At 38.2% G+C, this 48146-nt stretch carries 49 protein-coding genes; 26 read left to right on the top strand and 23 right to left on the bottom strand.

Annotated elements, in window-relative coordinates; genetic code table 11:
- Nucleotides 1–197: 197 nt before the first annotated feature.
- The 9 genes from GA0116959_RS13500 to rplM all read right to left on the bottom strand — a co-directional run bounded on the left by GA0116959_RS13500 (nucleotide 198) and on the right by rplM (nucleotide 5871).
- Nucleotides 198–611 carry a roadblock/LC7 domain-containing protein gene (locus tag GA0116959_RS13500; protein ID WP_053579663.1) on the bottom strand — a complete coding sequence of 138 codons (414 nt, stop codon included), beginning with the start codon at nucleotides 609–611 and terminating at the stop codon, nucleotides 198–200.
- A gap of 10 nt (nucleotides 612–621) precedes the next feature.
- Nucleotides 622–1164 carry a GTP-binding protein gene (locus tag GA0116959_RS13495; RefSeq protein WP_053579664.1) on the bottom strand — a complete coding sequence of 181 codons (543 nt, stop codon included), beginning with the start codon at nucleotides 1162–1164 and terminating at the stop codon, nucleotides 622–624.
- Nucleotides 1165–1175: 11 nt separating this feature from the next.
- Nucleotides 1176–2027 carry a hypothetical protein gene (locus GA0116959_RS13490; protein ID WP_244878604.1) on the bottom strand — a complete coding sequence of 284 codons (852 nt, stop codon included), beginning with the start codon at nucleotides 2025–2027 and terminating at the stop codon, nucleotides 1176–1178.
- A 197-nt stretch (nucleotides 2028–2224) separates the two neighbouring features.
- Nucleotides 2225–2584, bottom strand: coding sequence for a roadblock/LC7 domain-containing protein (locus tag GA0116959_RS13485; RefSeq protein ID WP_053579666.1), 360 nt, complete (start codon nucleotides 2582–2584; stop codon nucleotides 2225–2227).
- A gap of 391 nt (nucleotides 2585–2975) precedes the next feature.
- Nucleotides 2976–3638: a hypothetical protein gene (locus GA0116959_RS13480; RefSeq protein WP_092721124.1), complete on the bottom strand. Its 663-nt coding sequence runs from the start codon at nucleotides 3636–3638 to the stop codon at nucleotides 2976–2978.
- 24 nt (nucleotides 3639–3662) lie between these two features.
- Complete coding sequence (locus tag GA0116959_RS13475; RefSeq protein ID WP_092721123.1) at nucleotides 3663–4094, bottom strand: ClpXP protease specificity-enhancing factor; 432 nt, start codon at nucleotides 4092–4094, stop codon at nucleotides 3663–3665.
- An 11-nt stretch (nucleotides 4095–4105) separates the two neighbouring features.
- Complete coding sequence (locus GA0116959_RS13470) at nucleotides 4106–4759, bottom strand: glutathione S-transferase N-terminal domain-containing protein (protein WP_053579669.1); 654 nt, start codon at nucleotides 4757–4759, stop codon at nucleotides 4106–4108.
- Between the two features lie 283 nt (nucleotides 4760–5042).
- A complete protein-coding gene (rpsI, locus tag GA0116959_RS13465; RefSeq protein WP_004647927.1) occupies nucleotides 5043–5429 on the bottom strand; it encodes a 30S ribosomal protein S9 in 387 nt (128 codons plus the stop codon).
- A gap of 13 nt (nucleotides 5430–5442) precedes the next feature.
- Nucleotides 5443–5871: a 50S ribosomal protein L13 gene (rplM, locus tag GA0116959_RS13460; RefSeq protein WP_053579670.1), complete on the bottom strand. Its 429-nt coding sequence runs from the start codon at nucleotides 5869–5871 to the stop codon at nucleotides 5443–5445.
- 459 nt (nucleotides 5872–6330) lie between these two features.
- Between rplM and pdxA the strand changes: the two genes are divergently transcribed.
- The 3 genes from pdxA to GA0116959_RS13445 are packed head-to-tail and all read left to right on the top strand — an operon-like array spanning nucleotide 6331 to nucleotide 9012.
- Nucleotides 6331–7299 carry a 4-hydroxythreonine-4-phosphate dehydrogenase PdxA gene (gene pdxA / locus GA0116959_RS13455; protein ID WP_092721122.1) on the top strand — a complete coding sequence of 323 codons (969 nt, stop codon included), beginning with the start codon at nucleotides 6331–6333 and terminating at the stop codon, nucleotides 7297–7299.
- 47 nt (nucleotides 7300–7346) lie between these two features.
- Nucleotides 7347–8159 (top strand): 16S rRNA (adenine(1518)-N(6)/adenine(1519)-N(6))-dimethyltransferase RsmA, encoded by an 813-nt coding sequence (rsmA, locus tag GA0116959_RS13450; RefSeq protein ID WP_092721121.1) that lies wholly within the window; start codon nucleotides 7347–7349, stop codon nucleotides 8157–8159.
- Between the two features lies 1 nt (nucleotide 8160).
- Complete coding sequence (locus GA0116959_RS13445) at nucleotides 8161–9012, top strand: symmetrical bis(5'-nucleosyl)-tetraphosphatase (protein ID WP_092721120.1); 852 nt, start codon at nucleotides 8161–8163, stop codon at nucleotides 9010–9012.
- Nucleotides 9013–9073: 61 nt separating this feature from the next.
- Here GA0116959_RS13445 and GA0116959_RS13440 read toward each other — a convergent pair whose 3' ends face one another.
- From GA0116959_RS13440 to hflX, 5 genes are all read right to left on the bottom strand, one after another.
- Entirely contained in the window at nucleotides 9074–9523 is a 450-nt protein-coding gene (locus GA0116959_RS13440) for a DUF2147 domain-containing protein (protein ID WP_053579674.1), read from the bottom strand.
- A gap of 268 nt (nucleotides 9524–9791) precedes the next feature.
- Nucleotides 9792–10238: a DUF2147 domain-containing protein gene (locus GA0116959_RS13435; protein WP_092721119.1), complete on the bottom strand. Its 447-nt coding sequence runs from the start codon at nucleotides 10236–10238 to the stop codon at nucleotides 9792–9794.
- A gap of 91 nt (nucleotides 10239–10329) precedes the next feature.
- On the bottom strand, nucleotides 10330–11004 hold the full coding sequence (locus GA0116959_RS13430; protein WP_053579676.1) for an LrgB family protein: 675 nt from the start codon (nucleotides 11002–11004) through the stop codon (nucleotides 10330–10332).
- Nucleotides 11005–11014: 10 nt separating this feature from the next.
- On the bottom strand, nucleotides 11015–11386 hold the full coding sequence (locus tag GA0116959_RS13425; protein WP_092721118.1) for a hypothetical protein: 372 nt from the start codon (nucleotides 11384–11386) through the stop codon (nucleotides 11015–11017).
- Nucleotides 11387–11428: 42 nt separating this feature from the next.
- Nucleotides 11429–12760 (bottom strand): ribosome rescue GTPase HflX, encoded by a 1332-nt coding sequence (gene hflX, locus GA0116959_RS13420; RefSeq protein ID WP_092721117.1) that lies wholly within the window; start codon nucleotides 12758–12760, stop codon nucleotides 11429–11431.
- 347 nt (nucleotides 12761–13107) lie between these two features.
- Between hflX and GA0116959_RS13415 the strand changes: the two genes are divergently transcribed.
- Nucleotides 13108–13953 carry a lysophospholipid acyltransferase family protein gene (locus tag GA0116959_RS13415; protein ID WP_053579679.1) on the top strand — a complete coding sequence of 282 codons (846 nt, stop codon included), beginning with the start codon at nucleotides 13108–13110 and terminating at the stop codon, nucleotides 13951–13953.
- 4 nt (nucleotides 13954–13957) lie between these two features.
- Here the strand turns inward: GA0116959_RS13415 and GA0116959_RS13410 are convergent, their stop codons facing one another.
- The gene (locus GA0116959_RS13410) at nucleotides 13958–15511 is read right to left on the bottom strand and encodes a phospholipase D family protein (protein WP_425304211.1); all 1554 of its coding nucleotides are present in this window, start codon (nucleotides 15509–15511) and stop codon (nucleotides 13958–13960) included.
- A gap of 205 nt (nucleotides 15512–15716) precedes the next feature.
- Here GA0116959_RS13410 and GA0116959_RS13405 point away from each other — a divergent pair, with 205 nt between their 5' ends.
- Nucleotides 15717–16727 carry a metallophosphoesterase gene (locus GA0116959_RS13405; protein ID WP_092721115.1) on the top strand — a complete coding sequence of 337 codons (1011 nt, stop codon included), beginning with the start codon at nucleotides 15717–15719 and terminating at the stop codon, nucleotides 16725–16727.
- 146 nt (nucleotides 16728–16873) lie between these two features.
- Here the strand turns inward: GA0116959_RS13405 and GA0116959_RS13400 are convergent, their stop codons facing one another.
- Both GA0116959_RS13400 and trhA read right to left on the bottom strand, forming a co-directional pair.
- Nucleotides 16874–18187 (bottom strand): MFS transporter, encoded by a 1314-nt coding sequence (locus GA0116959_RS13400; protein ID WP_092721114.1) that lies wholly within the window; start codon nucleotides 18185–18187, stop codon nucleotides 16874–16876.
- A 138-nt stretch (nucleotides 18188–18325) separates the two neighbouring features.
- The gene (gene trhA / locus GA0116959_RS13395) at nucleotides 18326–18967 is read right to left on the bottom strand and encodes a PAQR family membrane homeostasis protein TrhA (RefSeq protein ID WP_092721113.1); all 642 of its coding nucleotides are present in this window, start codon (nucleotides 18965–18967) and stop codon (nucleotides 18326–18328) included.
- A gap of 101 nt (nucleotides 18968–19068) precedes the next feature.
- Between trhA and GA0116959_RS13390 the strand changes: the two genes are divergently transcribed.
- From GA0116959_RS13390 to GA0116959_RS13375, 4 genes are all read left to right on the top strand, one after another.
- Nucleotides 19069–20307 (top strand): class I SAM-dependent methyltransferase, encoded by a 1239-nt coding sequence (locus GA0116959_RS13390; protein ID WP_092721112.1) that lies wholly within the window; start codon nucleotides 19069–19071, stop codon nucleotides 20305–20307.
- 394 nt (nucleotides 20308–20701) lie between these two features.
- A complete protein-coding gene (locus GA0116959_RS13385; protein ID WP_092721111.1) occupies nucleotides 20702–22807 on the top strand; it encodes a TonB-dependent receptor in 2106 nt (701 codons plus the stop codon).
- Between the two features lie 25 nt (nucleotides 22808–22832).
- Nucleotides 22833–23942 (top strand): NADH:flavin oxidoreductase/NADH oxidase, encoded by a 1110-nt coding sequence (locus tag GA0116959_RS13380; protein WP_092721110.1) that lies wholly within the window; start codon nucleotides 22833–22835, stop codon nucleotides 23940–23942.
- A 68-nt stretch (nucleotides 23943–24010) separates the two neighbouring features.
- Nucleotides 24011–24934, top strand: coding sequence for an AEC family transporter (locus tag GA0116959_RS13375; RefSeq protein WP_092721109.1), 924 nt, complete (start codon nucleotides 24011–24013; stop codon nucleotides 24932–24934).
- 202 nt (nucleotides 24935–25136) lie between these two features.
- Here GA0116959_RS13375 and GA0116959_RS13370 read toward each other — a convergent pair whose 3' ends face one another.
- Nucleotides 25137–25943, bottom strand: coding sequence for a tetratricopeptide repeat protein (locus GA0116959_RS13370; protein ID WP_092721108.1), 807 nt, complete (start codon nucleotides 25941–25943; stop codon nucleotides 25137–25139).
- 294 nt (nucleotides 25944–26237) lie between these two features.
- Here GA0116959_RS13370 and GA0116959_RS13365 point away from each other — a divergent pair, with 294 nt between their 5' ends.
- The gene (locus GA0116959_RS13365) at nucleotides 26238–26483 is read left to right on the top strand and encodes a hypothetical protein (RefSeq protein WP_053579689.1); all 246 of its coding nucleotides are present in this window, start codon (nucleotides 26238–26240) and stop codon (nucleotides 26481–26483) included.
- 56 nt (nucleotides 26484–26539) lie between these two features.
- On the opposite strand, the gene ygfZ is transcribed toward GA0116959_RS13365, so the two are convergent.
- Nucleotides 26540–27262 (bottom strand): CAF17-like 4Fe-4S cluster assembly/insertion protein YgfZ, encoded by a 723-nt coding sequence (ygfZ, locus tag GA0116959_RS13360; RefSeq protein ID WP_092721107.1) that lies wholly within the window; start codon nucleotides 27260–27262, stop codon nucleotides 26540–26542.
- A gap of 260 nt (nucleotides 27263–27522) precedes the next feature.
- Between ygfZ and acnD the strand changes: the two genes are divergently transcribed.
- Together acnD and GA0116959_RS13350 are read left to right on the top strand one after the other, a co-directional pair.
- Complete coding sequence (gene acnD, locus GA0116959_RS13355; RefSeq protein WP_092721106.1) at nucleotides 27523–30141, top strand: Fe/S-dependent 2-methylisocitrate dehydratase AcnD; 2619 nt, start codon at nucleotides 27523–27525, stop codon at nucleotides 30139–30141.
- A gap of 128 nt (nucleotides 30142–30269) precedes the next feature.
- Nucleotides 30270–31007 (top strand): hypothetical protein, encoded by a 738-nt coding sequence (locus GA0116959_RS13350; RefSeq protein ID WP_053579693.1) that lies wholly within the window; start codon nucleotides 30270–30272, stop codon nucleotides 31005–31007.
- Nucleotides 31008–31145: 138 nt separating this feature from the next.
- Here the strand turns inward: GA0116959_RS13350 and GA0116959_RS13345 are convergent, their stop codons facing one another.
- A complete protein-coding gene (locus GA0116959_RS13345; RefSeq protein WP_244878603.1) occupies nucleotides 31146–31424 on the bottom strand; it encodes a hypothetical protein in 279 nt (92 codons plus the stop codon).
- A 739-nt stretch (nucleotides 31425–32163) separates the two neighbouring features.
- On the opposite strand from GA0116959_RS13345, the gene GA0116959_RS13340 reads away from it, so the two are divergent.
- The 8 genes from GA0116959_RS13340 (at nucleotide 32164) to GA0116959_RS13305 (ending at nucleotide 39408) form a co-directional block, all read left to right on the top strand.
- A complete protein-coding gene (locus GA0116959_RS13340) occupies nucleotides 32164–33354 on the top strand; it encodes an MFS transporter (protein WP_092721104.1) in 1191 nt (396 codons plus the stop codon).
- 202 nt (nucleotides 33355–33556) lie between these two features.
- Entirely contained in the window at nucleotides 33557–33706 is a 150-nt protein-coding gene (locus GA0116959_RS13335) for a zinc ribbon-containing protein (protein WP_228137560.1), read from the top strand.
- A gap of 491 nt (nucleotides 33707–34197) precedes the next feature.
- Nucleotides 34198–35493: an MFS transporter gene (locus GA0116959_RS13330; protein WP_053579696.1), complete on the top strand. Its 1296-nt coding sequence runs from the start codon at nucleotides 34198–34200 to the stop codon at nucleotides 35491–35493.
- Nucleotides 35494–36152: 659 nt separating this feature from the next.
- Nucleotides 36153–36818 carry an RluA family pseudouridine synthase gene (locus GA0116959_RS13325; RefSeq protein WP_092721103.1) on the top strand — a complete coding sequence of 222 codons (666 nt, stop codon included), beginning with the start codon at nucleotides 36153–36155 and terminating at the stop codon, nucleotides 36816–36818.
- Between the two features lie 308 nt (nucleotides 36819–37126).
- Nucleotides 37127–37507 (top strand): ribonuclease E inhibitor RraB, encoded by a 381-nt coding sequence (locus GA0116959_RS13320; protein ID WP_053579698.1) that lies wholly within the window; start codon nucleotides 37127–37129, stop codon nucleotides 37505–37507.
- A 313-nt stretch (nucleotides 37508–37820) separates the two neighbouring features.
- Complete coding sequence (locus GA0116959_RS13315) at nucleotides 37821–38273, top strand: SRPBCC family protein (protein ID WP_092721102.1); 453 nt, start codon at nucleotides 37821–37823, stop codon at nucleotides 38271–38273.
- 167 nt (nucleotides 38274–38440) lie between these two features.
- Nucleotides 38441–38782: a zinc ribbon domain-containing protein YjdM gene (locus tag GA0116959_RS13310; protein ID WP_092721101.1), complete on the top strand. Its 342-nt coding sequence runs from the start codon at nucleotides 38441–38443 to the stop codon at nucleotides 38780–38782.
- Between the two features lie 233 nt (nucleotides 38783–39015).
- Complete coding sequence (locus tag GA0116959_RS13305) at nucleotides 39016–39408, top strand: 5-carboxymethyl-2-hydroxymuconate Delta-isomerase (protein ID WP_092721100.1); 393 nt, start codon at nucleotides 39016–39018, stop codon at nucleotides 39406–39408.
- A 72-nt stretch (nucleotides 39409–39480) separates the two neighbouring features.
- On the opposite strand, the gene GA0116959_RS13300 is transcribed toward GA0116959_RS13305, so the two are convergent.
- Nucleotides 39481–40248: a hydroxymethylpyrimidine/phosphomethylpyrimidine kinase gene (locus GA0116959_RS13300; RefSeq protein WP_092721099.1), complete on the bottom strand. Its 768-nt coding sequence runs from the start codon at nucleotides 40246–40248 to the stop codon at nucleotides 39481–39483.
- Between the two features lie 100 nt (nucleotides 40249–40348).
- Between GA0116959_RS13300 and GA0116959_RS13295 the strand changes: the two genes are divergently transcribed.
- Nucleotides 40349–40996: an HAD-IA family hydrolase gene (locus tag GA0116959_RS13295; RefSeq protein ID WP_092721098.1), complete on the top strand. Its 648-nt coding sequence runs from the start codon at nucleotides 40349–40351 to the stop codon at nucleotides 40994–40996.
- A gap of 91 nt (nucleotides 40997–41087) precedes the next feature.
- Here GA0116959_RS13295 and hemJ read toward each other — a convergent pair whose 3' ends face one another.
- Both hemJ and GA0116959_RS13285 read right to left on the bottom strand, forming a co-directional pair.
- Nucleotides 41088–41540, bottom strand: a complete 453-nt coding sequence (hemJ, locus tag GA0116959_RS13290) for a protoporphyrinogen oxidase HemJ (RefSeq protein ID WP_053579704.1) — start codon at nucleotides 41538–41540, stop codon at nucleotides 41088–41090.
- A gap of 18 nt (nucleotides 41541–41558) precedes the next feature.
- Complete coding sequence (locus GA0116959_RS13285; protein WP_092721097.1) at nucleotides 41559–42788, bottom strand: beta-ketoacyl synthase N-terminal-like domain-containing protein; 1230 nt, start codon at nucleotides 42786–42788, stop codon at nucleotides 41559–41561.
- Nucleotides 42789–43065: 277 nt separating this feature from the next.
- On the opposite strand from GA0116959_RS13285, the gene GA0116959_RS13280 reads away from it, so the two are divergent.
- The 5 genes from GA0116959_RS13280 to GA0116959_RS13260 all read left to right on the top strand — a co-directional run.
- Nucleotides 43066–44499 carry an EcsC family protein gene (locus GA0116959_RS13280; protein ID WP_092721096.1) on the top strand — a complete coding sequence of 478 codons (1434 nt, stop codon included), beginning with the start codon at nucleotides 43066–43068 and terminating at the stop codon, nucleotides 44497–44499.
- A gap of 170 nt (nucleotides 44500–44669) precedes the next feature.
- Nucleotides 44670–45044: a 30S ribosomal protein S12 gene (rpsL, locus tag GA0116959_RS13275; protein WP_004648013.1), complete on the top strand. Its 375-nt coding sequence runs from the start codon at nucleotides 44670–44672 to the stop codon at nucleotides 45042–45044.
- A 176-nt stretch (nucleotides 45045–45220) separates the two neighbouring features.
- On the top strand, nucleotides 45221–45691 hold the full coding sequence (gene rpsG / locus GA0116959_RS13270) for a 30S ribosomal protein S7 (protein ID WP_016657334.1): 471 nt from the start codon (nucleotides 45221–45223) through the stop codon (nucleotides 45689–45691).
- A 130-nt stretch (nucleotides 45692–45821) separates the two neighbouring features.
- Nucleotides 45822–47960 (top strand): elongation factor G, encoded by a 2139-nt coding sequence (fusA, locus tag GA0116959_RS13265; protein WP_053580303.1) that lies wholly within the window; start codon nucleotides 45822–45824, stop codon nucleotides 47958–47960.
- Between the two features lie 93 nt (nucleotides 47961–48053).
- The coding region (locus GA0116959_RS13260) for a GTP-binding protein (protein WP_017397055.1) at nucleotides 48054–48146 on the top strand (93 nt) is incomplete at its 3' end.

Below are 48146 nucleotides of genomic sequence, written 5' to 3'. Positions count from 1 at the left end.
TTACCCATGTGAGAGTAAGTCATCGCCAGCTCATTATTCTAAACCCCCCTCAGTCAAAAGACTGAGGGGGGTTTTTCTATACATAATTTAAAAAGTAGAAAGTAAACTCTTAATGATTTCAGAAATTAAAATTCTCACTGTAGCCTAAGATTTGAATCAAAATACTCTCAAATACTTTGTAAGAAAGATAGTGAGTGTTACATCGATTCTTTTTGTATTGAGTTACTTGCATGTTTTAACATGTAAAGTAATTGTCCTAAAAGTACATTTTTCTCAGCTAAAGCAATAATAATCATAGGGTGACTTTTAGACGGGATAGACGTTAATATTGCTTTACCATTTTCTGCATCTAAAGTAATGGACTGGCATCCAGTCAAGTGAATTTCTTGCATAAAAGCAGAGACCATAGCGAGGATTGAACTGCTTACAGCCGCTAATTTTCCATTGTTATAATGATCTTTTTTATGAATCGTCGCAAGTTCAAAGCCATCAGTTGAGCAGAGCATAATAAAATTTATCCCTGTGACATTATTTATAACTTCTTGAATTTTTGATTTTGAAAATTCTATTAATTCTGCTGATGCCGCTCTATTATTTTGAAGTGCAAACATGTTGGCTCCTTTAAGTGGTTATTTGATGATTAACTTCTATAGATGTGATTAAGGCTTCAAGCAAAAGGAGAGCGTCTTCTTTTTTTCGTGCATCAATAAAAAAAAGTGGGGAATATAAATCTTGGCTAATCAGCCAATCCTTATAAATTAAAGTTGAATTTGTATTTTCTACATCAGTATGCGTAATACCAATTGCAATATTATCTGTATAGTTCTGAAAGGTTTCAATATAAGTTTCAAGTTCGGCGAGTGGATTGGCAACGGTATGATCAATTAAAATAATTGCGCCAATAGCACCTTTGCAGATAACCGACCAAATAAAGTCAAAACGACTTTGTCCTGGAGTGCCATATAAGCCAATTTTAATCCCATCTTCAAGCATGACTTCGCCATAATCTATACCGACTGTGGTTTCCATTTTATTGTGGCTTTGTTGGTCGGTATTAAAGGCTTCAGTAAGTAATACAGGTATATCTGAGAGTGAACGAATAGCTTCTGTTTTACCAGCTCCCATAGAGCCTGCAAAAACGATTTTATGTTGTTGTAGAATCATCAAATATCCCCTTAAAATCCAAATTTTTGACGTAATTTACCCAAAAAACTTTTGATCGCATTTTTTTCTTCTGATCGAATTTCTTGTGAGGGTGGGCTGTAATGTTTGTCCCAAACATTTATTTTTTCAATATTATTGGTTGCGATATTGGTTGCGACAAAGTGGCGTACTGTATTTTGAGGAAGTTGTAATTGCTCTGCTATTTTAGAAATTTTACCACCTTGTATAAAGCAAGCGGATAACTGAAAAATAACTTTTCTATTAAATTGATCTGTCGGTTTAGGCCATGAATAAATTTTGTAATGACCATCATCAGGAGTTAAATTGTAAAGTACTTCCGGTGAATTCCAGAATAAATTCCAGAGCCAATCTTGAAGTATAAAATGAGATTTACGAGAGACTTTTGTAAGATCAGATATATTGGCTAGATCATATTGAAAACTTTGGTTTGTGCTATTCGTTGCTCTTTCTGGATTGATCCAAGCAATATTTTGAATGGGCTGTATAACAGCTAAGGTTCCCATTTCATCTTGTAAATGCAATTTTGAGTGATTTTCTATGTCATTCAAATTCAGGAAAAACTTCTTATTTAATAATGCTAGAGGTGTACTTGATGGTTCTGCTAATCGATTATTTTTTTCAGTACGATTCATTAAATGATGCTTAATCCAATCATATAATACGGATTGTTCAGTTATGGGTAAAAATAATGTGTCATTTTCAATTTGAAATTGGCTTTTTAAGGATTTAGAGACTTTTAGCCATGGAAAGTGATTTTTTCTAATTAGGCATTGGATACCTTCAGTTTCATAAAAATGCTCATGAATAAAAAGACAGTCAATATTTTGATCTGAAGCGGTCATCCATTTGATCATATAATCGTGTGAAATTAGGTGTCGTAACTGGAGTTTTAATTCTTCAGAATGATGGATACTTAATCCGACGATTGCAATATTGAAGCTTTTTTTATTCATATCATCCCTAGTTGATTATTGGGTTTATAAGGGCATTTAATAAATTAAAGCCCTTTATATTCAAATATAAAGGGCTTTAATAGGGCTTAAGAAAAGTCTAGACCTTTCTCGTAGCCTTTTAATTCATGGCGTGCCATCGCTAAATTGGCTTTATTACGATCAAGCACTAAATAAAGAAAAACATTTTCATTTTTCTCAAGTGGGCGAATCAAGTGATATTGCTTACCTAGTGTAATTAAAATATCTTCGATGCTATCATTTAGGTTTAAAGCTTTTGCCACACGTCGTTTTGAACGTACAACTTCTGTATTACCTGCAGCAGCTAATTCTAAGTCAATATCACCGCCCCCTTGTGTTGCAAGTGCTAATCCACTTTCGCCATCAACTAATGCAGCTGCGTGGAAACCGTCGATACTTGTTAATGAATCAAGTGATACTTTAGCCATAATTATTTTCTCTCTATGATTGTTATACGTTTTTTGCCTGCTTAAATGATTGGTTAACAAGCTAATTTGATTATAGAAGTGTAAATAATTTTATCAACGGAATTTATTTTTTGGTCAAATCTTGCCCAGATTGAAATTATGAATAATGATATTTTTGGTCATTAAGGTTGTGATGGAGTTTACACTTTTATGTGCTTATATTGAGTTTCTATTCTATTTTTAGTCACAATAAGATATTTATTGGGTAATCTAATTAAATGTAAGTAAATGTAAATATTGCAAAAAAAATCATAAAGCTACATAATTTAAAATACTGTTACATAAGTTAATGGTATGTAACAGTATTAAGAGAGAGCATTAAATAGTCAGTGCTTAAGTTGTATTTTAAGGATTAAACAAAGATTTGATTTACTGCCGAATATAAAATGCAGAGTACAACTACAGCAACCAAAGGTTCTAAAATTTTTGACCAAGTTGGAACTGCGTTAATTGTTGATTCTGAATAGCTAAGTATATCTTCATTTGTCGGAGCATGTTGCTGACTGACCATTTGATTAAATTCCTTCATGGTTGTATCTAATGATATTTCTTCTTGAACAATAGGTTTAGAACCTTTTAATTCTACTAAGTCATTTGTTGACCAAACCCAATCAGATGCTTGACCTGAAAGGTGCTCGATTTGCCCAAGAAGTAATTCTCGCAGCCCTGAAATTTGCAAGTTTCCAATATCGTTCAACTGTTTAAGTTCCACTAATTGTAATTTTAGCACTTCTGCGACAGTATCTTCTAAATCTTGTTTGGCTAAACCAGATTGATTCTTTTCAAAAGTAATAAGGTGGCGCGCCACTTCTTGAGAAAAAAGATCATCAGGTGAGCAAATTTCTTGATACATTTTTTTTTCATCAGAGCGCCAAAGTGTAATTAATTTACCTAACACTAAAGCATTAATTTCTGATAAATATTCTTTCTTTTCTTGTTTGGCATATTGCGTTAAAAGCTGTGGTTTTTGATTGTTAATTTGCTCGGCGAAATATTGTACTAAGTCAAAAGCCATGAATCATTTACTCCTTTTTTTATTTTAATCTAATAATCGTAAGCTCGGTTTTTTCTTCGCTTGTTTGGTGTCTTTAGAAGTCACTGACGGTTCTAATGGATTTTCTGATGTTTGAATATCAGTATACTCATTTGGATCAAAAAATAAGCCTTGGCCATTTTCACGTGCATAAATCCCAATAACTGCATTAAAAGGAACATAGATGTCGCGTGAAACACCACCAAATCGTGCTGAGAAAGTGATTGTTTCATTGCTCATATTAAATTGGTGTACTGCATGTGGTGCTATATTTAAAACAATCTGACCATCTTGAATATATTGTTCAGGAAGCAGGCTATTCGGTTGAGTCGCATCTACAAGCAAATGAGGGGTTAGGTTGTTGTCACAAATCCATTCATAGATTGCACGCGCTAAATACGGACGGGTCGGAGTGAGATTTAATTCCTGTTCAGACATTGAAATATACTCTATTGATTAACTAAAATTTCGCGATATTTATTTTTTTCCTGCATGGTCATCGATTTTATAAAAGCAGGACGAGCAAATATGCGTTGGCAATATAATAAAATAGGACGGCAATGCTGTTTAGGAAGTTCAACGCCCATTGCATTTAAGCGTAAGAAAATAGGCGCTAACATACAATCTAAAATTGTAAAATTTTCCGACATAAAATATGGAAAATGTTGAAACAAAGGGGTAAGTGAAATCAAAATATCTCGTAATTGCTTTTGCGCATCTAATTTTTCTTTTTGAGTCAAGCTATCAGGATGGCGCAGCATGATATCTGCTAATTTGAGCCAATCTTGTTCAAATCGCCAAATATATTGACGTTGTTCCGAGCGCGACATGGGTGCATCAGCATATAGTTTATTTTGTCGATAACGATCATCTAAATATTCAGAAATAATACTACTATTGAATAATTTAAGTTCGTTTTCTATGAGCATCGGAACATGATTATAGGGATTTAAACTGGCGAGATCTTCATCATCTTCATCCACAATAATAAGGTGATATTTAATTTGCTTTTCCGCAAGAACATAACGAATCCAGTGTGAGCGAAAGTCATCAGCATGGCTATAAAGTGTAATTCCTTGAAGCGGAGCGGTTTCGATGGACATAATCCCAAGCAAATTAAAATCAATAGACTAGGATACTAAAATTCACTCTGAAAATCACGATAACTGACAAGAGAAATAGGCTTCTTCGGCATGGATTGGTATTGATTCAGTTAAGTCCATCAATATTTTTAGAATATAGTCGAATAAGATGGTGGAATTTTGCTGTATGAGAATTAGGTTTTGTCTGAGTATTGTCTAAATTTTGGTTGTATTTCAGATCAATATTCAAAACATAAAAAAGCCTTGGATATACCAAGGCTTTTTGTCCGATTCGGTAAACGAATTAACGTTTAGAGAACTGAGGACGTTTACGCGCTTTACGTAAACCAAGTTTCTTACGTTCAACTTCACGAGCATCACGAGTAACGAAACCAGCTTGACGAAGAGCAGGTTTTAAAGTTTCGTCAGAAGCGATCAAAGCACGAGTAATACCGTGACGGATAGCGCCAGCTTGACCACCAATACCACCACCAGCAACAGTGATGTAAAGGTCAAACTTTTCAGTAACTTCAAGAAGCTCTAAAGGTTGACGAACTACCATACGAGCAGTTTCACGACCAAAATATTGTTCAAGAGTACGGTTGTTGATTACGAGTTTGCCTGTACCAGCTGACAAGAAAACACGTGCAGTTGCGGTCTTACGGCGACCTGTACCATAATTAGTAGCCATGTGCTGTTATCCCTTAGATGTCCAAAACTTGTGGCTGTTGAGCAGTATGAGGATGCTCAGAACCAGCGTACACTTTCATTTTTTTGATCATTGCATAACCAAGAGGACCTTTTGGTAACATACCTTTTACAGCTTTTTCTAAAACTGATTCAGGTTTGTGAGCGATTAACTTTTCAAAGTTAGTCTCACGGATACCACCAGGGAAACCAGTATGGCGATAGTATTTCTTATCCTGAGCTTTTTTACCTGTTACAGTAATTTCTTCAGCATTGATAACAACGATGTAATCACCAGTATCAACGTGCGGAGTATAAGAAGTTTTATGCTTACCGCGTAAACGACGAGCGATTTCAGTCGCAAGGCGACCTAAAGTTTTGCCAGAAGCATCAACAACATACCAGTCATGTTGAACTTCAGCTGGCTTAGCGCTGAGAGTTTTCATTAAACCACTACCTATTATAGTTGGTTTGGACTATGGAATCTGTCCAAACAAAAGGAGACGGAATTCTACCTGAAAGTCAGTAGAACCACAATGAAAATATAGAATTTCAAGCGCTGTATTTTAAAAGAACAAGATGCAAAATGAAAGGATTCTGATAAATAAAAGCGACAGTCGGTGAGGTGAATTCAAAATAAGATCAAAACTGTTGTAGGCCTTTTTTTTACGAAGTATTTTAGCTACTCGATATAAGGATATTTTTAAATAAAAAAATTAATGTAGAGTCTGAAGAATATTTTAAATATCGAATGTTTAGCGAAGCATAAATTGATTTTATTTTAAATATTTCAGTGTGAGCTTTCATATCAGATTATGCTCATTGTTTTGTTTGATCCGACCTTGAATCCTTATATTTATGAATCAGAGTATAATCAACCTACACTGAGTTCACTTGGATAAAGCATGCTTCCTTTATATGTCACCAGCGGCGAACCTGCGGGTATAGGTCCGGATATTTGTCTAACTTTGGCAGAACGTCATGATGAGCGTCCAATTGTGGTATTGGCTGATATCAACTTATTAAAGCAACGTGCTGATATTTTAAATCAAAAAGTAAAATTAATTGAATATCAAGGACAGTGTGACGCTGCTGCATCTGGTCAACTTTATGTAGAACATGTTCCTTTAAAAGCAGCAGTTGTACTGGGTGAATTGGATACGCAGAATTCAGCTTATGTATTGGAACAACTGCGTCGTTCTGCCGAATATGCCATGTTAGGTAAAAGTGTGGGTGTGGCGACTGCCCCTGTACAAAAATCAGTGATTAATGATGCGGGTATTCACTTTAGTGGACATACTGAGTATTACCAAGAGTTTGCAGATGTTAAACGGGTCGTTATGATGCTGGCCACCAAAAACTTACGTGTGGCTTTGGCAACGACACATTTGGCCTTAAGAGATGTTCCTCAGGCAATTACCAAACAACGTCTACATCAAGTGATCGATATTCTAATCCATGATTTAAAAACCAAATTTAAGATAGAGCATCCACATATTCTTGTTTGTGGTTTAAATCCACACGCAGGTGAGGGAGGGTATTTAGGTATGGAAGAAATTGAGATAATTAATCCTGTGCTGGAAAGTTATCGTGCTCAAGGTGTGAGTCTGAGTCTGAGTCTGCCTGCCGATACTTTATTTACCCCAGAAAATTTAAAAGATGCCGATGCTGTTTTGGCAATGTATCACGATCAAGGCTTACCTGTGTTAAAATCACAAGGCTTTGGTGAAGCCATTAATATTACTTTAGGCTTACCTTTTATTCGAACTTCAGTTGATCATGGTACAGCGCTTTCACTAGCAGGTACTGGACTGGCAAAAAGTTCAAGCTTACATGTTGCTGTCGATTTAGCCCTAGATTTAGCCAGTCACTAATTTTTAGTGAAGGTTTTAAATGATTACGTCACGTTGGAAATGTTTTTATGTATCAAATTAATGCCTTAAACCCAAAACAAGAAGGGCATCAGGCTCGTAAACGATTTGGTCAAAACTTTTTACATGACCAACGTGTGATTGCTAAAATTGTACGTTCGGTCAATCCACGTCCTGGGGAAAATATTCTCGAAATTGGACCCGGTTTAGCAGCCTTAACCTCACCACTTATTGGGGAGTGTGATGCTTTAACTGTGATTGAGCTAGATCGAGATTTGGCAGCTGGGTTACCCGGTCGTGTTCCTCATCCTGAACGACTGACGATTATTGAAGCAGATGCTTTGAAGTATGATTATTCTGAATTATTTAAAGAAGATCGACCATTACGTGTAGTCGGTAATCTGCCTTATAACATTTCAACACCATTACTTTTTCATCTTTTGGAATTTGGCGACAAAGTTAAAGATATGCACTTTATGTTGCAAAAAGAAGTGGTTGATCGTATTACAGCTTCCCCAAACACCAAAGAATATGGGCGTTTGTCAGTCATGATTCAATATTACTGCAAACCGACATTTTTATTTGAAGTTCCACCAGGTTCTTTTAATCCGCCACCTAAAGTAACTTCAGCTGTATTTCGATTAGAGCCTTATGCGATCAAACCGATTGTGGCCAAAAATGAAAAAGCTTTGGCGCGTTTGGTTTCACATGTTTTTACTCAGCGTCGTAAAACCTTACGTAATAGTTTGAAAGGAATGTTAGCAGAGGATGGATTCGAAAAGACGGGTATTGATCCAATGGCACGTCCTGAAACGTTAACTATGGCTCAATTTGTGGCATTGTCTGATCAAATGGTGCCTTAAAGTGACGCGTTCTAATATTCGCTATAACTACGTGATTGGTGATGTACAAGGCTGTTTTGAAGCTTTGAAAGCACTGTTGAAACGCATTCAATTTGATCCTGAACAAGATTTTATTTGGTTTGCAGGTGATTTAGTTGCACGTGGTGAGAATTCTGTTGGTGCGCTACGTTTTATTAAAAAACTGGTTGAAAGGAATGCTGCTGCAACTGTATTGGGGAATCATGATCTGACACTTTTAGCCTGTGCCCGAGGTTTAAAAGAGCTGAAGGAAAAAGACAATACTCGTGATGTCATTGATGCGATTGATAGTGATGAATTAATTGATTGGTTACGTAAACAGCCCTTGTGTCTTTTTCCCAATCAACAGACCATTCTGACGCATGCAGGTATTCCTTGTATTTGGTCTGCAGAGCAAACAGCTGCTTTGGCAAAAGAGATTGAAGCGGTTATCGGACACGATGACTTTGCTGTAGTGGATGCTTTCTTGGCCGATATGTATGGTAAAGAGCCAACCTTGTGGTTAGATGATTTAGAAGGTAATGCTCGATTACGTTGTATTACCAACTATTTGACCCGTATGCGTTTAACTGACATGACAGGGCGACTCGAATTTAGTTTTAAAGATGCACTGGATGACCCTATGCCAAAAGGTTTCAAACCCTGGTTTGATTTTGAGTCAAAGGCTACGAAAACGCATCGATTATTTTTTGGACACTGGGCTGCATTGCAGGCTGAAACCATTAATTCGCAGATTCAGAATGTTGATGGGGGTTGTGTTTGGGGTAATCATTTGGTGGCTTATCGTTTAGAAGATCAAGAGATTTTTAGAGTAGAAAATCCTCAACCACTTTAAAATATCTATAAAACCCATATAAAAAATGCAGTGTGATTTTGTATATGGGTTTGACTCGGTTTTAATCCAAACGAATCCAAGTTTGGCTACGACCTAAGGCTGAAACACCTACATAAGCTCTCATGGTTAAACGTTTGTCTGATGCATTAAGTTTCATTTTTGCATCATAAATTTTACCCGATAATGGATCAATAATACGCCCTTTTTCATAGTTTTTGGTGCCTTCTACATGTTTCAAACCTTTCAATATTTCCATCCCTAAAATGGGTTGATTGGTGTAAGGCGCTGGACATTTATTACATATTTCACGTGGGGTATAGCCTACACGAGGTGTAACTTTAGTAATTTTTCCTGTAAAGGTATTATTGGCTTCTTTGCGAATTTCAATAATTGATTTAGGTGAGCCTGTTTTATCATCAATTTGTTGCCAAGTTCCAGATATATCTTGTGCCCATAGATTTACGCTAAAAAAAATACTCGCGAAGAACACAAGCCCTTTATTCTTTTTCATATCAATTCCTTTGATGTGTAAACAGCCATTTGGTTATTGCTGTTACGATAGTATTATTCTATGTGAAATAGTCAATTAAAATAATTAAAAATCAGCCTGTTTTAATGATTTGTTTTTATCAATTCTGGCAAGAATAATAGGGCTCTTCTACTGTGAAAAACTTAAAACATTTAATAAAGTAAAATTGAACGAAATAAAAACGTCTGATACTTTGCCATATCAGACGTTGCTATCAAATCCATCAGATGATTAGAGAATCAGAAAAGAATTAGTCGTTTCGAATCCATGTTTGACTGCGTCCAAGTGCAGAAACACCGACGTAACCTCGGAGCGTAAGACGCTTTCCGTTGTTACTCAATTTAGCTTTCATACTGTAAATATTACCTGTGAGAGGATCAATAATTTTACCTTTATTATAGTTAGGTCCTTCAGCATGCTTTAAACCCTTTAGTATATCCATGCCTAAAATAGGTTTATTGGTATATGGAGCGGGACATTTAACACAAGTTTCTTTAGGGATGTATCCTGGGCGAGGCGTTACTTTAATGATCTTTGCTGTGTAAGATTGATCCGCTTCTTGGCGAATTTCAAGGATAGCTTTAGACGAACCCGTCTTGTCATCAATATTTTTCCAAGTCCCTGTAATATCTTCAGCAAAAGCAATGCTACTTAACGTAGAAAAAAGCAATACTGTTAAAAATTTAACTTTTCCCATTAATCGATTCCTTTTCGAATAACTTTATGAAGCATCTTGTATCTTAAGGCTATTATTTATACGAGACAATCCTTTATTTATGTTTTTTCAGTCACATTTTTTGCAAATAAAGTATGAAGGTTGGCAGCCATATTGCCGTAAATACTGCATTTACTGCCATCCCAAATGCTGCATAACGTCCTGCTACACTGCCACGTTGCCATGCTTGAGCTGTACCAATGGCATGTGCAGCTAGACCCAGTGCAAGTCCAGAGGCGCGTTCATCATGAATGTGACGTAGAATAAATGGAGAAAATGCTGCACCAATCACGCCCGATAAAATGACAATCAAAATAACGAGGGTTAAAGGTGCATGTAATAAAGTTGCGATATTAATCGCAATCGGTGTAGTTACTGCACGTGTAGCAAAAGCCATAATACTGGCATCGGATAGATGGAGTAAATAAGCCAATCCCATCGGTAAAGCGACAGCGCTGATACTGGCAAAAACTAAAATTCCAACGATCGCTTTGAGTGGTAGATCGTCATAACGCATGGCTGCAAGTGGAATTGCCAAGGCAACAGTGACATAGCCTAATAAATGGTTAAATAAAGGATTGATTTGAATGAGATAGGATTCATAAGGCAAACCAAATATAAAAAGTAAGCCAATAATAAAAAACATCCCAAATACAATTACTGGAATTTGTGGCAGTTTTTTATTCATGGGTTTGGCCATTAGATAGGCTGCAAGAGTCAATATAAAAGCGTAAAGCACTGCTAACATTAACTTTCTCCTATAACCAACGCTTGGCCATTTTTGCGTAAATCCATAATGGAATAAGTGTGCTAATACACATTACTGCAAGAAAAGCTGGAATTTCTTTGCCCATGTGAACCAACATAATCAGTGAACCTGCACTCACTGGTAAAAAAGCAAATGCACTTTCTTTCATGATTTTATTGTTGGTATCAATTAAACGTGCGGGTAATTTATGTACGTTCCGCCAGATAAATAAGGTGATTAATAGCGCAATTAAACCGACTAAATTACCCAATTCAGGATGCTTTAATTGTGTCATTAACCAAACTGCTCCCTCGCGAAAACAGATGATCAAAGCAAGAGTGCCAATCCATGCAGTCCAGTCGATTCTTTTTATCCAGTTCATGTGCTTCAAATTTTAAATGATACTTATCATGTTTTAACTGATTTACTTTTTGATTTCAAATTCTTCAAGAGGTCTTTTAAATTGAAGCGCTTTGGAACCTAAAATTTCATCAATCGGTAAATGTGACTGTTTGATCAACTGCTCAAGCTTTTGCGGAGCAATAATAATGTGTAAATGCAAATTACCCGCTTCATCATGATTTTCAGTTTGAATGACATTGAGTGCATACAATTGAGTGCGTAATTTTCCATATTCTGGTTTTAGTACCAATTCAAAACTTTGTAACTGTCCCATCAAGCATTCTTGTACCGCTTGACGTAATAGTCCTAAACCTTGTTGGGAATGTGCTGACACATAGACACGATCAGGTAAATGTGGTTTGGCATAAACAATTTTAGCATCTTCATTGCTCAAATCGATTTTGTTATAGACACGTAAGACGGGCACATTGACGCCAATTTCTTTTAAAACCTTTTCCACCGCTTCAATCTGTTCCAACATATCTGGACTGCTTGAATCAATAACATGGAGCAATAAAGTGGCTTCTAATGTTTCTTCTAGAGTTGCTTTAAAAGATTCAATCAAGGCATGCGCAAGATTACGGACAAAACCCACCGTATCGGCAAGCACTAAAGCCCCAATTCCATCCCAATTTAAACGACGTAGCGTTGGATCGAGTGTGGCAAAGAGTTGATCAGCGGCGTATACCTCAGAATGAGCCAAAATGTTAAATAAAGTAGATTTACCCGCATTGGTATAACCAACTAAAGAGACCGTCGGAATAGCGGCTTTTTGACGCGCTGCACGTCCTTGAATCCGCGTTTGACGTACTTTTTCTAGTTTGTCTTTTAGCTGTCCAATACGTAAACGAAGTAGGCGACGATCTGTTTCTAATTGTGTTTCACCTGGTCCGCGTAATCCAATGCCGCCTTTTTGGCTGTCTAAGTGAATGCCACCACCGACCAATCGTGAAGATAAATAATCTAATTGTGCCAATTCGACTTGAAGTTTACCTTCATGTGTACGCGCACGTTGTGCAAAAATATCTAAAATGAGACGAGTACGATCAATTACTCGACATTGCATGACTCGTTCTAAATTACGTTCTTGAGATGGGCTTAAGGCATGATCAAAAATGACCAAATCGGCTTCAATCATTTTGGCTAATTCAGCAATTTCTTCTGCTTTGCCCGAACCGATAAACAATTTAGGGTCTGGTTTAATGCGTTGAGCGGTAATATGTTCCAAAATTTCAGCGCCAGCAGATTGAGCCAATAAACGAAATTCCTCAGCATCAAGGTCATCTAAAAGCTGTACAGATACACTGACCAATATTGCCCGTTCTTTACCTTGACGTTGCTCAGAATATTCCACTAATGACCATCTCGACGATTAAAACTTTATTCTAGTAGAAAAGAAGTGGTGAAAGTAAAAAATAGCAATAACTTAAGTATGATTGCTATCAATGTATTGATTTTAGAATAAGATTATATAATTCCGTTTTATAAGAAAATTCCTTGTTTTTATCGTTTGCCGTTTGAATCTGCTTTTTAAACCCTGTGTATTTTAAAATTAACCTTCAAGATTGCAAAACTTTAAAGATAAAGGTATTAAATAAAAAATTAATTTCGATTTTTAAGATCAATGCAAGATCAAGTGAGACAGTATAGAATGACAGAAAATAACCGTGTAATGCTACATCTCGACTTAGTGATCAATTTATGACTCAATCTTCTATAACTGAACATATCTCGTTAAATAGTGTGTCTAAATTTTTTCTCTACAGCAAAAAAGTATTGGCAACCATGGGGGTGATTTCACAGGGATTTTATCTGGTCTATCGTCACGGATTATATAAAGAACCGAATCATCCTAATAATACGCGTTATGTACAATATTTCTGCCGACAGTTAAGTAAGGTCTTTAATATTGAAGTTGAAATTCATGGAGAAATTCCACAAGAACCTGCACTTTGGGTCAGTAATCATGTTTCTTGGTTGGATATCGCCGTTTTAGGTTCAGGTGCACGAGTATTTTTTTTGGCCAAAGCAGAAATTGAAAAATGGCCGTTATTGGGCAAGCTTGCAAAAGGTGGTGGAACACTCTTTATTAAACGGGGTTCTGGAGATTCAGTCAGAATTCGTGAACAAATCACCTCATTTTTAAAACACGATATTCCAGTTTTATTTTTTCCAGAAGCGACGACATCGGATGGTTCTAAAATCAAGAAGATTTATGGCCGCATTTTAGGTGCAGCCATTGAAGCCAATCGTCCCGTTCAAATTTGTCTTATTTGTTATGTGAATCAAGCGGGTGAGTTGGATAACATCGCACCATTTATCGATGATATTCGTTTTATTGATCATGTCAAAAATGTACTCGAAATGCCAAAAGTGACAGCCCATTTAATCGCATTGCAACCGATTGCTGTACAGGGACATACCGTCGAGACCTTAACACAAGAAGTTCAAGCCCAGATGATAGAAGGGCTAGCACGTTTACAGCAAAAAGTTCTGATGCCTCATCCTGAAAAAATAGCCAATGAAAATCGTTATGTTGGCTCTTAAGGCTTCACATAAAGCCTTCGATAGGCAGCCATGAAATGACTTTTATACCTGCTTTCTGCCACCACTTCATTTTAGGTTCTGTGGAATAAGTCTTGATGTTGCCATCATGCTGTTTAATTTTCCAATTAATTTTATGGTTGGCGTTTAGAACCAGTTTATAAGCATATTTAGATAAATTTTCATCCATGGTGGTATGGATAGATTGAGCTAAGCTGGGGCTATTCAATAGAACACCAATTTCAGTGTTCAAATAAGCAGAACGTGGATCAAAATTAAAAGAGCCAATAAAAACCTGTTTCTGATCAATCGCCATCATTTTGGCATGCAGGCTAGAGCGACTTAATCCTTTTAAGCTGACTTTGGCTTTTTCTGCAATTTCATCGGTATTAATATTGAGATTTTCAGTTTCAGGTGCAGCCAAAAACTCATAAAGTTCAACCTGATTTTTTAACAAATCTTTTCGATATTTTCCATAAAAAGCATGGACTAAAAACACATCATTGGCTTTAAAAGAATTGGTTAATACTCGAACATGTACATTGGTTTGAGCCAAATCACTGAGCATTTTTTCACCTTTTTTCTCAGGCACAAAATAAGCTGAAATAATATCGACACTCTGTTCAGGTTTTTGTAATTGGTGAATTAACTGGAAATTCAAATGCTGCTCTTTTTTTGCTTTGGCTCTAATTTTACTGGGTGAGTCGCTGACCACCTCGGCTTTTACCCAATCAAACTGAATGCTTTTATTGAGCCAGTTTTCAAAGGCATGTGAACGCGTGGCTAAATCAAGATAGTTTTGGACGGTGATGGTTTGAGCATGTTGTTCGAGCTGTTGTTTTAAATTTGGAAAACGCAATGAATAATGTCGAGCATTGACAATTTGTTTGACTGGAAAAGCATAATCATCGTTCCAATAGTCATCAAAAGAATGAATAATCTCATCGGAAGCAGAGCCAACCAACATCACATCTACATCAGAAAACTGATAATTGTCGCTGACATTGTAATATTGGTTACTCATATTGCGACCGCCAATTAAAGCAATTTGGTTGTCTGCAATAAAACTTTTATTGTGCATACGGCGGTTAATACGCTTTAAATCCAGCACCATATCCATGGCACGATAATGTCTAAAACGATAAGGATTATACAATTTGACATCAATATTCTGATGTTGATCGAGCGCTAAATAAATTCCTTCCATTTTTTTGGCATTATTATCATCCATCAATAAACGGACTTTGACTCCACGATCTGCGGCTTGAATAATAGAGTAGAGCGCAAGTGAGCCAATTTTATCGTTGTCCCAAATATAATATTGTAAATCTAGTGTTTTTTCTGCTTTATTAATCAGATGGATACGTGCAGCCAATGCTTCCAACGGATCATACAAAACATGATAACCCGTCAGATTGGGGTCTTGTTCTCGTAATGGTAAAACAATTTTTGCCAATGAGCTTTGTTCTGTTGGCGTATCAAAGGCATATTCAATCGGCTGAGGAGATTGCTTGGGCAGGGTCGAGCAGGCAGGAATACCTAAAATAAGGCTGCAACTCATCAAAACCGCAGTTTTGTAGACGTGAAGACCATCTAACCGAGCGTTTTTGATTTCGAATATTGTCTGAGTTGAGCGCGCCATATTTTATAAACAAGTGCAAAATTTGGTTTGAGTATAGTTGCCAGCTGTGAAAAGATAAATAATAGAATAGATGAATGATGTCAGTTCATCGTTTTGCTGAGAGCAATGAGTGTAGAGAATAACTATGTGGGAAACAGATTCGGTCATAATATATTTTTATATCAGTTTTGTTGTGCTTGCTCTTTGGGGTGTTGGACAAGCATGGTTGAGCCAGACACGTACAGAAACCATTCATCCTTTTAAAGCCTTTGTACATTTGTTGGCCTTTTATTTGTCCTATCTGTTGTTCCCTTTATTTTTCTTTAGTTTATTTGCTGGTTGGAGTGGTTATTATTCGATTCACGAAGCTATTTTTATTTTTCTTCTCAGTAGTTTGTTAATTTATGCACGTTTTATAGAGCCGCATCATGTGGTGGTTAAAACCTTAGAATATCAGTTAAATCCAGATCAAAAAATGCAAAAACCCATCAAATTGGTATTAATTGCCGATTTACATATTGGTCTATTTTCCGGACATGAGCGCCAGCTTAAAATTATTGTCGAGAAAATTAATCAGCAAAATCCTGATTTGGTCGTAGTCGCAGGGGACTGGACCTATGAGCCAGAAAATACGCTGGCTGAAGAGTTGGCGATTTTAAAACAGATTGTGGCCCCTGTGTACTCAGTGAATGGAAATCATGATGAGCAATATCCTGGCCCACCGATTCAAAATTTACTTCGACATGCTTTGATCATTAATGATGTGATTGATATTGAAGGTCAGATGGTAGAATTTGATGAATTCCGTTTGCTTGGGGTTGGAGATTTATGGGCAGGTAAAACCGATATGCGTTATATGCCTGACTTACCGCAAGACAAGCCTTGGGTACTTTTATCGCATAATCCAGACACCGTGGATATGGTACCAAAACTATCCACCCGTCCTCTCATGTTGTCGGGTCATACCCATGGCGGACAAGTTGAACTACCGTGGCTGACCAATTACATTATGAAGAAAGTGTCTATTTTAGGGCATAAAAAAGGGTTGTATAAACACGAAAATGCAGATGTATTTGTTACGGTGGGAACGGGTCTAGTGGGAGTGCCATTTCGTTTTCGTGTGCCACCGACCATTGATATTATCGAGCTGGTTTAAAGCTTAAATGTCATGTTTAAGATTGTAGATGACTCTGGTTGAATAAATGTAAAAAATGATCAGCACTTTCTAGAATAATCACCCATTAAAAAATAACTATAAAAAAACCAGCAGATTCTGCTGGTTTTTTTATGACTACAATTGGATTAAACCTGATTATTTACATCATCATTCTTGGTTTCACGAATCGCTAAAAATGCACATAGTGAAAGAATTGAGGCTGCAGACAAATAATAGCCCACAGCTTGTAAACCATAGGTGGTTGCCAATTCAGTTGCGATAAGCGGTGCAAAAGAGGCACCAAAAATGCCTGCAAGATTGAAGGTTAAAGCAGAACCAGTATAACGTACAGAGGTCGGGAAAATTTCTGACAAAACTGTTCCGATTGGACCATAGGTTAAACCCATGATGCCTAAGCCTAAGCATAAAAATAAGAACACCACAAAGGTATTGCCAGATTCAAGCATGCTTGCAAACACTAAACCGAACAATGCCGATAGAATGCACACGCCTATCGAAGTAGCCCTGCGACCAAATTTTTCCGCAAAAATTGCCGAAAGTGGAATGAAAGCTGCAAAACACAAGGTGGCAATTAATTGTAACTTCAGAAATTCTGCACGAGAATAACCCAGTCGAGTTGTTCCCCAATTGAGCGCAAATACAGTGGTTAAATAAAACACCACAAAGGTACAAATCGCAGCAATGGTTCCGAGAATGAGCATGCGCCAATGTTTCGTCATAACTTCTTTAAAAGGAACATTAACTTCTTTTTGTTTATCGAGGACTTTTTGAAATGCAGGTGTTTCATGCAGTTTTAGACGAATCCATAAACCTACAATCACCAGTACTGAACTTGCAATAAATGGAATACGCCAGCCCCATTGCATAAAGTCTGCTTCAGACATCAATGCACCTAGCATTAAAAATGAACCAGTGGCCAAAATAAAGCCAATGGGTGCCCCAAGTTGCGGAAACATGCCATACCATGCACGTTTACCTTCAGGTGCATTTTCGGTGGCAAGCAACACTGCACCACTCCATTCACCACCTAAACCGAGACCTTGTCCTAAACGACAGAGTGCAAGTAACAAGGGTGCAACAATGCCAATTTGTGCATAGGTGGGCAGTAACCCGATACAAACGGTAGAAATCCCCATGGTGAGCAATGCGGCGACTAAGGTGGCTTTACGACCAATCCTGTCCCCTAGATGTCCAAAGAGGGCAGCACCAATTGGACGGGCAATAAAGGCAATAGCAAATGTGGCTAAAGACTGAATAGTGGCCGTGGTGGGGTCTGTACTGGCAGGAAAAAATAAATGCGGAAAAATAATGACAGCAGCGGTCGCATAAATATAAAAATCGAAGAATTCGATGGTCGTGCCGACAAGACTTGCTGTAAGTACGCGGAATTTTGAATTGGTGGCTACTTCTGAGGTAGCAGTAGAATTTGATGACGCCATGGAGGACCTTACGCTGACTCAAAATAAAAAATTTGTTTTTTAGGGTAATTTTTAAAAAAAAGCGTAATTTCTTAAAAAAACAACGAAAAACTATCTCAAATCAACTTGTTCAGGGTACTGAAGTGAAGAATGAGAGAGTTAAAGCACGTACAGATAAATCGCCAAGAATTGTGATCCTGCGCCTATCAATACAAAAATATGCCAGATTGCATGGGTGTATCTTACGCGTTTTAACGCATAAAACAATGCACCGATGGTATAAGACAAACCGCCTACAATCAGATAGGTTAAGGCTTGTGTGCTTAAAAAGCGCTGCATGTCATCAATCACCAATACCGCAAGCCAACCCATCAAAAGATAAGCAATTAATGATATTTTTTGAAAACGGTGAATGAATACCAGTTTAAACAAGGTGCCAATTGCAGCAATTACCCACAGGGCAATCAGTAAATAATGCGCTTTTGCAGTCGGAATTGCGATAGACAAAAAAGGCGTATACGTTCCAGCAATTAAATAATAAATCGCAGTATGATCTAGTTTTTTGTACCAATATCGTTTGGTTTCATCGCTCGAAAAGTGATAAAGAGCTGAACTTGAAAATAGCAGAATCATGCTAAATGCATAAACACATAAACCTAAAAATTGGCCTAGCGGTAAAGCGCTGCCTTTCATTAGCATAAACCCACTGGCAATGAGGGCTAAAACTGCACCAAGGGCATGACTGAGTGCATTAATATATTCTTCGCGTGGATCATAAGCCTGTAGCTGTGAGGTTACCATGACTGATTTCTATAATTAAAAATACAGTTGTATCGTAATGCAGTTTTACCTTTATAGTAAGAAGTTTTAAACTGAGCACTTAATTTCTTCGAGTGAATTGTATGTCTCAAGTGGCATCTACTGTAAATCAGGAACAACAATTTTTAGATGCTTTTCAGCAAGCGATTGAAACGCAGGGTTTTGATCGAATGATCTTGAGCCAATATCAAGGTGAAATCGAACATTTAGAAAAAATAACATTGCGTATCATTTCACTACAAAACCAGTCTGTACTGAATATTTTATATCGTTATAAGACTCAAGATGTCACCAAAAACTATCCTTTAAACGAAGCATTATCTCTTGCTACGTCTTTATTGATGCAATGTAAACAAGCCAATCTTTTTACCAATGATGCAGAGCTACAACTCAAAAAAAATAAGAAAAAAGTGATGCTAACAGTGACTAAAAAGAAAGTGGAATCAAAATCAGAACATATGCAGCAGACACAGGGGGCTATGCAGGAACACGATCGTGCTAAGCATCGTTATGTTGATCAGGACCGTTATTTTTTACAACCGCTTGGAATTACGGATGCCAAAGCAGAAATTATTCCGAGCATGGCGCGTAAATGGAAGCAAATTAATAAGTTTATCGAAATATTCTCAGGTGCTGTCGGACAGATGAGCACACAAGAGCATGCTTTACGCGTGGTCGATTTTGGTTCAGGAAAGGGCTATTTGACGTTTGCTTTATATGATTATTTGAATCATAAAGGACAAACGCCTTTTGTGACGGGTGTTGAACTGAATGAAAAAATGGTCGATTTTTGCCAGAAAGTGGCTGAGGTTTCTCAATTTAAGCAATTAGATTTTTTTCAGGGCGATGTTCGTACCTATCAACCTGAACATTTGGATGTCATGATTGCGTTACATGCTTGTGATGTAGCAACGGATTTTGCAATTCATACAGGTATTCGTTTAAATGCCCAAATTATCATGTGCGCGCCGTGTTGCCACAAAGAGCTACGTCCGCAATTAAATAGTCCAGAAGTATTAAAACCCATGTTGCAATTTGGGATTCATGCCGGTCAGCAAGCCGAAATGCTGACCGATACGATTCGAGCTTTATTACTTAAAGCATATGGCTATGAAACCAAAGTTTTCGAATTTGTTGCACTTGAGCATACCAGTAAAAATAAGATGATTTTGGCCACCAAACGCAAAGATTATACTCAACCTGATCCTGCTGTTTTGGCACAAATTCATGCTTTAAAAAATATGTATGGGATTCAGAAGCATTCACTTGAATTACTGCTCAATCAGCAGTGGGATCAACAAGATATCGGGCGTAAATGTTAATCTGAAGCATCGATGTTTGAAAACCAGAGTGTAGCTAAGTCGTTTATTTACCTAATGCCTTAAACTTTGAAAGGCATGTTCAGGAAGAATAAGCCTTTCAAAGCTTAAGGTTTGAATCATCATTCAAATGTGATCATTCAAGATGCATCAATTCTTATTTTTTATTTTATGACTAGTCAATTAAAAGATAAGTAGTCATAACAATATTTATATGAATGTTCCTGTAAATAGAGGGATCTTTATGCAAATATGAAATACGAAAGTGATCAGATCATCGTCATTGTTTAAACATAAAATTGCTGCTTTAACCCAGAGACTACAAATAATGTAGATACTCTTGGATGAGTTGGTTTAAGCTTAAAAATAGTTTTTAAATATCAACAGAGAACCTGTCATGCAAAGTAAATTTCACACGATTCCTATCAATATGACTTTACTTTGTCTGACGTCATGCATTTGCCAAAGTTTATATGCTGAAACAAAGGCCATAACACCAATAGTTTTACCGACCTTAAAGGTTGAAGCAACACGTACAGATACGGCATGGTTAAATACACCCGCTTCGGTATACCGCATTGAGCAAGATAAAAATCAAAATAATTTAGGTGTGAATTTAACAGAAACTTTAAAAGGGGTTCCAGGCTTACAACTCAATAACCGTGAAAATTATGCGCAAGATTTACAACTCTCGATGCGTGGTTTTGGCGCGCGCTCGACTTTTGGTGTCCGCGGCATTCGTTTATATGTAGATGGGATTCCTGCAACCATGCCAGATGGTCAAGGTCAAACCTCTAATATTGATTTAAGTAGCTTGGATCATATTGAAGTTTTAGGCGGGCCATTTTCTTCTCTGTATGGCAACTCATCGGGTGGAGCAATTTTAACCTCGACCAAAGAGGGTTCTGGTCAAGACTCAATTGAACTGGGTTATTCTGCTGGGAGCCACAATAAAAACCGTGCAGATGTGATTTTGCAGGGGGGTGCAGACAAAGCTGGAGAACCGAGCTATGTGGTGAGCTCATCATATTTTGATACGGATGGCTACCGTGAACACAGTGCTGCCAAGAAGGTGCTGAGTAATGCCAAACTCACATGGGACTTAGATGATGGCTCTAAGGTAAACTGGATTTTGAATCATGTTGATATTCATGCAGATGATCCGCAAGGTTTAACGCGTGAACAATGGAAAGCGAACCCTAAACAGCAAGTTGCATTTTTAAAACAATTTGATGTGCGTAAGGAAATTAATCAAACCCAAACAGGTTTAACATGGTCAAAACCTTTAAATGATCAGCATGAGCTCTATGCCATGGCTTATGCGGGACAGCGTGAGGTTATTCAATACCAGTCCATTCCAAGTGGAACACAGACCAATGCACGCCATGCAGGTGGTGTGATTGACTTTAATCGTGATTATTACGGAACAGATGTGCGCTGGACAGGCAAAGATTTATTCCCCAATACACGTTTTACCGCGGGTTTAGCGTTTGACTATATGGATGAAGACCGCACAGGATTTGAAAATTTTGATGCCAATGGAAATTATGGGGTTAAAGGTGACTTACGCCGTGATGAAAATAATACACTGTGGAATTTAGATCCTTATTTACAAGCTTCTTGGAATTTTGTGCCTGCTTGGACTGTAGATGCAGGTTTACGCTATAGCAATGTGCATTATGAGTCTAAAGATCATTACATTGACGTTGGAAATGGCGATGACAGTGGCAAAACGGATTACGATAAAGTCTTACCATCCGTTGCCTTAAGCTGGGCAATGACACCTACTCTAAATAGCTATGTCAGTTATGCCAAAGGCTTTGAAACCCCAACCTTTACTGAAATGGCCTATTCTGCTGATGATGGTATGAATTTTAATTTACAGCCAGCCAGTAGTGATAATTATGAGCTGGGCTTAAAAGCACAGAATTCATGGGGTAATTTCACTGCAGCAGTGTTCCAAAGTAAAACACAGAACGATATTGTCTCTGCGGGTACTGAAAATGGCCGTGCCACTTTTAAAAATGCCGATAAGACTTTACGTGAAGGACTGGAGCTGTCTTGGAACAAAGCTTTGTGGCGTGACTTAACAGCACAAGCCAGCTACAGCTATATTGATGCCACTTTTGATGCACCTATTCCAAATAGCAAGGTCGAAAAAGGCAGTAAAATTCCAGGTATTGCAAAAAATCAAGCTTTTGCTGCAATCGGTTGGCAGCCAGAAACAGGCTTCAATGCAGGAGTTGATGTGCGTTTTATGGACAAAGTCTATGTAGATGATAGCAATAGTGATGCGGCACCCAGCTATACCGTAGCTTCGGCCAATGCAGGCTATGTATGGAAACAAGCAGATTGGAAAGTACGCACTTATGTTCGTGCAGATAATTTATTTGATGAAAACTATGTTGGTTCCGTGATTGTGAATGATGGCAATGGTCGTTTTTTTGAACCAGCAGATGGTATGAACTGGAGTGCGGGCTTAAGTGTTAGTAAAGCATTCTAAAAATGAGATCAGCAAGGAGAAGGGCGTGTCTTTATTATTTGAACAGATTCAATTTGGTCGTTTAACGCTGAAGAATAAAATTATCATTGCACCCATGTGTCAATATTCGGCCAATGAGCAGGGCGAAATCAGCTATTGGCATGAACAGCAATGGGCCAATTATGCATTGTCTGGCGCAGGATTGTGCATTATAGAGGCCACTGCGGTACAAGCTGAAGGTCGAATTAGTTATGCCGATGTCGGACTATGGAACGACATGCAACGCGCACAAATGAAAGCATTACTCGCAAAAGTAAAAACCCTTTCTCCAATGCCGATGGGAATTCAACTGGCACATGCAGGACGTAAGGCATCTACGGATAAACCATGGGATGGAAAAGGACAGTTTAAGCCCGAAACTCAACATGGCTGGCAAACGGTCTCTGCGAGCCAAATCCCATTTAATGAGACAGATGCTGTACCGCATGCGCTAACACTCGATGAAATTAAAAATATTATTGAAGACTTTGCCAGTGCAGCAATACGCGCTGTCGATGCAGGCTTCGACTTGATTGAATTACATGCTGCACATGGTTATTTGTTGCATCAATTCATGTCACCGTTATCTAACCAGCGTACGGATGAATATGGTGGCTGTTTTGAAAATAGAATTCGTCTGACTCTAGAGGTTTTTCAGGCGATGAAAAATGCCGTCCCTGAAGGTTTTCCAATTGGAGTCCGTATTTCTGCTACAGATTGGATGGGTGATCAGCACGCTTGGAATATTGAGTCGAGTATTGGCTTGTCCAAAGCTTTGGCACAATTGGGTACGGTTTATATTCATGTATCTTCAGGTGGTTTACATAGCAAGCAAGACATTCGAATTGGTGCTAATTATCAAGTGCCGTATTCAAAAGCGATTAAGCAGCAGGTTGATATTCCAGTGATTGCGGTCGGATTAATTACTGAAGCTCAACAAGCTGAAGATATTTTGCAAAATGATGAAGCAGATGCAGTTGCTTTGGCACGTGCAATGCTCTACGACCCACGCTGGCCTTGGCATGCTGCTGCAACATTAGGAGCGCATATAGACATTGCACCGCAATATTTACGTTGTCAGCCGCATGGTTTGAAATCGTTATTTAAACCATTTTAGAATTTAAATAAATAGACCACAACCCAATATTGAATTGTATTTGGGGCGGTTAAATTTTAGGAGCAGCCGTGGTTTTAACTGTAATTTTACCGATATGCTTGCTGCTTCTGCTGGGTTTTTTTTGTGTAAAATCTGAATTTATTTTGCCTGAAACAATTAAAGGTTTAAGTCAGTTTGTCTTTAAAATTTCATTACCCGCATTTTTGCTCCAAGCTTTAGCCAGTCAACGTTTGGATAAAATTTGGAATCCAAGTTATTTCATCGTTTATGGCGGCGGTTCACTGCTAATTTTTGCTGCGGCTTTTTGCTTGTATCGTTACTATTTCAATTGTCGCTTAACCGAGTCAGGCGTACTTTCAATGGGCGCCTCGATGTCAAATACAGGTTTTATTGGAACCGCGATATTGACCATGTTGATTGGGCAACATGCCGCTATTTATTTATCTTTGACGTTGATTATTGAAAACCTACTGATCGTGGCTTTAACGCTCATGGTCGCAGAGGCAGGGCTGCATCAGGGCCGTGTTAAAGCACAACTTCTGAAACAGACTTTAGTCAATGTAGTTAAAAACCCAGTTATTTTATCGATCGTATTCGGAATGACAAGTGTCTTTTTGGATATCAAAATACCGACCTATGCTGCACATGCTTTAGAAATGCTCGGTAAAACAGCATCTCCAATTGCATTATTTGTTATTGGCGGCAGCTTGGTCGGCATGAGTTTAAAAGCACTCAATGTACAAAGTATCATTTTGGTGGGATTTAAGATCGTTCTAATGCCACTGACCATTTTTATCTTGTTTGGTTTCTTGCCAGAGGTAAGTCAAGAAATGCGCTATGCAGGAACTTTACTGGCGGCTTTACCGATGCCGATTATATTTGGTATTTTGGGGCAAAATTATGGCCTGAATGATAAAGCCTTGACTGCGTTAATGTTAAGTACCATTTTGGGCTTTGTCGTGATTAGTGGTTTAATTACACTGTGGTGGTAAACCGAAAAAACTCTAAAAATGATATGCATGACAGCCAGTGCAAAAATGGATTTAAATTTTGCGTACCGTGATAGAGATTAAAGTTGGAGCAAACAGCCAATAAAATATAGTTTTTAGCAAAACAGACATTTAAATATTTGTTTTATAAAAATACCCACTCATTTTTTTCAATGCGTGGGTATTTTTATAAAGATTAATTTACTTATTTTTTAACTGATTTTTTGCTTTGCTCTGCAATTAATTTATCCACTAAAGTTAAAGACTCTTTGGCTTGAGGAATATTTTCTTTGGCCAACGCTGAAAAGATTTTTTTTGCTTCGGGAAGATTTTGCGGAACAATATTGCCATTCGCAAACATATTGCCTACTGCCATCAGTGCAGGAATATAGCCTTTTTGAGCCAAGTCCTGAATACTTTTCAAACCTTGTTTAATTGGTGCCTCATTCTTCGTTTTAAAACCAAGACTAATGTCATATAAGGCTTTCGCATGGATTGCTTGATAGTTGTTTTTCTTAATGAGCGGATCTAGCTTTTTTAAGGCAAGTTGGTCTGAAGCGGGTTTACCTTCGGCAAAAAGTAAAACTGCCAAATCAATAGTCGCATCTGCAAAGCCTTGATCTGACGCTTTTTCTAAGTATTGTTTGGCTTTGTTGGTATCTTGTTTTAAACCTAAGTTACCTGCCATGTAATTTTTACCCAGTACATAGTTGGCGACTGGATAACCTTTTTTCGCAGATTCTTCATAAAGCTTAAACGCTTTTTTGTCATCTTTGGCTGTGCCTTGACCCGTTTGTGTCAAATAACCCAAATTATAAATGGCTTGTGGATTACCTGTTTTTGCCAGTTTCTCTAATTCTTGATAAGCACCTTGCATATTCTTGGCTTTGATCAGCGCTTCAATTTTTGCAAATTCAGGGGCAACGTTTGGTTCATTCGAGTTTGTTGCTACTTCTGCGAGGGTTAAATGTGAAGACAAAGTAAGAATACTGGCCAATATTATTTTTTTCATTTTCATTAAAACCTTTTATAAACATTCACATAAGTCCATTTATGTGTTGACTGGGACGGATCAAAACTTCATGCTTCAGCAAAAGTTTAACTCTGTGAATGTAAATAGATGAGAAGTGTATTGCAATAACATTTTGCTGATTTTTACATACGATATACCTAAATGAAGGCGGGGGAGCTTAAGACGCGCAATCTACTCGCTTCAAAATATAATGACGATAAAACATTGAACGACCCTTTTGTTTTGCATCAATGTTTGTTTAAATCGCGGTTGAATTAATAAAAGAGTATAGAAATGTTCATCAAAGGCATTAAGCGTAGTTATTTAAAAATCAGTCAGGATGAATCGATTGCAGATGAAGATAAGATTGATGCGTTATTAATGAAGTTGGGTGCTGAATTTTTGGTGAGTAAAGATGATCGCGTGTATATCTTTGAGAAAGATGGACATACTGCAAAAATTGATGCCAAACATGCACGTGCTTTCCATTTTAAAGATTATGTCATTAAAGATATGAATAAATTATTTCACAATTTTTAAGCACTAGAAAATTGAAAAGCCTCCGTTTAAGGAGGCTTTATTGTACCTATAGTGAACTACTGTGGACGTGCTACATCGCCATTTAAGCTTTCAGGCAAATCTAAAACAGTCACATCTAACGATATTAACGCTTCTGGACGGGCAATCACCAACGCTATATAACCATTTTCAACCGCCGTACTATTGACCACTTGAACACTTTTATCAAGTTGTTCACCAGCAGCAGGAACCGCACCCAAACCTTGAATCACGTGCAGCCATGCTTTTGGTTTAGCCTTAAACCATAAACGTGCAATCACTTCCTGACCGATATAACAGCCCTTATCGTAGTGCACGCCTTCACGTTGATGCAAACGTAATTCTTGTGGCTGAAACAGTTCAGCCGTCGTTGCACTAATCCATGCTTGACCCGCCTGAATGGCTTGCTGTTGCCAAAGGGTAATATCTGTTGCAATAGTGCCAAACTCGGTCGTGTCACCTTTTAAAATTGGGAAAACTGGCGCAGCTTGTTCCAACTTCATTTTAGAAAATGCACCAAACTTTTTAATATGTTTGGCAAATTCTTCTGCTTGATCTTGTGTGGTGACTATTTCAAAACTTTCTGGATTCAATTTTTTTAACCATAAACCAAACTGAATCCGACCTTTCAAGCTACAAATAGCCGTGTAGCGATTTAGGTTTTCGGCTAAGGCTTCAACATTTAAAGTGACTTGACCTTGAAGAAATTTTTGTGCATCCACGCCATTTAAAGTGAATGAGGAGAAAGCTAAAGAGTTCATTTATTACGCTCTAAAAATAGATCTAATACTAAAGAATTACGTTTATTTTCTGCTATTTTTCAAAAAAATGCACTTTTACCGTAAATAATTAAAAATATGTGTAAGTAAATGTTTCAAAAACCCCTATTTTTATATCTAAAGACATGAAATATAAAGGATTTGGGAAACAGCTTTTCGACAGTGTACTATGCCTGCAACCCACAGTGTTAATGTTTATAAAAACACACAGGAAGAAAAACGATTCATAAGGCAGGTACGCAATGAACAACAATTACCGCAAACCACTACAAGGCACCCAGCTTGAATATTTCGATGTGCGTCAGGCCATAGAAGATATTCAGTCAGGCGCATATGCCAAACTTCCCTATACTTCAAAAGTGCTGGCGGAACAGCTAGTACGACGTTGCGATCCAGTAATTTTAGAGCAATCTTTAAAAGAACTGATTAATCGTAAACAAGACCACGACTTCCCTTGGTATCCTGCACGCGTCGTGTGTCATGATATTTTAGGTCAAACCGCATTGGTTGATCTGGCGGGTCTGCGAGATGCGATTGCCGAACAGGGCGGTGACCCATCTAAAGTCAATCCGGTTGTGCCAACACAGCTCATTGTCGATCACTCTTTGGCGGTTGAATTTGGTGGTTTTGACCCAGATGCATTTGAAAAAAACCGTGCCATTGAAGACCGTCGTAACGAAGACCGTTTCCATTTCATTGAATGGACCAAAACAGCCTTTGAAAATGTCGATGTAATTCCTGCGGGCAACGGCATCATGCATCAAATTAACTTGGAGAAAATGTCGCCAGTCATTCAAAACCGTGGTGGCCTAGCGTATCCAGATACTTGTGTGGGGACAGACTCACATACTCCACATACCGATGCATTGGGTGTCATTTCAATTGGGGTCGGAGGACTCGAAGCTGAAAATGTCATGCTCGGTCGTGCATCTTGGATGCGTCTACCCGATATTATTGGTGTGGAATTTGTTGGTCAGCGTCAAGCAGGCATTACGGCAACCGATATTGTTTTAGCATTGACTGAATTTTTACGTAAAGAACGTGTCGTTGGGGCGTATTTAGAGTTCTTTGGTGAAGGTGCAGACAGCATGTCAGTGGGGGATCGAGCGACAATCTCTAACATGACCCCTGAATATGGGGCAACGGCTGCCATGTTCTACATCGACCAAAACACCATTGATTATTTAACCCTAACCGGTCGTGAAGCAGATCAAATTCAATTGGTGGAAACCTATGCCAAAGAAATTGGTCTTTGGGCAAGTGATATGACACAAGCGGAATATCCACGTGTCCTTCGCTTCGATCTTTCAACAGTAACACGTAATATTGCAGGCCCATCAAACCCACATGCTCGTGTATCGACTGCTGATTTAAAAGCCAAAGGTATTGCAGGTAACTTAGACGCGGCACGTGCGCAAGAAGCGGAAGGTTTAATTCCTGATGGCGCAGTGATTATTGCAGCCATTACCTCATGTACCAATACATCGAATCCACGTAATACCGTTGCAGCAGGATTGCTTGCACGTAAGGCGATTGAACTTGGTTTGGTGCGTAAACCTTGGGTAAAATCATCTTTTGCACCAGGTTCAAAAGCAGCAGCTTTATATCTTGAAGAAGCGGGCGTATTGAAAGATTTGGAACAATTAGGCTTTGGTATTGTGGCGTATGCATGTACCACCTGTAATGGCATGTCGGGTGCCTTAGATCCAAAAATTCAAGAAGAAATCATCGAACGTGACGTCTATGCAACGGCAGTACTTTCAGGCAACCGTAACTTTGACGGTCGTATTCATCCTTATGCGAAACAAGCATTTTTGGCGTCTCCGCCACTTGTCGTTGCCTACGCGATTGCAGGAACCATTCGTTTTGACATCGAAACGGATTCACTCGGTAACGATAAAGACGGTAACCCAATTTATTTAAAAGACATTTGGCCATCGGATGAAGACATTGATGCCTTGGTGAAAGTTGCTGTTAAACCTGAACAATTCAAAAAGATTTATATTCCAATGTTCGACTTGGGTGTGAATGCGAAGTCTGAAAGTCCGTTATACAACTGGCGTCCGCAAAGTACGTATATTCGCCGTCCGCCATATTGGGAAGGGGCTTTGGCTGCACCGCGTACCTTAGCCAATATGCGTCCACTGGCTATTTTGGGCGATAACATTACCACCGACCATTTATCACCATCCAATGCGATTGTATTAGACAGTGCTTCAGGTGAATACCTGAAAAAAATGGGTGTGCCTGAAGAAGACTTTAACTCCTATGCAACGCACCGTGGCGACCATTTGACCACGCAACGCGCAACGTTTGCCAACCCGAAACTGTTTAATGAAATGGTTACTCGTACTGATGGGACGGTTAAACAGGGTTCAAAAGCGCGTGTAGAACCTGAAGGCGAAGTGATGCGGATGTGGGAAGCGATTGAAACTTACATGAATCGCAAACAGCCACTCATCATCATTGCAGGTAAAGATTACGGTCAAGGCTCTAGTCGTGACTGGGCTGCGAAAGGTGTCCGTCTTGCAGGTGTAGAAGTGATTGTTGCGGAAGGTTTTGAGCGTATTCATCGTACCAATTTGGTTGGTATGGGCGTGTTACCACTGGAGTTTAAAGCAGGGACTGACCGTAAAACATTGGATTTGGATGGTACAGAGCTGTATAGCGTAATTGGTAATATTGCACCGCGTTCTGACTTAACTTTAGTGGTTGAGCGTGCCACTGAAGATGGTAAAAATGAAGTGCTGGAAGTTGCCGTGACCTGTCGTTTAGATACCGAAGAAGAAGTGCATGTGTATGAAGCGGGTGGTGTATTGCAGCGCTTTGCACAGGACTTCTTGGAAGGGAATGTGGCTTAAGACTTTAAGCTGAAATAATTGATTTTGTTGTAAAAAAACCCTACTGTTAAGTGGGGTTTTTTAAATTTATTTATACTTTATAGATCTTATAGTCAGCTAGGTCTAAATTAATTTTAAAGGTGGAAATAGTGAATTGGCTAGCCGCATATTCTAATTTATTTAATTTAATCAACGATAACTCTGATGGTAATACTTACTTTTCGGGAAGTAAGTTTATAAAATTTATTCAAAAGTATAATTCAAATATTCCGAATTACACGCTTTACATTGGTGAGCGCAATAATAAAAATTTGAGTACCAGCCGTTATGATTATTATTGGGATTTAATTAAAGAATTAGATGATAGAAATAAATTGAATTTTTTTATTGAAATGATTTTTGTGATCAAGCCTTATAAGAATACACAGGATTTGGAAAATATAATCAATGCAGTAAATTTAAACTCTGTACCTGTTAATAATTTTAATCATAATATTTGGAATGCGCAAAAACTCAATAAAATTCTTGATGATATAGATAGTTCTATTAAATTAGGTGAATTTAATAGAACAGTAACACTTTCATATACTTGTTTGGAAGGATTGTATAAAGCATATATGAATAAATACCTTCCAAAACAAAGTAATGTTACTGACCTTATTCCAATGTCAAAATTGGTAAGAGATGACATAGATCAAAGATTAAAATCTAAGGGACCATATCCTACACAAATGATAGTATGTATTTCTACATTAACAAATGTCATAGCTAACTCTAGAAACTCATTTAGTGAATCACATTTTGATCAAGATGCTAATAAATGGATTGCAAATTTTGCGAGAGATTTATTAAATTCTGTTGCAAGATTAATTTTACATTTTATTTGATTAAGAAATCTAAAAATAGAACTTAATAAACCTTTCATGATTTACATATTAAGGTTAAAAAAGTACATTTCATATATAAATTTAATGAAGTGGGATAGAGAAAATTGTTAATAATTATTTAAATAAATCCATCGAATATTAATTAATGCTAATGCGTGTAGTGACTTTAACCTTACGACAGTCAGGATGACTCGTTGGAAGACTTTTAATTTTAAAATCATCAAAATATACTTTCCGATTTTGCATATCAAATTGCTCAGGTGTTTTAATTTCTAAACACTGAAAAGGGAGCAGACTGCTTAAAATTTGTTTTTGTGGTTCAGTCATTTTTTTAGTGGTCAAATAGACATAACCTTTGGTCGTTTTTAATAAAACAGCATCATTTTGTATTTCAGCAGAAGAAGTCAACTTTACCACATGAGTTTTCAAGAGCTTACATGAGCTACATGTCAACGTGATCAATAACAAGAGCGCAATGTATTTTATTTTCATAAGACAAATATTTTCTGATTGTTAGTGAAGTAAATATGAAATAGATTTCATCTACAAGTACATAAAACACTTAAGAAACGAGAGATCATGTTTAGTAATGAAATCATGCTAAAGAGTTCAATGACTACATTAAGCAAACATGATACATCGTTAATTCGATTCATTTTTGACATTCTAAACGAAGAAAATATAAAAAAAGCATAAAACTAAATCACAGAATAAATGGAAGTATGGTAAACATCCTCCTTTTATTATTTATTGAAGAAATGACACTATTTTTATTTAAAATAACCAATAGGCAAAGCTAAAAAAGTGTCTATACTTTGCTCACCATTTCTAAAAACCTATGGAGAACAAAAAATGGTTACTGCTGGTCAACCGGAACAGGCTTCTATTTTTGTATTCAATGCGGTCAATGCATTTGTTTAGAAATTAGTACAGATCGTCTACAAAGTTAGAGCGTGATTAATTTAATAAGAAGAATGCTTAAGCAGCAAAAAAAATAACTAAGTACTTTTATCTGCTCAAATTTAAGCTCATTTGCATCATTCATCCCCATAAAAAAGCTCGATTATATTTCTTACTCAAGAATACAATACAAATAACGTTTATTCAGCCTCGCTATTGCGTATATTACGACACAGTAAAATATTAGAAGTACCCAATGAGTTCCAAAACATCCAATGAACAAATCCATCAAGCCAATTTAAAAGCATGGTTGGCAGTGATTGCTGTGGCTTTAGCGATCTTTGCTGTAGTGAGTGCGGAAATGCTTCCGATCGGCTTATTGACGCCGATCGCAGAAAGTATGCAGCAATCCGTAGGACATACCAGTCTGATCATTTCCACACCATCATTAGTTGCTGCCATTGTTGCCCCATGTATTGTTCTCGTTTTCAACCGTATTAATCGTCGTCAATTACTACTTTTTTTTATGCTGTTATTGTTTATTTCGACACTTGTTTCTGCCATGACCGACACATTCCATTGGTTATTACTGGCGAGGGTATTGTTCGGGATGTCTATGGGCGGTATTTGGGCTTTAGCAGGTACTCTCGCTGTTCGTTTAATGCCTCCTGCGCAAGTCGGAATCGCCACCTCAATCATCTTTAGTGGGATTGCTGCGGCGTCAGTATTGGGCATACCCGCAGGTGTGTATCTCGGTGATTTATTTGGCTGGCGCATGGCCTTTATCTGTGTCGCCATTTTAGTGGGCATTGTATTTGTGATGCTGTTTTGGTCTTTGCCTTCTTTGCCCGTTAACAAAGTCAGTAGCTTAAAAAGCAGCCTAACTGTACTCAAAAAACCTAACGTAATTATTGGATTAGTGTTGACCTTAGTGATCGTGACCGGGCATTTTTCTGCATATACCTTTGTACGACCTGTATTACAAGAAATCTCACAATTCTCCGATGCATCCATCGGTGCTTTATTGTTAATTTATGGTGTTTTTGGAATTTTAGGTAATTTTGTTTTAGGTTTTACCATTCAAAAATTTTTATGGCAAACACTATTGAGCATTGCTTTTTTACTCAGTGCAACATTGCTGTTATTCATCTTTTTTGGTGATTTTCTCTATTTGAATATTGTCTTGTTCTTAATTTGGGGATTTGCTTATGGTGGCGTTTCGGTCTCATTAATGACATGGATGATTCGTTCAGCGCCAACACAGCTGGAACTCGCTGCTGCATTTAATGTGGCTGTATTTAACCTTTCAATTGGATTAGGCGCTTTTGCTGGTGGGCTGATTTATGACGGTATTGGACTGTGGTTAAATTTGGTTTTTGCAAGTGTCTTGACCTTTATCGCGGTGATGGTGGTGTTTTTAAATCGCAGTAAACAGGCAGGAATTTAGCTTTAAGCGCAGAAAGCAAACATATAAAATATGATCTTTGAATGTATGTTGGTCGGTTTATGCTGATAAGCCAAAAGGTGATAATAGCGGCTTTATAATCCATTTATGATAATGGCTTGCATAAACGCCATCATCACCTGTCGAAATGATCAATAGACATCCATCATAAAAAAGTTATACTGGTTCTACCATTTCTAAAAACATATGGAGAACAAAAATGGTGACTGCAGGCGATAAACCCGGAACAGGCTTCTATTTTTGTATTCAGTGCGGACGCCGCACTTACTTAGAAATTGGTACAGACCGTTTACCCCCGTGTACCAAATGCTATGGCACTGAATTTAAAAAATAAATTGCCAATGTGACATGTATAAAACAGACAATCCTGTTTTAAACAAAAGCCCTATTACTCCATAGGGCTTTTTGCTGTCTAAAATTTATTTACACAGTAAAACCAATTGCAATGATTTGGAGAAATTCATCTAATTTGGCTTTAGGTTTTAGCGCTAAGATTGAACGTATTAGAGCAAACCTTAAAGTTCAATCTTTTATTTGATAAAAGTCATTTCTCAATCGTTTTAGTCATTTTGATTACTCTGAAATAATCTATACAAAAAACAAAAATATCTCTGGTTAAAAATCGTTTATATTTTCTGCAACAGGGCTGTGATTGATAGGTTGTAGTGACAAATATTTAGAATTACTCGAAATAAAAGGACGTCATCAACCACTATTGGCTTACATTTTGTCTGCATAGCGGTAAAATAATAAAAGTGAAAATTCATGTTATTTTTATTGAAGAACATTCAAATAACAGAATAACTATCGATAAAAGGAATACAAATGAGTGAAGTCACTTATAGTAAAGAAGAGAAAAGTAAACGCGTTCGCGGCATTATCGGAGCATCTTCTGGTAATTTAGTCGAATGGTTTGACTTTTATATCTATGCCGTTTTTGCCATGTATTTCCAGCATGCCCTAACTGCACCAAACATGACCTCATCTGCACAAGCAGTCTATGTTTGGGGTGTATTTGCAGCAAGTTTCTTTATGCGCCCAATCGGAAGTTGGATTTTTGGACGTATTGCCGATAAACATGGTCGCAAAAATTCAATGGTCATTTCCATTAGTTTAATGGCGGTCAGCTCATTCCTATTTGCTTTATTGCCGACTTATGAACAGGTCGGTATGTTGGCACCATTCTTGTTACTTTTAGTCCGTCTCTTACAAGGTCTATCTGTCGGTGGTGAATATGGCGCTGTTGCGACGTATATGAGTGAAATTGCTCTTAAAGGCCAACGTGGATTTTTTGCCTCATTTCAGTACGTAACCTTATCTGGTGGTCAGTTATTGGCCAGTCTGTTAGGTGTAGTGCTACTCATGTTAATGAGTGAACAACAGTTGATGGATGGCGGCTGGCGTATTCCATTTGTAGTGGGTGGTGTAGCTGCGATTGTTTCATTGTTGGCACGTAGTCGTTTAGAAGAAACATTATCTAAAGATGACGAAAACAAAGAAGAAGCGGGCAGCTTACGTGAATTGTTCAAAAAACATTGGAAAACATTCTTACTGGTGGTGGGTTATACATCAGCAGGCTCTTTGAGTTTCTATGTATTGACTGTTTATTCAAAAACTTACATGACCAATCTAGGCATTGATGGCAGAGTCGTGGGTTATATGATGACAGCAGCCTTATTTGTATTCATGGTGGCGCAGCCTTTATTCGGTGCTATTTCCGACCGAATTGGTCGTCGTGCTGCAATGTTGGCATTTAGTGCATCTGTTGCGATCTTTATCTATCCAGTCATGGTGATTGCCATGCCGTATTTTAGCTATTCTCCAGTCATTGTAACTTTGTTGCTTATTTTTATGATGATGCTGCTGAGTTTCTATACGTCTATTAGTGGTTTAGTGAAAGCAGAAATGTTCCCACCGCATGTACGTGCATTGGGCGTAGGTTTTTCCTATGCTGTCGGTAATGCGATATTTGGTGGTACTGCGCCTGCGGTTGCACTTCAATTTAAAGATGCGGGTATTGAAAATCTGTTCTTTATTTACGTAGTGGTTATGCTGGTGATCTGTTTCTTATGTAGTTTTGCACTACCTAAAGAACCTGAATATTTACATCACGATCATTAATTTGTAGTCATCAAAAACCCACCACTTGGTGGGTTTTTTGGGTTAAGTGGGAATGAAATAGTGAGAGCCTTATCAATTTTTAAGCTGTGCTGACTTAGTTTTTTTGAAATATTATTTTTAAGTATTCAATAATTTCAAATTAGAATGAATATTTGACTTAAAAATTATTAAAATAGCGTTGAATTGATAAAAAAATCTTTAAATTGTTTATAAATAGAAAATATTTTTCAAAATATATTAAAAAAAGATCATCTTAGGAAAACAATCCCGAGCCTGACTTGTTAAATTATATCTCAAGGGTGTGACGGGGATCGAAAAGAGTAGATTGCTACCAGTGGCGCAAAACGCGTGTGTAGTACTTACCCAAAAGGTCTCGATTCGGCTTAGGACGCTATAGATCAAAAGTTTATAGGCACAAGGTTATTGCTTACAAAGTGATACTGGTTGAAGTAAAACGTAATGTTTTCCCCAATACCCTCAAAATTTATTTCGAATCAAAAATAATAAACATAGACTTCATATCAACTTTTGATCATTTTCCTCAAAAATTTTGAATCATGCTTCTTCTACTTTATTCATATGCAGACTAAGTTGTCTTATTGACACAGCCCAAGCAGGCTTGGTATTTTTGCCACCACTCTTTGTCATGCTCCATTTTCATGTTGATCAATGATCCTTTTGTTTACATGCCACCCCAACAACCGCTTTGTATTCTTTATGAAGATGCAGATTTGGTGGTGATTGAAAAGCCAGCAGGATTATTGTCTGTTCCAGGGCGTTTGCCTGAACACCGAGACAGCGCATATTTACGAGTCTTGAAAAAATATCCGCATGCCAAAATTACCCATCGTCTAGATATGGCGACTTCGGGTATTTTAATGTTTGCGAAACATCGTGATGCTGAAGTTGCTGTCAGTAAAATGTTTCAGGCTCGCACGGTAAAGAAAAATTATATCGCCTTAGTGCAGGCCAAACTTTTAGGTGAAGGCAGTGTCGATGTGCCGTTAATAACCGATTGGGAAAATCGTCCGCGTCAAATCGTGCATTTTGAACTGGGTAAAGCAGCCAAAACTTTGTACCAAGCCTTAGCGTACGATGAATCAGCCGATATTACACGTGTGTTATTAACCCCAATTACAGGTCGTTCACATCAGTTACGTGTTCATATGCAATACATCGGACATCCAATTACTGGGGATAAACTCTATCACCCTGAACCTGCCCAAAGTCCACTAAAACGCATGGCGTTACATGCCAGTTATTTGGCTTTTCAACAACCGTTGAGTGGGGAAAGCGTTGAAATTAAAGCACAGATTCCTTTTTAATGAGCCATTTATAGGCCATTAAAAATTGAAAAGCTTTAAATTATATTTTATCAATAAATCTAAGCGTGACTTTTTAAACGGTATTTATTTTTTTATGATTCTGCTGGTATAAAATCCAGTTATGCGCGTTTAAAACCTTTTAAAGCTAATTTGATTATTCGACCAATGATTGCAATATTCACACTTTTCAATCAATTTAAATTCGGCTTGACTCACAGCGCCAATTTTAAATCGCGAAACTGAAACAATCTTGAGCTAATCTGGATACAATGATATAGCTGTAAATGATGACTATAAGGAAACCCTCCATGACACGTGATTTTGAACAATTCCCAGATGATGAAAATGGTAACGTGCTTTGGCAAATGGCTGAAGATGGTGATGATTTGACTGAAGCGCACGAAATTGAGTTTTCAATTGCATTTCAAACGCAAGAACAAGCAGAAAAATGTGCGCTTTACCTGCTCAAAGAAGAACAAAAAATTAGCTTATTTGAAGATGAAGAAGCCGATACACTTGAATGGGTCATTACTATTTATGTCTATATGGAACCTGAGTATTCCGACATTATTGATATCGAAGAATGGTTTACAAAAATTGCTGAGCAACATGGTGGTGAATACGACGGTTGGGGTTGCATGGCCTATGTATATGACGACGAAGACTTTGAAGAAGAAATTCAAAGCTAGTTTTAAGTTCTAAACAAGAGATCCTGAACAAGTGAAAGATAAAAAACCTAACGCAGTGCAGTGTTAGGTTTTTTTATTGTAGGCTTAAAAATTGAGTGTGTTGAATCATAAAAATAAGGTATTAGAAAATGCAGAAAATAAAACTATTTTTAGCTCCTCAATGAGCTGTATAGAAGGATTAATTCTTGTCTATTCTCTATAAAAACCGATACCAAAGCGCTACAGAATATTCAATCATTCGCACTAAACTGAAGATATAAAATAAAGTATTCAAGATCAAATATTCAAAAACAAAAATAATGAGGAAGACGAAATGAACCCAAGTCATACCGTTAAACTTCACCGTGTATTTAGTGCACCCATAGAGCGTGTATTCAAAGCTTTTATCGATCCAGATGCATTGGTCAAATGGATGCCCCCGCATGGTTTTACTGCCAAAATTCAGCATTTTGATGCACAAGTGGGTGGTCGCTATAAAATGTCTTTTACAAACTTTTCAACAGGCTCAAGCCATTCTTTTGGTGGGCATTATCAGGAAATTATTCCTAACCAATTACTACGTTATACCGACCAGTTTGATGACCCAAATTTGTCAGGTGAAATTGAAGTCAATATTCAATTTAAAACTGTTTCTGTGGGAACAGAAGTACATATTACACAATCGGGTATTCCTGATGTGATTCCTGTAGAAGCATGTTATTTAGGCTGGCAAGAATCCTTGCAACTATTAGCTTTACTGATTAACCCCGAAATTCCTGATCAGTAAGGATATTGATGCAGATTTTAAAAAGTGAGAACTAATCGCATATTTAAAGCCATAAAAAGGTTTTAATACAAAGTTAAAGTATTATTCGGCTTTATTCCTTAAAATAAAGAAGGTTTTAAGCATGCAGCTGATTTGTAGAGTGTTATAGTTGAATTTTTGAGATTTTTATGACTTTACCACACTGTCCGCAATGTCATTCCGAATATACTTACCAAGATGGTGAATTATTGATTTGCCCCGAATGTTCGAATGAGTGGAAACTGGGGGAGCATCCAGCTGAAGATACGGTCAATATTAATGATGCAAATGGCAACGTTTTGAAAGATGGTGATACCGTAACCGTGATTAAAGATTTAAAAATTAAAGGCTCTTCATCTGTGGTGAAAGTTGGCACAAAAGTGAAGAATATACGTCTCTTGGTGGATGCAAGTGATGGTCACGATATTGATTGTAAAATTGAGGGAATTGGTGTGATGAAGTTAAAATCTGAGTTTGTAAAAAAAGCCTAGATAGAGCTAGCTTGAGGACTGAGTACATTAAAAACTCTGGCTAAAATGCTGGAGTTTTATTCAGTCCAATAGGATCGTTTATATTCAGAAAAAATAAAAATCTGATGTAAAAATAAAAATTAGATTTCATTAGATACACAACATCATGATGGCTACATGATACAGCGGTTAATTTTCGCTTAGTGCCACCAACCTATTGTATATTTGAGCATCCACTTTTTAGAGTTTTTGTTATGCCACATATCCATCTTGAATATTCAGCCAATATTGAAAATCTGGACACGAAGCCTATTTTACTGGCTTTAAATCAGGCATTGGTAGATGGTGCATATGTCAGTTCTGCAAACGATGTTAAAAGTCGTGCGATTTGTCAGCAGGAATATGTGATTGGACTTAATGATCCTACTCAAGCCTATATACATGCGAAAGTATCGTTATTGACAGGGCGAAGTCTGGACGTTCAACAGCAAATTTCAAAATTGCTGCTGAAGACGCTTGAGCAACAATTACAGAAATATGCTCAATTCAATCTACAAATTTGTGTAGAAATTTTAGAAATGCAGAAAAATACCTATTCGAAAAAAGTTGTAACGCTCAACGAACAGATCGGATCAGTATTTATTTGAAATCAATTGACCTGATTATCACGTTTATAAAAGCAAAGTTGATCAGGTCTAATTTGATTTAAAACACGCCATTTAAAATCGTTTTGGAATTTTCTGACCATTGGGTACAGGTGTTTCGGCTTTTTTCAGTACACCCAATAACCACGTTTCAGCATGATGAACAGCCTGTGTGAGTTGATCACCTTGTGCCAAACGACCCGCTATAAAACTGGCCAACGAACAACCTGAACCATGATACTCACCGTCTAAACGAGGGCATCGAGTTTCAGAGATAAATTCACCGTTTATATATAGCGCATTCCGGATATATTCAGGGGTATCTTCATGTCCCCCTTTGACTAAAACGGCTTTTGCACCCATCTGAAACAGCTTATTTGTGGCTTGATCAAGATCTTCCAGACCTGTTAAAGCACGTAATTCGACTGTATTGGGCGTGATAACCGTTGCCAGTGGAATCAGTTCTATAAATGCCTCAACCAGCGTTTCCTGATTGCCGAGAGAACCGCCACTATTGGCAACCAATACAGGATCAAGCACATATAAATAATCAGGATGTTCAGTTAAAAATTCGGCCAACGCTGCAATATTTTCGGTGGTGCCGAGCATGCCTGACTTGACACATTTAATCGGTAAATCATTGACCACTGCATGTGCTTGTGCCAAAAGTAATTCTCTTGAGGTTGCTTCAAAACCAAACACCTGTTGCGAATTTTGAATGGTCAATGCCGTACAGGCAATTGCAGCATGTGCGCCACTTTGACCAATTGCTTCAATATCTGCTTGCAAGCCTGCACCACCTGATGGGTCTAAACCAGAAAAGCAAAGTACAGTAGGGCGCACGATGATGTCCTTTATTCACAAAATTTGCGTTAGTATAGGCAAATTTGAGCCAAGTCTCGATAGTATTTGTGAAGTAAAAATTTAAGCAGAAGGGCGCGTTGTGATTAAAAATATTTTAATTGATTTGGATGGAACACTTACTGACCCTAAAGTGGGTATTACTACCAGTGCGCGTTTCGGTTTAAATAAAATCGGACATCCGATTGCTGAAAGCGAAAATATTGACTGGATCATTGGGCCACCTTTAAAAGCATCTTTGGCCAAAATTTTAAATGTGGCTGTAGATGATATTTTGGCCGAACAAGCATTAATGGGCTATCGTGAACGTTTTGCAGTGACGGGTTTGTTTGAAAATCATGTATTCGAGGATGTTTCTTCAACTTTAGCAATCTTACAAAACCAAGGTTATCGTTTGTTTTTAGCTACAGCTAAACCGGAAGTGTATGCACGACAAATTTTAGAACATTTTGAATTATTAACTTATTTTGTGCATCCCTATGGCAGTGAACTCAATGGTGAACGTACTCACAAAGCAGAGTTGATTGCCTATATTTTAGAAAAAGAGCATTTAGATTCTGCTGAATGTTTGATGGTCGGGGATCGTGAGCATGATATCCTCGGTGCGCGTCAAAATGGTATAGAAACGATTGCGGTAGAATATGGCTATGGTTCAGATGAAGAGTTAACTGCGGCGCAACCAAAAGCTAGAATTCAAAGCTTTGCGGAGTTGCTTGATCATTTGAATTAGTAGATATACATAACGATTAATCTTTGTAGAGGTACTTATTTAAACCTCACTCATAAAAAAACCTCCGGAAGGAGGTTTTAAAATAAACAGCTTAAAACTGCGGTTTGACGACCACTAAAATGACCACTGCGAATAAAATCAAGGTCGGCATCTCATTAAAATAACGCCAGAACTTATGTGATTTATAATGTGCATTGCCGATTAATTTCTTTCGATAATAACCACAGAAAAAGTGGTAAATGACCAAAAGACCCACCAAAGCAACTTTAAGGTAAAACCATAAGGCTTCATGGTAATGCCGTGTTGCATCACCCCATTCAACTAAAAAATGTGCCGTAATCAGTGTGGCAATCATAGACGGCCACATAATGCCACGGTACAGTTTTCGCTCCATCACTTCGAAGCGTTGATGACTGACTACATCATCACTCATTGCATGGTACACATAAAGGCGTGGTAAATAGAACAATGCAGCGAACCAGCAAACCACAGCAATAATATGTAATGCTTTTACCCATAAGAAAGCATCAGAAGGTGCGTCCATCAATAATCCTATACGGGATTATGCATCCCATTTCTTGAAAATAAGGCAGGCGTTTACACCGCCAAACCCAAAACTGTTACTCATTACAGTATTCAGTTTTGCATCTCGTTTTTCAAGTACGATATCAAATGGTTTCGCTTCTTCATCCAATTCGGTCACATTGATGTTTGGCGCAATGAAATCATTTTGCATCATGAGAACAGAATAAATGGCTTCCTGTACGCCCGCAGCACCTAAACTATGACCTGTCATTGATTTGGTTGAGCTGAGTGGTGGAACTTGACCTTCACCAAACGCACGTTCCATCGCTTTTAATTCTGTAATGTCGCCAGCAGGAGTAGATGTCCCATGAGTGTTGACATAGTCAACTTGATCTACACCATGTTGTTTAGCTTCTTCAAGTGCCATAACGACACAACGTGTTGCGCCTTCGCCTGAAGGGGCAACCATATCTGCACCATCACTATTCGCGGCATAAGCGACAACTTCAGCTAAAATTGTTGCACCACGTGCTTGCGCATGTTCAAGTGATTCAAGCACTACAAAACCGCCACCGCCTGCAATCACAAATCCATCACGATCCGCTGAATATGGACGTGATGCTTTTTCAGGTGTTTCATTGTATTTGGAGCAAAGCGCACCCATTGCATCAAACAATAAGCTCTGAGACCAGTGATCTTCTTCACCGCCACCCGCAAGCATCAAATCTTGCTTACCCAATTGAATCATGTTGTAGGCATAACCAATTGCGTCTGCAGAAGTTGCGCATGCACTGGTAATTGTATGTGCGATGCCTTGTAACTTAAATGCTACGCCCACATTTGCTGTAATGGTATTTGACATGTTGCGCGGAACAAAGAAAGGACCGACTTTGCGTGCACCTTTGGTATCTAGAAGTTCTTTCATTTCAATTACAGATGCAGTTGAACCGCCACCAGAGCCACCTGCAATACCGTAACGTGGATTGCCTGCTAAATCTTCAGCTTGTAAACCTGCATGCTCTACTGCAGCAAGTGCTGAGTTATAAGCATACATCGCACAAACACCCATAAAGCGTTTTAATTTACGGTCAATATGATCAAAACTTTGTTCTGCAGCTGCACTCACATGACTTTTGAAGTTGAGTTCAGCATAAGTTGGGTTAAAACGTGTCCCAGAAATCCCATTTTGCAAAGAATTGGTTACTTCTTCTAAAGAATTGCCGATGCATGAGTTAATGCCCATGCCAGTGATTACAACACGTTTCATCTAAAGATCCCTTATATGGTAGTGTCTGAGCAAATGCGCTTGAGTGAGGATATCATCTCAATAGAAAATCTGTGCATTACTCATGTATTTCAATTACATTCATCATAGCAGAAAGATTTTTGAATTCTTATGGCAAAGGTTATGTCTATTTTTTCTAGGCAGTTTGCTGAAGACAGTACAATTCAATTAACCAAAACATACACATTAATATTGAGATAAACTTAGACTATATCTAGTATTTATCGATAATTGTAAGAATTGAAAATGAGGATAAAGAATGACAGATAGTAATAATAAACATTCGCATGGATTCTTTTCAAATGCCTTCGGAGTGGCTAAAAAGATCAGTGCAACAGGAATGGACGTGTTGAACCAGATTGCGCCAGACAGTGTGACGAAGATCATACAGCCAACAAATAATGGACAAGTGATTGAAGGAAGTGCCGAACATAAAAGTGCTTTTGATGCGAAACGATATGACAACCCTCAACAAATGTTAAGAGAACATTTACCACAAGTATCCAGACAGCTTTTGGGTAAACAGTTTGGTACAGTTAACCGCGTTGCCAGTCTCGTTTCACCACAATTTTCAGACAAAATATCGGATTATTTTTTTGATCATTTGAACCAATTCACCTCAAATCTAAGTTCTGTAGATGCTGTGTTGGATCAAGCGGGTGCACAAGACTTAGAAGAGCTGACCAAAGATGTTGATCGTTCAAAACGCCTGAGCCAAGCTTTAGCTGAACAGAACAAATGGCTTGCTTCTTTGCAAGGTGCTGTAACTGGTGCAACAGGTGTAGTGGGTTCTGCTGTTGATGTTCCATTATCGATTGTAATGTCTTTAAGAATGATTTATCAGGTTGGTCGGGCGTATGGTTTTGAACTGAATAAAGAAACAGAGCAAGATATTGTTCAATTTGTATTTAAACAAATTGATCTGGGCATGATTGCTGAAAAACAAAGCGTACTCATGGCACTAAAAGCATTATCCAGTATGTTGCAAACTCGAGACGTATCACAATTCCAACAAATTTTAGGTTCAAGTAATGATGCTGAAGCACTTAAAAAGTGGTTAGTAAATGAAAATGGCGAAATTAAATGGGCGTGGTTGAATCATCTTCCTAAAATTTCTATGATCAGTAAATTGTCACCTGTTGCTGGTGCAGGGGTAGGCGCTGTCTATAGTTGGAAACTGGTTGAAGATGTAAATCAAAAAGCACAACAAATTTTCTCTCATGCCCGCAGTTATTTACAGCAGCATCAAGGGGTTAACTTGTCGGCTATTGCTGCTTATGAGAAATCTATAGAATTACTGGCACAAGCGAGTCCAAAACTGTTGGATCATTTGTCTAAAAACGAGGTAGAGGCTCCAGAGATTAAGTTGGATCAGGAGATTGAGTTTCAGCATCATGACACCATTTCTAAAGTGACTCTCAAAAAGAAAACAGCTGAAACTCAAGTAGATGAAACCGAAAAAGGAAAAAAAGTCCAGCAAGGTTTAGAGAAGTTAGCTGAAAAGATGGTTGAACAGCATGAACACGTTGAGCCACAAAAACCTGCAGTTACTCCTGAAGTTTCGTTATTGGATGAATATCCTGAAGAGGAAACTGTGAATGATCCAGTTTCGAATGAAAAAGTAGATGAACAATCGTTAGAAAAAACGGAAGTTACAGCTGTCAAGAAAAGAGTTACAAAAAAGAAATCTTAAAATTGAGGGTTCAAGTCATGTAAATGGCTTGAAACTGCCTAGATATAAGGAAATGGTCAATATTTGATAGTACGTCGAATATTGACCATTTTTCTATCTTCGCTTACAATTGTGTGCCCTCAAAAAAGTGGTTTTTTTTTGAGGCTTTTAATTAACGGGAGAATTGCCAAATGGCAACAACAAATCAGTTGATCCGCAAGGGTCGTACGACTTTGATTGAAAAATCAAAAGTTCCTGCGTTGAAGGCTTGTCCACAACGTCGTGGTGTTTGTACACGTGTTTACACAACTACACCTAAAAAACCTAACTCAGCAATGCGTAAAGTTTGCCGTGTTCGCTTAACTTCTGGTTTTGAAGTTTCTAGCTACATCGGTGGTGAAGGCCATAACCTACAAGAGCACAGTGTTGTTCTTATCCGTGGTGGTCGTGTTAAAGACTTACCAGGTGTACGTTACCATACCGTTCGTGGTTCTTTAGACTGTGCTGGTGTTAAAGATCGTAACCAGTCTCGTTCTAAATACGGTACTAAACGTCCTAAGAAATAATCTTTCGAGATCATTTTTAAGAACGTAGAACCGCAATCCTTTATCGTCTCGCTTGTCTGATTTCTGCATTAATTTTGTGAAATTCAAGCGACGTGTAGTAAGGCCAGTGAATAGTACATGACACTTTGTACTGATGCTGGATAAACCTGAAGTGTCATATTTATAGGTGTATTAAAATGCCAAGACGTCGCGTAGTCGCTGCCCGTGAAATCCTTCCGGATCCTAAGTTCGGCAGCCAAACAATCGCTAAATTCATGAACCACGTAATGCAAGATGGTAAAAAATCTATTGCTGAAAGTATCGTTTACGGTGCTTTAGACCGCGTTCAAGAAAAAAACAAAGTAGACCCAGTTGAATTTTTCGAGACTACTCTTGAAAAAGTTCGTCCTATGGTCGAAGTAAAAGCACGCCGTGTTGGTGGTGCTACTTATCAAGTGCCTATGGAAGTACGCCCATCCCGTCGTACTGCCCTAGCTATGCGTTGGTTAGTAGATGCTGCTGCTAAGCGTTCTGAAAAAACTATGGCTTTACGTCTTGCTGGTGAGTTGCTTGATGCAGCTGAAGGTAAAGGTTCAGCGATCAAGAAACGTGAAGATGTGCATCGTATGGCTGAAGCCAACAAAGCCTTCTCTCACTACCGTTTCTAATCGGCTAAAACAGGCCTTAATCAGGAGGGTGATGGGTCGGTTTCACTGAACTGTCGTCAAAGCGCTTTAAGCTGTCATGCAGCTTAAAGCGTCCTGTTTTAAACAACAAAATTTAGGAATGCAAGAAATCATGGCTCGTCAAACCCCAATTTCTCGTTACCGTAACATTGGTATTTCAGCACACATTGATGCTGGTAAAACCACGACTACTGAACGTATTTTGTTCTACACAGGTGTATCTCACAAAATTGGTGAAGTACATGATGGTGCAGCAACAATGGACTGGATGGAACAAGAGCAAGAACGTGGTATTACCATTACTTCTGCTGCTACGACTTGTTTTTGGTCTGGTATGGGTAAGCAATACCCAGAACACCGTGTAAACGTAATTGACACCCCAGGACACGTTGACTTCACAATCGAAGTTGAGCGTTCTATGCGTGTTCTTGACGGTGCATGTATGGTTTATTGTGCTGTAGGTGGTGTTCAGCCTCAGTCAGAAACTGTATGGCGTCAAGCAAACAAATATAAAGTGCCTCGTTTAGCATTCGTGAACAAGATGGACCGTACTGGTGCCAACTTCTTCCGTGTTGTTGAACAAATGAAAACACGTTTAGGTGCACATCCTGTACCTGTCGTTATCCCTGTTGGCGCTGAAGAAAACTTCACTGGCGTTATCGACTTGATCGAAATGAAACAGATCATTTGGGATGAAGCTTCTCAAGGTATGCAGTTCGAATACGGTGAAATCCCGGCTGAACTTCAAGAACTTGCTGAAGAATGGCGCACAAACATGGTTGAAGCTGCTGCTGAAGCTTCTGAAGAATTGATGGATGAATACCTAAACAATGGCGACTTGTCGAAAGAACAAGTTGTTGCTGGTATTCGTGCTCAAACTTTGGCTTGTGAAATCCAACCAATGCTTTGTGGTACAGCATTCAAAAACAAAGGTGTTCAACGTATGTTGGATGCTGTTATTGATTTCTTACCATCACCGACTGAAGTTAAGCCGATCGAAGGTATTCTTGACGACAAAGCTGAAACTAAAGCGATTCGTGAAGCATCTGACGAAGCACCGTTCTCTGCACTTGCATTCAAAATTATGAATGACAAATTCGTAGGTAACTTAACGTTCGTACGTGTGTATTCTGGTGTGCTTAAACAAGGCGATCCAGTATATAATCCAGTGAAATCTAAGCGTGAGCGTATTGGCCGTATCGTGCAAATGCACGCAAACGAACGTCAAGACGTTGAAGAAATTCGCGCTGGTGATATCGCTGCATGTGTAGGTCTTAAAGACGTTACTACTGGTGATACACTTTGTGATGAGAAAAATATCATTACACTTGAGCGTATGGAATTCCCTGAGCCAGTAATTTCTTTAGCTGTAGAGCCTAAGACAAAAGCTGACCAAGAAAAAATGTCTATCGCTTTAGGTCGTTTGGCTAAAGAAGATCCATCGTTCCGTGTTCGCACAGACGAAGAATCTGGTCAAACGATTATTGCGGGTATGGGTGAGCTTCACCTTGACATTCTTGTTGACCGGATGAAACGTGAATTCAACGTTGAAGCGAACATTGGTAAACCAATGGTAGCTTACCGCGAAACAATCAAAAAGACTGTTGAGCAAGAAGGTAAGTTCGTACGCCAAACAGGTGGTAAAGGTAAATTCGGTCATGTATATGTTCGTTTAGAGCCTATGAATGTTGAAGAAGCTGGTAAAGAATACCTATTCGCTGAAGAAGTTGTTGGTGGTACTGTACCTAAAGAATTCTTCGGTGCCGTTGATAAGGGTATTCAAGAACGTATGAAAAATGGTGTATTGGCTGGTTACCCTGTTGTGGGTATCAAAGCGACACTATTTGATGGTTCTTACCATGATGTCGACTCTGACGAATTATCGTTCAAAATGGCAGGTTCTTACGCTTTCCGTGACGGTTTCATGAAAGCGGATCCAATCCTTCTTGAACCTATCATGAAAGTTGAAGTAGAAACGCCAGAAGACTACATGGGCGATATCATGGGTGACTTAAACCGTCGTCGTGGTATGGTTCAAGGTATGGACGATTTACCTGGTGGTACGAAAGCAATTAAAGCTGAAGTTCCGCTTGCTGAGATGTTTGGTTACGCAACTTCTATGCGTTCTATGTCTCAAGGTCGTGCGACCTACTCAATGGAATTTGCTAAATATGCTGAAACGCCTCGTAACGTGGCTGAAGGCATTATTTCTAAATTCCAATCTGGTGGTAAAAAAGGTGACGACGAGTAATCTTTCGATTATTATAAGCCCAAACTAATTCATAGTTAAAAACCAAGTGCTCATGCAGTAACCCTGCATGAGTAGTTAAAAAAGGAAGCTCTCATGGCTAAGGCTAAGTTTGAACGTAATAAGCCACACGTAAACGTGGGTACAATTGGTCACGTTGACCATGGTAAAACAACTTTAACAGCTGCA

The sequence above is a fragment of the Acinetobacter albensis genome (genome assembly GCF_900095025.1).
Lineage (GTDB): Bacteria > Pseudomonadota > Gammaproteobacteria > Pseudomonadales > Moraxellaceae > Acinetobacter > Acinetobacter albensis.
Note: the sequence above shows the minus strand (reverse complement) of the source record. Positions and strands in the feature narration are given on the sequence as shown.

Bases quoted from the DNA above. Each gene is read 5' to 3' on its own strand.
- rplM (WP_053579670.1), bottom strand. From the start codon at position 5,871: ATGAAAACTCTCAGCGCTAAGCCAGCTGAAGTTCAACATGACTGGTAT.
- rsmA (WP_092721121.1), top strand. From the start codon at position 7,347: ATGTATCAAATTAATGCCTTAAACCCAAAACAAGAAGGGCATCAGGCT.
- GA0116959_RS13400 (WP_092721114.1), bottom strand. From the start codon at position 18,187: ATGGCGTCATCAAATTCTACTGCTACCTCAGAAGTAGCCACCAATTCA.
- GA0116959_RS13390 (WP_092721112.1), top strand. From the start codon at position 19,069: ATGTCTCAAGTGGCATCTACTGTAAATCAGGAACAACAATTTTTAGAT.
- GA0116959_RS13500 (WP_053579663.1), bottom strand. From the start codon at position 611: ATGTTTGCACTTCAAAATAATAGAGCGGCATCAGCAGAATTAATAGAA.
- GA0116959_RS13325 (WP_092721103.1), top strand. From the start codon at position 36,153: ATGTTGATCAATGATCCTTTTGTTTACATGCCACCCCAACAACCGCTT.
- GA0116959_RS13365 (WP_053579689.1), top strand. From the start codon at position 26,238: ATGTTCATCAAAGGCATTAAGCGTAGTTATTTAAAAATCAGTCAGGAT.
- GA0116959_RS13435 (WP_092721119.1), bottom strand. From the start codon at position 10,238: ATGGGAAAAGTTAAATTTTTAACAGTATTGCTTTTTTCTACGTTAAGT.
- GA0116959_RS13440 (WP_053579674.1), bottom strand. From the start codon at position 9,523: ATGAAAAAGAATAAAGGGCTTGTGTTCTTCGCGAGTATTTTTTTTAGC.
- GA0116959_RS13495 (WP_053579664.1), bottom strand. From the start codon at position 1,164: ATGATTCTACAACAACATAAAATCGTTTTTGCAGGCTCTATGGGAGCT.
- rpsG (WP_016657334.1), top strand. From the start codon at position 45,221: ATGCCAAGACGTCGCGTAGTCGCTGCCCGTGAAATCCTTCCGGATCCT.
- GA0116959_RS13410 (WP_425304211.1), bottom strand. From the start codon at position 15,511: ATGAGTTGCAGCCTTATTTTAGGTATTCCTGCCTGCTCGACCCTGCCC.
- GA0116959_RS13320 (WP_053579698.1), top strand. From the start codon at position 37,127: ATGACACGTGATTTTGAACAATTCCCAGATGATGAAAATGGTAACGTG.
- GA0116959_RS13285 (WP_092721097.1), bottom strand. From the start codon at position 42,788: ATGAAACGTGTTGTAATCACTGGCATGGGCATTAACTCATGCATCGGC.
- GA0116959_RS13280 (WP_092721096.1), top strand. From the start codon at position 43,066: ATGACAGATAGTAATAATAAACATTCGCATGGATTCTTTTCAAATGCC.
- GA0116959_RS13415 (WP_053579679.1), top strand. From the start codon at position 13,108: ATGACTCAATCTTCTATAACTGAACATATCTCGTTAAATAGTGTGTCT.
- rpsL (WP_004648013.1), top strand. From the start codon at position 44,670: ATGGCAACAACAAATCAGTTGATCCGCAAGGGTCGTACGACTTTGATT.
- GA0116959_RS13305 (WP_092721100.1), top strand. From the start codon at position 39,016: ATGCCACATATCCATCTTGAATATTCAGCCAATATTGAAAATCTGGAC.
- GA0116959_RS13430 (WP_053579676.1), bottom strand. From the start codon at position 11,004: ATGTTAGCAGTGCTTTACGCTTTTATATTGACTCTTGCAGCCTATCTA.
- pdxA (WP_092721122.1), top strand. From the start codon at position 6,331: ATGCTTCCTTTATATGTCACCAGCGGCGAACCTGCGGGTATAGGTCCG.
- GA0116959_RS13425 (WP_092721118.1), bottom strand. From the start codon at position 11,386: ATGAACTGGATAAAAAGAATCGACTGGACTGCATGGATTGGCACTCTT.
- fusA (WP_053580303.1), top strand. From the start codon at position 45,822: ATGGCTCGTCAAACCCCAATTTCTCGTTACCGTAACATTGGTATTTCA.
- rpsI (WP_004647927.1), bottom strand. From the start codon at position 5,429: ATGGCTACTAATTATGGTACAGGTCGCCGTAAGACCGCAACTGCACGT.
- acnD (WP_092721106.1), top strand. From the start codon at position 27,523: ATGAACAACAATTACCGCAAACCACTACAAGGCACCCAGCTTGAATAT.
- GA0116959_RS13470 (WP_053579669.1), bottom strand. From the start codon at position 4,759: ATGTCCATCGAAACCGCTCCGCTTCAAGGAATTACACTTTATAGCCAT.
- GA0116959_RS13385 (WP_092721111.1), top strand. From the start codon at position 20,702: ATGCAAAGTAAATTTCACACGATTCCTATCAATATGACTTTACTTTGT.
- GA0116959_RS13370 (WP_092721108.1), bottom strand. From the start codon at position 25,943: ATGAAAAAAATAATATTGGCCAGTATTCTTACTTTGTCTTCACATTTA.
- GA0116959_RS13490 (WP_244878604.1), bottom strand. From the start codon at position 2,027: ATGACCGCTTCAGATCAAAATATTGACTGTCTTTTTATTCATGAGCAT.
- GA0116959_RS13475 (WP_092721123.1), bottom strand. From the start codon at position 4,094: ATGTCTGAACAGGAATTAAATCTCACTCCGACCCGTCCGTATTTAGCG.
- GA0116959_RS13485 (WP_053579666.1), bottom strand. From the start codon at position 2,584: ATGGCTAAAGTATCACTTGATTCATTAACAAGTATCGACGGTTTCCAC.
- trhA (WP_092721113.1), bottom strand. From the start codon at position 18,967: ATGGTAACCTCACAGCTACAGGCTTATGATCCACGCGAAGAATATATT.
- GA0116959_RS13480 (WP_092721124.1), bottom strand. From the start codon at position 3,638: ATGGCTTTTGACTTAGTACAATATTTCGCCGAGCAAATTAACAATCAA.
- hemJ (WP_053579704.1), bottom strand. From the start codon at position 41,540: ATGGACGCACCTTCTGATGCTTTCTTATGGGTAAAAGCATTACATATT.
- GA0116959_RS13405 (WP_092721115.1), top strand. From the start codon at position 15,717: ATGTGGGAAACAGATTCGGTCATAATATATTTTTATATCAGTTTTGTT.
- ygfZ (WP_092721107.1), bottom strand. From the start codon at position 27,262: ATGAACTCTTTAGCTTTCTCCTCATTCACTTTAAATGGCGTGGATGCA.
- GA0116959_RS13340 (WP_092721104.1), top strand. From the start codon at position 32,164: ATGAGTTCCAAAACATCCAATGAACAAATCCATCAAGCCAATTTAAAA.
- GA0116959_RS13315 (WP_092721102.1), top strand. From the start codon at position 37,821: ATGAACCCAAGTCATACCGTTAAACTTCACCGTGTATTTAGTGCACCC.
- GA0116959_RS13310 (WP_092721101.1), top strand. From the start codon at position 38,441: ATGACTTTACCACACTGTCCGCAATGTCATTCCGAATATACTTACCAA.
- GA0116959_RS13330 (WP_053579696.1), top strand. From the start codon at position 34,198: ATGAGTGAAGTCACTTATAGTAAAGAAGAGAAAAGTAAACGCGTTCGC.